The organism is Janthinobacterium psychrotolerans (assembly GCF_001677885.1).
Classification (GTDB): domain Bacteria; phylum Pseudomonadota; class Gammaproteobacteria; order Burkholderiales; family Burkholderiaceae_D; genus Janthinobacterium; species Janthinobacterium psychrotolerans.
In genome coordinates this window covers 1-57,671 of record NZ_LOCQ01000059.1, presented here as the reverse complement: position 1 = coordinate 57,671, position 57,671 = coordinate 1, and the positions used below count along the sequence as shown (strand labels likewise).

Here is a 57,671-nt window from a genome sequence, read left to right as displayed (position 1 = left end):
GATGATATCGGTACGGGTGCGTATCACCATCATCACCACAAAGCTCATCAGCATGATCTTCATGACCTTGTTCCACTGCACCCACGACGGCCCCGGTATCAGGGCAAACGGCGCCGTCACGTTCATCCACACCACGAAAAGCAGCAGCAACACGCTGACCGGTGTCATCGGCAGGCTCTTGGGCGTGCGCGAGAGCAGCATGCTGGCCATGGTGGCCACCGCGATGATCATGGCAAACGGCAACTGGGTGGCAAATCCCCAGCCTTGCGTATGGGGATTCATCACGCTGACCCAGACCCACATCAGGGCGCCATGGGCAGGCACCTTGAAAATAAAGGGGAGCGAACCGAACACGATCAGGGTAATCAGTATGTCACGCATGGGATTTAGGTTTCCTCGCTGGCGGTGTCGCCTAGTGTTATCGCATCGCAGGCACCGGGCATTGACGCCTGTCAACGGCTCTGGCGATACGCTCAGTACACTGCTCGGTAACCTTGCATTCCTAAAACATGGGAGACGCGCTTGCTGACCGTACTCATGGCGACCTACAACGGCGCCGCCACCTTGCCTGACGTGCTGCAGGCGTATACGGCGCTGGACCAGCCCGCTGGCGGCTGGCGCCTGGTGATCGCCGACAATGGCAGCAGCGACACCACCGCCGAGGTGCTCGCGGCCTACCAGGGGCGCTTGCCCTTGAGCACTTTGTACGTGGCCCGGCGCGGCAAGAATGCAGCCTTGAACGCGGCGCTGGAACGGGTCTTGCAGCAAAGCGGAGACGGCCAGGACTTGCTGGTGTTGACCGATGACGATGCGATTCCGCAGCCCGACTGGCTGCGGCGCCTGCGGCAGTGCGCCGAACGGCAGCCTTGCCATGCGCTGTTTGGCGGCGCCATCGTGCCGGCCTGGCGGGTGCCGCCCGCGCCCTGGCTGCTGCAGCACACGCCGCGGGGCCTGACCTGGGGCCTGACCGAACCTGCCTTGCCGGACGGCCCCATCTATCCGGGCCTGGTGTGGGGCGCGAACATGGCGGTACGCCGGCGCGTTTTTGACGACGGCCTGCGCTTTGACGAGGGCATCGGTCCGAACGGCGCCAGCTACGCCATGGGTGGCGAAGTCAATTTCAACCTGCGCCTGGCGCAGGCGGGGCACCTGGCCTGGTTTTGCCCGCAGGCACGGGTGGCCCATATCATTCGCCCACACCAGGTATCGGCGCCGTGGGTGCTGCGCCGCGCCTGGCTGCATGGGCGGGGACGCTTTCGCCAGCAGACAGACACTGCCGTACCACGCTGGATGCTGGGACGGTTCATGCGCGACGCACTTGCAATGCTTGCCGCCTGGCTGCGGCGTGACCAGGCACAGGTTTTCGTGCGGCGCTGGGAGCTGGCCAATATTGCCGGCTATTGCCAGGAAGCGTGGCAAAGCAAGGGCCGACAGCGTTTGCGCATCCTGATTACCAGTTATTCGGGCGAGCTGGGCGGCATGGAACTGCGCATGGCGCAGGAAGCGCGCATGCTCGACGGCGCCGGCTACCACAGCCTGCTGGCGCTGCGCCGCTTTGCCGGTTTTGAGCGCTGGGCCCAGGCCTTGCGGGCCCAGCAAGTGCGCATCAGCGTCTACCAGCCGCCGCTGTTCATCGAGCACTGGCCATGGCGCAGGCTGAACCTGCTGCGCGCCTGGCTGACGGGCGCCTGGCGGCTGCGGCGCTATCGGGCCGACCTGGTCCATGTGGCGTTCTGCTGGACGGCATACGGCGCGTCCATCCTGTGGCAGGCCAGCCGTTGCCGCTTGCCGGCCGTGATCAGCGTGCACAATGCGTTTCCACTGGAACCCTTCAGCGCCTGGCAGCGGCCGCTGCTGGCCACGGCCATGCGCTGCGTGAAAGGCGTGTACGCCGTGTCGCCATCAGCGCTGCAACATTTCATGGCGCTCTATCGCGACATGCTGGCGCCTGGCACGCGCCTGGCCGTGATACCGAACGGCGTCGATACCGACGTCTTTATCGTGTCGCTCCAGCGCAGAAAACAGGCGCGCGAACAGCTGGGCTTGCCCCAGGATGCGCTGGTGCTGGGATCGGTTGCCCGGCTGTCGCCGCAAAAGCGGCCCGCAGCGCTGCTGGCCATGTTCCTGCGCCTGCTGCCGCGTTTTCCGCAACTATATCTGGTGCTGGCCGGCACCGGACCGCTGGAAGCGGCGCTGCGCCTGGAGGTGCAGGCGGCCGGCGTCGGCGCAAAGGTCATCTTTACCGGCTACCAGGAACGCATCGAGCTGCTGATGCCGGCCTTCGACCTGCATCTGTTGCTTAGCCGCAACGAAGGCTTCGGCATCGCCACCATCGAGGCGATGGCCTGTGGCGTGCCGGCGCTGGGCACCGACGTGCCTGGCACGCGCGATATCCTGCACCAGTGCGCCGGTGGACTGCTGCTGCCACTTGATGATGAACTGGCGGCCTGCGCGGCCGTGGCCGACCTGCTCAGCGATGGCCCCCGGCGCGTGCAGATGGCGCTGGCGGCGCGCCAGGAAGCCGAGCAGCGCTATTCGATGCCGCGCCTGGAGCGGCAGTTGCGCCAGTTCTATGCCGGGCTGGTCTGAACCATGAGCGCCACGCGCCATTCCCTGCTGTTTTCGTTTGCCGAGAAATATACGGTGCTGCTGCTGGGCATCGTGGCCACCATGATCTTGTCGCGCCTGTTGACGCCGGCCGAGGTCGGCGTGTATTCGCTCGGCGCGGTGCTGGTGGCGCTGGCCCAGGTGGTGCGCGACTTCGGTGTCGGCCAATACCTGATCCAGGAAAAGCAGCTGGACATGGCCAAGCTGCGCGCGGCGCTGGCCACCAGCCTGCTTGTTGCCTGGCTGCTGGCGCTGCTGGTGCTGGCCGCCAGTGGGCCGCTGGCGCGCTTTTACGAGGAACCAAGGTTACAACTGGTGCTGCAATTGCTGTCGATAAATTTCATTCTGATCCCCTTCAGCGCGCTGACCATGCCCATATTGCGCCGGCAACTGCGCTTTCGCGCCATTTACGCCATCAATGCCAGCAACAGCGTGACCAATCTGCTGGTGGCCGTGGGGCTGGCGCTGCTCGGTTACAGCTACATGAGCATGGTGTGGGCGGCGCTGGCTGGCAGCGTGGCGTCGTTGCTGGCGAGCCTGCTGCTGCGGCCCCGTGAGCTGCCGTGGCTGCCGTCACGGCGCGGCATGCGCACGGTGGCGGCGTTTGGCGCGTATGCGACCGGAGGCGGGCTGATCGACGAAGCCAGCGTGGCGGCGCCGGACCTGATCATCGGCAAGCTGATCGATATCGAAAGCCTGGCGCTGTTCGGCAAGGCGCAAAGCGTGCTCAATATGTTCAACCAGTTGATTACCAGCGCCATCTCGCCGGTGGTGTTTCCGCTGTTTGCGGCCAGGGAACGCACGGGCGGGCAGGGCGGGGCGGCGCCGGCCTATTTGCGCACGGTCAGTTATATGACGGCCCTGAGCTGGCCGTTTTTCTTCTTTCTCGCCTGCATGGCTTTGCCTTTGGTCAAATTACTGTACGGACAGCAATGGATCGCCTGTGTGCCCTTGATACGCATCATGTGTCTGTCATCGGCCGTCTATAGCATGTTCAGCATGGCACGCTACCTGCTGGTGGCCAGCGGCCAGATGCGCGTGCAAGTGGGCATCGATACCTGGGCCGGCGTGCTGAAAGTGGCGTTGGTGCTGGCGGCGGCGCCATTCGGCCTGGTGGCGGTGGCCTGGGCGGTGGTGCTGGCGCTGTTGTTGCGCAGTTGGCTCAGCTATCGTGCGCTGCGCGCGGCCTGCGAGCTCGACTGGCGGCGGCTGCTGCGCACGGTGCAAAAAAGCCTGCTGCTGTGTGCCTGCAGCGCGCCGGCGCCCTTGCTGGTGGCGCTGTGGCTGCCCGAGCAATTGCCCGATGCCATGCCGCTGCTGGTGTTGCCGGGCACGGCCATGGCAACCGTACTGTGCTGGATCGCCGGCATTTTTCTGTTGAAACATGAACTGGCTGCCGAGTTGTTACTGCTGCAGCGCAAGCTGGCCGGCAGGATGCTGGCGGCCAGGACACCGCCCTGAAGGAAAACCATGCGAGTCGGCATCCTGTCTTATCCCATGCTGTTCCAGCGCGAAGGCGGCCTGCAGATACAGGTACGCGAAACCGTCGCCGCACTGAACCGCCTGATGCCCGTGCCGGGCCGGCCTTTGCAGGTGGGGCTGGTGGACGTCAATTACGACCGCTTGGCCGATTACGACCTGATCCACGTGTTTTCCGCCATCAACGGCAATTTTCGCATCGTTGAAATGGCCCATGAGCTGGGCCTGCCGGTGGTGCTGTCGCCGCTGCTGTCGCCTGGCTGGAACCGCGCCGCCGTGCGCCGCGCGGAGCTGGCGGATCGGCTGGCGGGCCGGCTGACGGACTGGATGGTGCAAACCAGCTATGCCCAGACCAGGCGCGCCTTGCATTTGTCGACTTTGGTGCTGGCGCTGGGCGAGGCCGAGCGCGAGGCCATCGCGCAGGGCTTCGGCGTGGCGGATGACAAAATCCGCGTCTTGCCGAACGGCGTCAATCCTCATTTCTTTACGGCCAATGGCGACCTGTTCCGGCGCGAAACTGGCATCGCTGGCCCATTCGTGCTGATGGTGGGCAGCATTTCGCCGTACAAGAATCAGCTGGGCCTGGCGCTGGCCCTGGCCGGCAGCGCCTTGCCGGTGGTGCTGATCGGTCATGCGCCACGCCATGAATTGCCGTATCTGCAGCAACTGCTGGCCTTGCCCAATGTCACCTGGCTGGGCAGCCTGGAACACGTCGACCCGCTGCTGGCCAGCGCCTATCATGCGGCCGCTGTGGTGGCCTTGCCCAGCCAGGGCGAAGTGCTGCCCTTGTCCGTGCTCGAAGCGCTGGCGGCAGGCACGCCGGTGGTGATGACGGCGCAAAGCGCGCTCGACCTGCCTGACTCCGCGTTTGCGCTGCGCAAGGTGCATTGGGAAGACGGCGCCGCCCAGCGCCTGGCCATCGAGCAACTGGCGGCCCAGCCGCCCGAGCGCGCCAGGGTGCAGGCGCTGGTGGAACAGTTCAGCTGGGACCGCGTGGCCGGCCAGATCGCCGAATGCTATTTCCAGCTGCACGCCGCCAGTGCGCCGGCCGGGAGGCGCCATGCTGTTTAATTCCTTCAGTTTTCTGTTTTTTTATCTGCCCGTCGTTCTGTCCGGCTATTTTTTGCTGGGACGGCTGGGTCGTCCTTTGTTGCCCGCCACCTGGCTGGCGGCGGCCTCGCTGTTTTTCTATGGCTACTGGGATGCACGCTACCTGCCGCTGCTGCTCGCCTCGATTACCGTCAACTATCTTGGCGGGCGGCTGATCGGCGCTTGCAGCGGGCAGGCCAGAAAGCGCGCGCTGGTGGCGGCGCTGGCGGCCAATCTGTGCCTGCTGGCCTATTATAAATACGCCAATTTCTTTGTCGACAGCGTCAATATGCTGGCGGCCGCTGCTGGCGCTGGCCGCTTGCAGCCGCTCGACATCATCCTGCCGATCGGCATTTCCTTCTTTACCTTTACCCAGATCGCCTTCCTCGTCGACTGCTACCGGGGCGAGGTGCGCGAGTACCGCTTTATCCACTATGTGCTGTTTGTCAGCTATTTTCCGCACCTGATCGCCGGCCCCGTGCTGCACCATCGCGAAATGATGCCGCAATTTGCCGATGCGGCCAATACCCGGCCGCACGCCGGCAACTTTGCCATCGGCCTGTCGATTTTCGTGGTCGGCCTGGCAAAAAAAGTGCTGATTGCCGACAACCTGTCGCCGCTGGCCATTCCCGTGTTTGCCGCCGGCGCCGAGCCGACCCTGATCGAAGCGTGGATCGGCGTGCTGGCCTACACCTTCCAGCTGTATTTTGATTTTTCCGGCTATTCCGACATGGCCATCGGCCTGTCGCGCCTGTTCGGCGTCAAGCTGCCGCTCAATTTCAATTCGCCTTATAAAGCCGTCAATATCGCCGAATTCTGGCGCCGCTGGCACATGACCCTGTCGCGCTTCCTGCGCGACTATTTATATATTGCGCTCGGCGGCAGCCGGCGCGGCCAGGCCCTGCGCTACCGCAACCTGATGCTGACCATGCTGTTGGGTGGCCTGTGGCATGGCGCCGGCTGGACTTTCGTCATCTGGGGCGGCTTGCATGGGGTGTACCTGGTGGTGCAGCAAGCCTGGCGGCGGCGCTTCGGGCCGGCAAGCAGCCGCTGGTGGCCGCCGCTGCTGACCTTTTTTGCCGTGCTGCTGGCCTGGATCTTCTTCCGTGCCCCGGATGTGCACACGGCGTGGGATATCACGGGCGCGCTGTTCGGCGCCAATGGCGTGAGCCTGCCACGCGGCCTGGAGACGGTGGCCGCACCGCTGGCGCAGTGGGGCTGGCAGCCCGCGTTTGACGGCATCCGCTGGATCGAGCTGGCCGGCCCCGGCCTGCCGGTGCTGTTACTGGCGATGTTGCTGGTCTTTAAGGCGCCGAATACGCAAGAAATATTCCTTCATTACGAGCCTTGTATTGAACAAATATTTCATGACGGTAAGGGCAGCCGCTGGGCCTGGCACTGGCGGCCGACGCGCCGCTGGAGCCTGGGCTTTGCGGCGCTGTTCGTTGCCTGCATTTTCGGCATGAACCGCGTCACCGAATTTCTCTATTTTCAATTCTGACCATGGAAACCACCGACACCCTCTCCGCGCGCCGCTATGTGGCGCTGTTCTGCGGCTGCGCTGCGGCCGCGCTGGCCATCGTGACGATCCTCAATTACCAGGTCGACCCGTATCTGCTGCACCAGTGGGACAGCCCCTTGCTGCAGCGGCTGCAGCCGACGCGCGAAAAGCTCAGCGTGTGGGGCAAGACCTATGCGGTGGCGCGCTACCGGCCGGCGATCGTGTATATCGGCAATTCGCGCACGGAGATGGGTTTGCCGGCCGGCGTGCGCGAGCTGTTCGATGGCAAGAGTGTGTTCAACAGCGCCGTGTCGGGCGCCTCCATCGGCGACGCCATGCTGCTGGCGCGCCATGCGGCGCAAGTGAGCCATGTCGACACCATGGTGTGGGGCATCGACGCGCCCTCGTTTTCCATGGAGCAGGGTTCGGCCGGTATCGAACCGGGCCTGACGGATGACGGTCCGGCATTTTTCGCGCGGCGCGCCTTGCTCAACGTCAAGCGTGGCCTGACGGTCGACATGACGCATGATAGCTTGCGCTTGCTGCAAGGCAATTTTGGCAGCGTTTGCCTGTCCAGCCTGGCCCTGCACGGCCAGCGCGACCACCGCTGTTTCAGCGACCGTATCAAGGGCTGGGGCGGCACCGCGCCGGCCATGGTGCCGCGGCTGCAGGAGTTCGGCGACGGCGCCGGCCCCACGCCGGAGGCGCTGCGGGCCTTCGATGCCACTGTTGGCAAGCTGTGCCGCGACGGCACGCGGCTGCGCCTGTATATCAACCCGACCCACGCGATGACGATGGACGTGCTGTACTGGCGCGGCAAGTGGCCGGCCATGGAGCAGTGGCAGCGCGATATCACCATGCTGGCCGAACGCCACCGCGCGCAGGGCTGCGACCTGCGCCTGCATGATTTTTCGGGTTTTAACAGCATCACCAGCGAAGCGATCCCGCAATTTGGCGGCGCGCGCGAAATGCGCTACTACTGGGAAGCGTCGCACTACCGCGACAATGTCGGTCGCATGATCCTGGCACGCCTGTTTGGCGCCGGCGACGGCGAGCCATTGCCGCCCGACGACTTCGGCATCGAACTGACGAGCGATAAGCTGGCCGCGCACCAGGCGGCCATGCGCACCGCGCGCGACCGCTTTCATGCGCAGCATGTGCAGGAAACCGCCTTTGTGCGCAAGCTGATCACCTTGCCGCGCGTGCGGCAATAAGCCGCCGTTTGATGACACCGGGAAGCGTGCGCTATGATGGCGTTTTTGTCATGGCCTTAATATTCCTCGGGGAAGCAACATGAAAATCGCCTTCTTTGGCAGCCAGCCTTACGACCGCCGCTTCTTCGACGAAGCCTTGTCGTCCCAGCCGGACGCATCAAGCATTGAACTGGTCTATCACAACGCCTTGCTGAGCCAGGAAACGGCCATCCTGGCGCTGGGCGCGAACGCCGTCTGCGTGTTTGTCAACGATGTGCTCGACGCCACCGTGCTGGCGGCCTTGCACGATTACGGCGTGCGCGCCATTCTGCTGCGCTGCGCCGGCTATAACAACCTGGACTTGCCGGCCGCCAGACGGCTGGGGTTTTTCGTTGCGCGCGTTCCCGCTTACTCGCCCGAAGCGGTGGCCGAACACACTTTGGCCATGGTACAGACCCTGAACCGCCACACGCACCGCGCCTATGCCCGCGTGCGCGAGGGCAATTTTTCACTGGACGGCTTGCTGGGATTCAATCTGCACGGCAAGACGGTGGGCATCGTCGGCACCGGCAAGATCGGCCTGGCCACGGCCCGCATCTTCAAGGGCTTTGGCTGCACGGTGCTCGGGCACGACCCGTATCCGTCAACTCACTTTGCGCCATTGGGCGCCATGGTGGATCTGCCGCAGCTGCTGGCCGCGTCCGACATCGTCTCGCTGCATTGCCCGCTGATGGACAGCACGCGCCACCTGATCGGCCCGGCCACCTTGCCGCAGATGAAGCGTGGCGCCATGCTGGTCAATACCTCGCGCGGCGGCCTGATCGACACGGGCGCCGTGATCGAGGCGCTCAAGTCGCGCCAGCTGGGATCGCTGGCCATCGATGTCTACGAGCAGGAAAGCAGCCTGTTCTTCCACGACCACTCGTCCGACATCATCGACGACGATGTATTCCAGCGCCTGATGACGTTCCCGAACGTGCTCGTCACCGGCCACCAGGGCTTCTTTACCATCGAGGCGCTGCGCGAAATTGCCGCCATCACTTTTCATAATCTCGATTGCTTCCGCCATGGCGGCGACTGCGGCAACAGCGTCGCATGAACGCCATCATTCATCGCGGCATCACCATCGTCACGCTGGCGGCGGGTGACGATATCGCCGCCTGCTGTCAGCCGGGCCAGACGGCGATTTGCGCACGGCCAGACGGCTGGTGGCTGTATTTCGTCGACAGCGACGGCAGCGTGGACGGCTACGACAGTGCGTTTGCCAGCCATGCCGAAGCGCTGTGGGCGGCCAAGGCGGCCGCCGAATTCAGCGCGGAATAAGTGTCGGGCAAATGCCGCACCATCAGTGCAACGGCGCCAGCGTGGGATGCGGCTGCCGTGACTGAGCCAATATTTCCTCGGGCATGCTGTCCTTGACCAGCCGCGCGCAGCCTTTTTCGCACGACAGCAGCGACTGGCGCAGCTGCGGCAATTCGCTGCGCCAGCGCCGCAGTATCGCTTGCTCGTCTGGCCGTGCGGCGTCATCGAGGAAGACCGCCGCGCCTGGCGCCAGGCGCGGGAACAGCAGCGGACCGGCCGGGTAGCGGGCCAGTTTGCCGGTCGCTTGCGGTGGCCCGTCGATCACCAGCATGCCGATCTCCAGGCCAGCAGGCAGGTGATCGGTGTCGTACCAGGGCCAGGTTTCGCCTTGCAGCCGATGCGCGCGCAGCGGCGCGTCGATCACCTGCGCCCAGGCCGACAAGCCATGGCGCGCCAGTTCGGCGCGCGTCTGCGCCGCGTAGGCGGCATCATGCTCCAGGCTGTAGACCTGGCCTGCGCCTTGCAGCTGCATGCAGCGCGCCAGCACCACGGTCGAGGCGCCGCTGCTGCATTCGACCACTACCTGTGGCTGCGCCAGGCGCGCGTGGCGCGCCAGTGTCAGCAGGAAGTCGGGCGAGCCGGCCCAGCCGCGCGTCGGCGGCAGGCTGTGCTCGAGCCTGAGTTCCCGCTGCAGGCCATCAAGCGCTTCGAGCTGGCGAAACAGGACGGCCGGCGAGCTGTCGGCCTGGTCGCGCAACTGGTGCACCAGCAAGTGGATCAGTCGTACCTTGTGCAGCATCCACGTACACAGCACCAGGTAAGCGGCAAGCAGGATGGCGGTGATCAAGTCGGTCATGGCTGGCCCTTTCAGTAAAACATCAAGTGATCTTGCTGATGACATAGCGGTATTTGCCTGACGCCTCGGCGGCAATCTCGTCGACCTCGTCAATATCGACCGCCACCTGCGCCCCGAGCCTGGCCTGGAAGCCGGCCACGATGACCGCGCGGGTCGGCGCGTCCAGGGCCGGCAGGCACACCAGCAGCACGCGTGTCCGCAGCAGGCTTTCCTGGACGATCTTGAAGCTGCGCACCTGCGGCAGTTCGCGCAGAATGTAGACCAGCGCCAGGCCATGCATCACGGTGCCGTCGGTGGCGGTGAGGAAGTCCGTGCTGCGCCCTTCGATTTTTTGCAGCAGCGGCAGGCCGCGCCCGCAAGCGCAGGGTGCCGTGCCCAGCGCGCCGATGTCGCCGGTGGCGTAGCGGATGAACGGATAGTCGCGCGTGGCCAGATGGGTGACGACGATTTCGCCGAGGCTGCCCGCTGGCAGCGGCTGGCCGGCAGCATCGACGATTTCGACGATGATGTCTTCGGCGGTGATGTGCATGCCACCGTGCGGGCACTCATGGGCGATAAAGCCGGCGTCGCGTCCGCCGTAGCCGTTGGCCACCGGGCAGCCGAAGGCGCTGGCGATCTGCGCGCGCTGCTCATCGTACAGCCGCTCGGAGGTCACGAACGCCACCTTCACACCGAGGCCGTCGAGCGGCACACCTTGGGCGCCGGCTTGGCTGGCGATACGGCACAGCGCCGACGGGTAGCCGAACAGCATGCGCGGGCGCAGTTCCAGCAGCCGTTTGATGAAGCCGTCGACCTTGCCTGGCGACATGGCGAACGCCGGCAGCAGGGTGCTGCGCAGCAGCCAGTCGCGCAGCCGGCGCAGGCGGTCCTGGGCGTGCAGCTCGATCGGCGAGCCCCACAGCACCACTTCGCGCTCGCCGATATCGACGCCCCACCAGCGCGTGGCGCGCCATTTGGCGGCGATGTCGTGGCTGATGCGGCGCCGGCCCAGGAAGAACAGCAGCGGCTCGCCACTTGATCCGCCGGTGGAAAACGGCCGCAGGCCAACCGCGCGGTCCGACTTGAAGGCTTCGCGCGCGGTGCTGATATCGCGCTTGCGCAGCAGCGGCAGGCGCGCCAGGTCGGCCAGGTCATGAACCTGGCGCGGATCGAAACCGAGGCGCTGAAACAGCGCGCCATAATAAGGTACATGGGCGCCCGCATGGCGCAGCAGGCGGCGCAGCCGGGCCAGGCGCCAGCGTTCCAGCTGCCCGGCGCTCCACCATTGCGAGCGCTCCATGCGGCGCAGCAGGCGCACGCTGTCGTGCCGCTTGAGCTTTTCATGCAGGGGAAACAGCCAGTGCGCCACCAGGCGCGCATAGCCGGAGGGGCGCGGCGCGGCCAGGATGCGCCGGTACAGCACCGCCAGCTGCGGCCCGACGTGCTGCCAGTCGAAGCGCGCCGCATGCGCCAGGCCGTTGGCAGCCAGCCGGCGCGCCTGTTGCGGCTCGCGCAGCAGCGCCAGCATGGCCTGCGCCATGGCCGGCGCGTCGCCGGGCGATACCAGCAGGCCCGTCACGCCATGCTGCAGCAAGGCCGGCACGCCGCCGACATTGGTGCTGACCACCGGCACGCCGCAGGCCAGCGCTTCAAGCACGGAAATTGGCATATTGTCGGCCAGGCTGGGATTGAGCACGATGGTGCTGGCCTGGTACAGCGCCGGCATGGCGTGGTTGGCGACATGGCCGGCAAACAGTACCGCCTCGGCCACGTTGAGGCTGTTGGCCAGGCTCTCCAGCGCGGCGCGCTCGGGGCCGTCGCCGGCCAGCACCAGGCGCGCGGCGGGAAACGCCTCGCGCACGATGGCAAACGCGCGCACGGCGCTGGCGTTGTCGTACAGCGCCTGCAGGTGGCGCGCCACCAGGATCACGGGCCCCTGGTTGTCCCGCTCGCCGTTGGCGGGCGTGAACCTGTGCAGGTCGATGACATTGGGCACGATATGGGCGGCATGGCCGCATTGCTCGAAAATCTCCTGCAGGAAACGCGATGGCACGGCGATGGCGCCGGCGCGCCGCAGGCTGGCGTCGACCAGGCGCCGATGGCGGGCAAAGAAGGCGGCCGCTTCGCCGCCGCGGTAGTTGAGCAGCACCGGTTTGCCGCACAGGCTGGCGATCCACAGCGCTGGCGCACCCTGCAAGTGCCAGGACCAGCCCGAATTGGCCATCACGTGGAACAGGTCGACCGTGCGGCTGGCACGCCACAAGCGCCACAGGAAGACCGGCAGGCGCAGCGCCGCGCGCAGATAGCGCACACGCGCCAGCCAGGGCGGCAGCAGCGGGGTATTGACGGCCAGCAGCTCGACCCTGGCACCTTCGGCGCGCAGCAGGGCGGCCAGCTGCGCCGTCTGGTTGGCCATGCCGCCCGCCGGCGGCGCCTGCGGACCGACCAGCGCGATGCGCATACCGGTGAGCATCATCTGGTGTGCTCCGCCGGCGGGCGGGCCATGCCGCGCGCTGGCCGCGGCGCCGTCAGGCGCTGGTAGACGCCGGCATAGCGCGCCACGCTGCCGGCCCAGCTGCGTTCGCGTTCCACATAGGCGCGCGCCCGGTGGCGCAGCAGCGGCCAGCGCGCCGGCTGGCCGAGCAAGTCCAGCACCGCTCGTGCCAGCGCATCGGGGTCATTGGCGCGAAACAGCACGCCGGTCTGGCCATTCCTGATCAGTTCGCGATGGCCGCCCACGTCGGAGGCGGCCACCAGCCGACCTTGCGCCATCGCTTCGAGCGGTTTCAGGGGCGTGACCAGCTCCGTCAGCCGCATCGGCAGGCGCGGATAGACCAGCACGTCGATCAGCTGGTAATACTGCGCCACCAGTGCGTGTGGTACCCGGCCGGCAAATACCACCTGGCCGGCGATGCCCAGCTCAACGGCCAGTGCGCGCAGCATGGCATCCTGCGGGCCGCCGCCGGCCAGCAGCAACCGCAGCCGTGGCTGCGTCGCCAGCATGCGCGGCATGGCGCGCAGCAGCAGCGCCAGGCCTTCGTAGGCGTAAAACGAGCCGATAAAGCCGATCACGGGGTGGCCTTCCAGGCCCAGACTGCGTGCCAGGCCCGGCTGCACCGGCGCGACGGCGAAGGCGCCGGCGTCGACGGCGTTCGGAATCACGGTGATTTTATTGGCTGGCAAGCCGCGCGCGCACAGATCCTGGCGCAGGCCTTCGCAGATGGTGGTGACGGCGTCGGCGCGCCGCAGCGCATGGTTTTCCAGCAGGCGTGTCAGGCGGTAGCGCAGGCCGCCGGAGCGGCTGCTGCCATGGTCGGTGGCCGCGTCTTCCCAGAAGGCGCGCACTTCGTAGACCACGGGAATACCCAGCGCGCGCCCGACGCGCAAGGCGGCGATGGCGTTCAGGGACGGCGAATGGGCGTGCAAAATATCGGGTTTGTGCTCCAGGGCCAGCTGCTGCAGCCGCCGCGCCAGGCCGAGTACCACGCTCCACTGGCGCAGCACCGGCAAGCGCGCCCACCATTGCCGGCCCGGTGCGGTACGGTAGAAGTGCCAGCCGTCCACCAGCTGTTCCGGCGCCGCGGTCGCGCCTTGCTTGGCGCTGGTCAGATGGTGAGTTTCCCAGCCCAGCGCGCGCTGCTGGGCCAGGATGGCCACGCTGCGAAAGGTGTAGCCGCTGTGCAGTGGCAGCGAATGGTCGAGGATGTGCAGGATGCGCATGGCCGTTTCCGTGTCAGCAGGGTGAAAGTTCTAGGCGGTGGCCAGTTCGCGCGCGTTGGCGGCGGGCAGCGGCAGTACCTGGCGCAGGAAGGACTCGAACATCAGCAGCGACCACAGCGGCGCGCTATGGTCGCGCCGGCCCGTGCCATGCTGCTCGATCAGTTGGGCGATCGTGTCCATGTCGAACAGGCCCGATTGCGCCATCACCGGGCTGGTCAGCCGTTGTTGCAGGCGTTCGCGCAGCGGACCGCGCAGCCAGTCGGCCAGCGGCACGGAAAAGCCCATTTTCTGGCGGTACAGCAAGTCGTCGGGCAGCAGCGGGCGCAGCGCTTTTTTCAGCAGGTATTTGCCGGTGCCGCCGCGCAGTTTCAGTTGCGTCGGCAGGCCCGACATCCATTCCACCAGCTCATGGTCGAGCAGCGGCGAGCGCACTTCCAGCGCGTGCGCCATGCTGGCGCGGTCGACCTTGGTGAGTATGTCGCCTGGCAGATAGGTTTTCAGGTCCAGGTATTGCACTTGCGACAAGGCATCCTGCGCCGGGCTGGCCAGCGCATGGCGGCGCAGCACTTCCACCGCGTGGTAGCCTTGCAGATCGCGCCGCAGATCCCGGCTGAACAGGCGCCGGCGCAGGGTGTCGCCGAGGATGCTGACGCTGTGGAAATAGGCGTCGGTGGTGTCGCGCGCCAGGCCTTCGAAGGTGGTCTTGGCGCGCAGGAAGCGCGGCGCCCAGTCCGCCTTCGGATACAGCCGTCCCAAGGTGCCGAACAGCGGCTGGCGCAAGCCCAGGGGCAACATGGCGCGTACTTTTTCTTCGCGCGCATGCAGGTTGTAGCGCCGGTAGCCGGCCAGGCTTTCGTCGCCGCCATCGCCCGACAGCGCCACCGTGACGCGCCGGCGCGCCAATTGGCACACGCGGTAGGTGGGCATGGCCGAGCTGTCGGCGAACGGCTCGTCGTACAAAGTGGCCAGCTGGTCGATCAGCTCGAAATCGTCGGCCTCGACCTTTTGCGCATGGTGCAAGGTGCCATAGCGGCGCGCCACCATGCTGGCATATTGGGCTTCGTTGTAGGCAGGGTCGCCAAACGAGATCGAGCAGGTATTGACCGGCGCCGTGCTTGCGCTGGCCATCATGGCCACCACCGCGCTCGAATCGACGCCGCCCGACAAAAACGCGCCCAGCGGCACTTCGGCCACCATGCGGATGCGCACCGCTTCGCGCAGGCGCGCCAGCAGTTCGTCGGCCGCCTGCGCTTCGCTGCCTGGCGCATGCGGCACGAACGGCACGTCCCAGTACTGGCGCGGCGCCGGCAGCGGCTGGCCGGCGCGGATGGATAAGGTGTGTCCCGGCGGCAGCTTGTGAGCATGGCGAAAGATGCTGCGCGGCTCGGGCACGTAGCCATACGCAAAATAGTCTTCCACCGCCAGCGGATCGAGTGCGCGCGGCATGGCCGGGTGGGACAGCAGCGCCTTGAGTTCGGAGCCGAAGGCAACAGTGCCGTCGGTCAGTTCGCCATAGTACAAGGGCTTGACGCCGAGCCGGTCGCGCGCCAGGAACAGCTGGTGGCGCCGGCGGTCCCACAGGGCGAACGCGAACATGCCGCGCAGGCGCTGCACGCACTGTTCGCCCCATTGTTCCCATGCATGCACGATCACTTCCGTGTCGCTGCTGGTGCGAAACTGATGGCCGAACTGGCGCAATTCGGCCATCAGCGTGCGATAGTTGTAGATTTCGCCATTGAAGACGATGGCCACGCTGCGGTCGGCATTGAACAGCGGCTGCTGGCCGCTGGCCAGGTCGATCACGGACAAGCGCCGGTGACCGAGACCCAGGCCCGGTTCGCGGTGCATGCCGTCCTCGTCCGGGCCGCGGTGGCGCAGGCTGCTGGTCAGGCGCGCCAGCAGCGCGGCGTCAATGTCGCGCTGGCCTTGCAGATCAAAAATGCCGACGATGCCACACATGGACGTCCTTTCAGGGGAAGGTGGAGAGCGGGGAAGGCGCTTCGGCGCCCGTCAGGCGGTCATACACGGCCAGGTAGGCGCCGGCCATGGCCGCCAGGCTGTGTTCTGCCAGTACCAGGCGCCGGCCGCGCGCGCCATGGCGCTGGCCCAGCTCGGGTGAGCGGTAATAGTCAAGCAGGACGCAGGCCAGCAGCCCGGGTGCGCGAGGCGGCACCAGCGCACCGCTCCAGCCCGGCTGCACCAGTTCCGCATTGCCACCCACTTCGGTGGCCACCACCGGCAGGCCGCTGGCCATCGCTTCGAGGATGGTGTTGGAGCTGCCTTCGGCCAGCGAGGGCAGCACGAAGACGTCCATCGCGCGCAGCAACTGCGCCACGTCGTCGCGCGCGCCGGGCAGCCAGGCCAGGTGCTGCACGCCTGCCTGGGCCAGCAGGTCCAGGCAGGGCTGGCGGCATGGGCCGTCGCCGATGATCATCAGGCGCAGGCGCGCGCGCTCGTGCGGCTCGACCTTTTGCAGCAGCAGTAAAAAAGCTTGCACCAATGATAACTGGTCCTTCACGGCCGCCATGCGGCCCACGCTGCCGATCACAAAGGCGCCATGGCACAGGAAGCCGGGCGGCCCGATCACGGCAGGCGGCCCCAGGCGTGGATGAAACTGCACGCTGTCGACGCCGTTGCCGATATGGCTGACCCTGGCGGGCGGCGCACCGATGGCCTGCACCAGCCACTGACCCAGGTCGAAGCTGACGGCGATGAAATGCTGGATCAGCGGGCGCATCAACTTGCGCAGCAGCCGGTATTTGCGGTTGGTGCCCTGCAGGTCGTTGATGTCGCGCCCATGCTCGCCATGCACGCGCAGCGGCACGCCGGCGAGGGCGGCCAGCAGCTGCGCCTCAATGCAGGCGAGGTTGCGCGTATGCACCAGGCTGGGCCGCAATTGCCGCAGCAGCCGGTACAAACGCAGGTAATGCGCAGGGTCCTTGCCTTCGCGCTTGTCCAGGCCGATGACGTCGACGCCGGGCGCGGTCAGGCGCTGGCGGAAGGCGGTGGCGTTTGTCAGGCACACGATGGCGTGCCGGTAGCGCCCGGGCGGCATATGGTTGATCAGGTTGACCAGGCCGTTTTCCAGGCCGCCCACGTCGAGCTGATGGATGATATGCACGATCAGCGGCGCCGCGCCGGCCGCCGGGGGGATCGCGGCAGGGTCATGGCGCATGCGACAGCTCCCGCAGTGCCTGTTCGATGGCCGGCAGCGCCGCCTGCAGATACGCTTGCAGCCGGGCGCGCGGCGGTGGCGCCAGCTCGTCGTAGGCGCTGGAGACCATGATGTCGGCGCCGTCCTGCCGCTCGCCCAGCAGCTTGCCTTTGGCCAGCAGCATTTTGACCACTGCCGGTCTGGCCGTCAGCACGCCGCCCTGCTGGTAGCTGCGCCACACCAGCACCCGTTCGCTACCGTGGGCCAGCACGGTTTCATGCACCTGCACGCTGCGTCCCTGCAGCTGCAAGTGCCGCGTTTCTTGGGCCAGCGGCAACCAGCGCGCGCCATAAGGCGTGACCTGGTGCGTCAGCAGTTCGGCATTGCGCGCCTGGCGCGCATACCAGGCCAGCTGCACGCTCACTTGCGGCGCGCCCTGTGCATAGCTGGCGTCCAGGCGCAGCGGCGCGCCCGCCAGCGTGGCACTCCAGTCGGGCGTACGGTGATCGACCAGGCGCCAGCCCGGCGGCGTGGACAGGGCCAGCACGGCCGGCGGGCGGCCCGCCAGCGGCGCTGCTTCCTCGCTGCGCCAGGCCAGCGCTGGCCAGGCGCCGGCGATCAGCACGCAGGCCGCGGCGGCCTTGATGGCGGCGCGCGGGGCCGTGCGCGCTGGCGGCGCGGCCGGTGCGCTGGCGGCCAGGGTCAGGACCGGCATGCGTTCGCGCCAGCGGCTGGCGAGCAGGAACAGCAGCAGCATCACCACGCCAAAGAACAGCCAGCCATACACCAGGTGATCGACGCCGACGGCCAGACGCATGTTGCTGTGGTGGCCCAGCATGACGATCAGCCAGGCGCGTACGCCATTGGCCAGGATGGGCACCAGCAGCGCGCAAGCCATGACGGCCAGGCGCCGGCCCAGGCTGCGAAAGTGCAAATGCGCAAACAGCGCACCGAGGGCCAGCGAGGCGATCACATAGCGCAGGCCGCTGCACGCCTCGACCACCGACCAGTTGCCCGTCGGTAGAGAAAAATAGTTGCCATCCCTGAACACGGGCACGCCGGACAGATGCAGGGCGCCGACCGTGAAGCTGGCCGTAAAATCGATCAGCGGCGGCAGGAACACTTCGCCAAACGGCACGGCCAGCAGCAGATACGCGAGCGGAAAAGCCAGCACGCGCATGGCCGGCCAGCCCAGGATGGCCAGCACCGCGGCCGGCAGCATGGCGGTGGCCGCGTATTGCTCGGCCACCTGCACGTAGGCCAGGTCGGCCAGCAGCCAGGCCACGCCCAGCAGCAGCAGCAGCAGCAAGCCCGCCAGCGACGGGCGCGGCGGCAGCGCGGCCAGCCGCGCGCGCTGGCGCCAGCAAAGGTACAGGCTGATCGGCACGATCAAAAAGCCATGGGCGAAGGTCTGCGAGCGCGACCATACTTCGGCCATGCCCCAGAAGGTAGCGTGGTACAGCGGCACGATGATGGCGATTGCCAGCAGCAGCGCGCGCAGGCCCAGGCCGGGCGTGGCGCGCGCCGCTTGCGCTGGCGGCGCCGGCAGGCTGGCAGCGACCGTGCGCTCGGCGAGCTTCATGGCGTTTCCTGCGCTGGCACGGGCGGTGGGCTGGCGATACCTGGAAGCGCATCGGCCGGCTTGATGTCGAGCATGGCGCCCAGGTCCTGCAAATTGCGCTCCCAGTGATAGTGCTGCAGGATCAGCCGGCGCGCGGCCTTGCCCATGCCGAGGTCGGCGTCGGCGGCGCGCAGCACGCGCGCGGCATGGTGGATGAACTCGGCCTCGTCGCGCGCCAGCAGCAGTTCCAGCCCAGGCTGGGCGCTGATGCCTTCGAGCGCCTGCGGCGAGGCCAGCACGATTTTGCCCATCGCCATCGCTTCGAGGACCTTGTTCTGCACGCCGCGCGCAATGCGCAGCGGAGCCACCGCCAGGGTGGCGCCGGCCAGGTAGGGCCGGATATCGTCGACCGCGCCGGTGACGATCACGCCGGCCACCCTGGCCAGCGCCTGCACGCGCGGCGCAGGGCGGCTGCCGACGATATAGAAGCGCAGCTGCGGAAACTGGCGCCGCAGGGCCGGCCAGACATGGCGCACGAACCATTGCACCGCGTCGATATTGGGCCAGTAGTCCATGGCGCCGGTAAATACCAGTACCTGCGCGCCGGGCGGATACGGCGAGGTGGCGCACGCCCCGGGCGCGAAGTAGGCGCTGTCGACGCCGTTATTGAAGTGGTGCGTCTTGCGCCGCGCCATCGGCGCGCACAGGCGAAACAGGGCCGCCTCGGCCTCCGAGACAAAACTGGCGGCGGCAAACTGCTGCGCGATATGGCGTTCGTACTGCAGCAGCATCTGCGACTCGCGCCGGTACAGCTGAGACAGGGGCCATGGCTTGCTCTCGCCAAACTGGCGCCATTTGTCGGAGTCGACGTCGACAAAGTCGATCACGCGGTGCAGGTGGCGCGCGCCGCTGCCATCGATAAACTGCGCCATCGGGCCGGAAAACGCCAGCGCGTGGCGTACTTTGCCGGCGGACAGCACGCCGTCGACCCATTCCAGCAGGCGCGCGTCGCGGTAGTACCGCACGCTCATGGACTGGCCGCACAGCAGCGCCTGCATGGCGCGCCCGCGCGCCGCCGTCAAACGCAAGCCGACAAAGCGTGTGCTGGCGCACAGCTCGGCCACCTGGCGCGTGTATTGCCAGTCTGTTTCATCGTCGATAAAGCAGCCCAGGTGCACGCGGAAGTGCCGGCTCAGGTATTGCAGCATGTGCCATGAACGGATCTTGTCGCCCTTGTTGGGCGGATACGGCAGGCGGTGGGTCAGGAAGAGCAGTTCGCGCATGGCTAGCCCAGCTGCCGCACAAGATGCGGCCCCAGCAGGTTGGCCAGCGGCAGCGGCAGGCGGCGCCAGGCGCGGATGAACAGCGCGTATCTGGGATTGAGGGGATTGACGTCAGGCAGCGCGTTCGCGCCGATCAGCTTGTAGGCATACGGCAGCGGCTGCGGCGCAAAGCCCCAGTTCTTTTTGAAGTCATAGGCGCCGGTGCCGGCCTTGCTGCGGCCGAAGTCGAACTGGCGCACGCCACGGGCGCCGGCGCGGCGCATCAGTTCCCAGTACATGAAGTCGTTGGCGCCGCTGCTGCGCGCCAGCAGGCTGCCGGCGCCATAATAAGGCAGTACCTCGCCGCGGAAATAGAACGACAGCACGCTGGCCTGCGCCTGCTGGTCCTGGTAGACGGTGAGGATGTCGCAATCGTTGCCGAACACCGTGCGCAGCAGGGCAAAGTGGCGGCGCGCAAACACGGGCGTGCCGAGCCGGTGCACGCTGGCCGCATACAGGGGAAAGAAGTGTTCCAGATCATAGTCGACGGCGCTGTGCAGGCCGGCGGCGATGGCCTTGCGCAGCACGGCGCGCTGCTTGCGCGGGATCGCCAGCAGGTTCCGCTCGTCGTCCGCCAGCAAGGTCTTGCGGAAAGTGGCGTACAGCGGCTTGCCCTGCCAGCCCTCGGCGATGACGCCGTCGCGCTGGCGGTATTCCAGGTGGCCCACGGCCAGCTCGCGCGCCAGGTGCTGGGCCCGCGCGTCGAGCGCGCGCCTGGCCTGCAGGTCGACGGCGGCAATGCCGCCATACACGCAAAAGGGAAGCGACACCAGCGCCTTGCCGCACAGCAGACCGCGCATGTGCACCAGCGGCAGCACGCCGAGGATGCGGCCATTCTGTTCGGCATACAGGAAATGGCCGTCGTGGCCGAAGCCTTGCTCCATGATGGTGTGCCAGCCGGCGCGGTGGAAAAAGGTGGCGTCGGGACAGCTGTGCACGAACGCGTCCCAGCGGCCATGGTCTTGCGGCAGCAAGGCGCGCACCGTGATCGCGCTGCTGCGCTGGGCGGCGGCGATCACGTCCGCCGCGCTGTCGCCTGTGTGGTGTGCCTCATGCATCATGCGCCCTCTAGAAAAATACGGTCCATGCGGTCCCAGGCAAAATCGCTCGTCAGGCGCGCCAGCCGCGCTTCCATGCGCCCCAGGTTCAGGTAGTGCCGGAAGCGTGTCTTGCGGCTCAGGCCGGCAGGTCGCGGTTGCCCCGGATCGAGCTCCCAAGGGTGAAAATAGAATATGCCAGCCTGGCCATCGCGTGAATTGATGCGGCGCAAGAGCCAGCGCGACAATGGGTAGGGCAGCAGGCGGAAGTAGCCGCCGCCGCCGGCCGGGAAGTTGTGACGGCCCAGGCGCGCCGTGCTGACGGGCAGTTCCAGCACGCCGTCCATGCCGCGCGGACGCCAGGCAAAGCGCGGCGCGTCCGGCATGCCGTAGTGGTCGTGGCGGATCGGGTAGATGCTGGAACTGTAGCGGTAGCCCGCTTCGCGCAGCACATCGAAGGCCCACAGATTGGCCGCGCCGATGGAAAAGCTGGGCGCACGGTAGCCGAGCACGGGCTGGCCCGTCAGTTGCTCGAGGATGGTCTTGCTTTGCACCACATCGTGCAGGAATTCCAGGCGCGACTGCTGCGAGGCGCGCAGATGGGCGTGGCCGTGGCTGGCCACTTCATGGCCGGCCGCGGCAATGCGGCGCAGCATGGCCGGATAGCGCTCGGCGATCCAGCCCAGGGTAAAGAAGGTGGCATGGATGCCCTGGTCGTCCAGCAGCCGCAGGATGCGCTCGACATTGGCTTCGACCCGGCACTCCAGGCGCGGCCAGTCGCCGCGCGCAATATGGGGCGCAAAGGCGGAGACCTGGAAATAGTCCTCGACATCGATGGTCAGCGCATTGCGCTGCGCGCTCGCGTTCATGGCGCCAGGCGTTCGGCAAACCACTGCACGGTGGCCGTGGCGATGCGTTCGGCCGCGTGGCCATCCCAGTGTTGCGGAATGCGGCCGCGCTTGCCGCCCGTGCGCAGCACCTGGCGCGCCAGCGAGACGATGGCCGCCGGGTCGGTGCCGGCGAGGGTATTGCTGCCTTCGTCGACCGTGACGGGGCGCTCGGTATTGTCGCGCAAGGTCAGGCAGGGCACGCCCAGCGCCGTGGTTTCTTCCTGGATGCCGCCCGAATCGGTCAGCACCAGCCGCGCACCCTGCATCAGGCCCAGCATTTCCAGATAACCCAGCGGCGGCAGCAGCACGATGGCGTGTTCGCGCAGCCGCCGCTCCAGCCCGGTTTTTTCCAGCATGGCGCGCGTGCGCGGATGGACGGGAAACAGCAGCGGCAGCTGCGACGACAGGCCGCACATCGCGTCCATCAGCGCGGCCAGGCGACCGGCGTCATCGACGTTCGATGGCCGGTGCAAGGTCAGCAGGCCATAGGTGGCCGGACAATCGTGGCCGTGGGCCCGCAGGCTGACAAGCGGCGGCACGGCCTCGGGCAACTGGCGCAGCAGGCTGTCGATCATGACGTTGCCGGCAAAATGGATGCGTTCTTGCGCGATGCCTTCGCGCAGCAGATTGGCGCGCGCCCCCGCTTCGCTGGTAAACAACAGATCCGACAATTGATCGGTCAGCACGCGGTTGATCTCTTCGGGCATGGCGCGGTCGCCGCTGCGCAAGCCGGCCTCGACATGGATCACGGGCGTGCCCAGCTTGGCCGCCACCAGCGCGCAGGCGACGGTGGAATTGACGTCGCCCACCACCAGCACGGCGTGCGGCGCCAGGTCCTGGTGCACCGGCTCATAGCGGCGCATGATCTCGGCGGTTTGCTGCGCGTGGCTGCCCGAGCCCACTTCCAGGTTGAGATCGGGTTCGCGCAGGCCCAGGTCGGCGAACACCTGGGCATTCATGGCGGTATCGTAATGCTGGCCGGTATGGACCAGGCTGATGCGTACCTGCGGCGCCAGCCTGGCAAACGCGGCCAGGATCGGCGCCATTTTCATCAGGTTGGGCCGCGCGGCCACGATGCACAGCAGATGGGGACGGGGCGATGGCAGGACAGGGTGCATGGGGTCTCCTCAGAAGCGCATGGTGAGCGTGGCGCTGACGCCGTTTTCGCGAAAGTCACCGCCGCGGTTGCTGCGGTGCTGGGTGCGGCGTACGTCGATGGCCGCCGTCAGGTTGGCGCGCAGCACGCGGCTGTAGCCGGCCGAGAACGTCAGGTTGTCGTCGCGCCGTGGCACGCTGAGCGAGCGGGCGCTGGCGTAACCGGCCTGCACATTGACGCTGCCGCGCGAGGAGGCGCGCCAGCTCCAGCCGGCGCTGGCGCCCAGCTGGCGCGTGCGATCCGAGGTGCTGAGGTCGATATCGGGCAGCAAGCCGCTGTCGACGCCGCTATTGGTCTGCGCCGTGCGGTCGATCGCCGACAGGCCCAAAATCAAGGTGCTTTTCGGCGTGGCGCGCACCATATTCAGTTTCAGCTGCTTTTGCAGGTAGTAACGGTGGCTGAAGTAATTGAAGCCGCCCAGTTGCGGACCCTGTGCGTTGGCGTAGCGCAAAAATGCGTCGATGCGCAAACGCCGTTCTTGTGCGTTGGGAAAGATGCCGCGCCACAATTGATCGAGCAGGCCGGCCGCGTCGCTGTCGCCCAGGCGCAGCAATTGCGCCGGCAAGGTGGTGATATCTTCGCTGTATTGCAGCGACCAGTTGTTGTGGCGCTGCAAAAAACGCGCGTCCAGGCTGTAGGTCTGGCCGAAGAAGCGGCGCCCGGTGCTGAACGCCACGCTGGTGCGCGGCGATGGCGTCCACACCCCGCCCAGCGACCAGAACCGCCCTTGCGGATTGCGTCCGTTGCTCGCTTCATAGCCTTCCTTTTCCGTGCCGACGCTGGCCGTGCCCGACCAGGTGCGGCTGAACGGATAGCGCAGGCCGACGCTGGCGCGCTCCTTGCGCTGCGGCGGCAGCATGCTGTCTTCGGTGCGGCGCACATCATAACTGGCGTTCCAGGTCCAGCCGCGGCCGCGCGGCTCGCCGCCGAACAGCACTTGCAATTCGTCGCTATGGGTAGACAGCAAGTTGTTTTCGCTCGACACATCGGCGCGCGTATAGCGCGCTTCGGCCGTGCCGAAACCCTGGAAACGGTGGCGCAGATACGGGCTGACGACGGTGGCGCGCACGGTGCTCTGGTTGCTGCTGTCGGGCAGCACGTCGATCACGGGCGCACCGAACGGCGACACGTTCTGGCGGCTGACGCTGGCGTGGCCGTCCAGGTACAGCCAGTCGCGCAGCAGTTCGGAATTGGCGCCGGCCTGCAGTTGCACGGTGTCGGAGTCGGCGCGCTGGCGCGACAGGAACTTGCGCCAGCTGGCGTCGAGGTGTAGCTGCAGGCGCGGGCCGCTGGCGATCACGGCGATGGCCGGCGCGATTTCGGTGATGAAGTCGGATTTTTCCTGGCCCGGCGGGGCCAGCAGGGCGTTGTCGGTATAACTCTCGCGCAGGCGCAGCGAAGGCGCCACCAGCCAGTCCAGGGCCGACGCCGGTGGCGCCATCATCAGCAGCAGCCACGGCGCCAGCGCGCGGGCCGGGCTAGTCGTAATAGCCATAACCGTAGTATTCGTTGCCCGGAAAGCCCTTGGTCTTGTTGTAGATCAGGTTGATGTGTTCGCACGATTCGATCTGGCGCAACGCTTCCTTGACCGCATGCTGGGTGGTGGTTTCGGCTTCGACCACCATCACCACCTGGCCCATCTGACCGACCAGCGCGTGCGCTTCGCTGGTGATCAACAGCGGCGGCGAATCGAAGACGACGATGCGGTCGGCGTAGCGGCTGGCAATTTCGCTGAGCATGCGGCTCATGGCCCGGCTGGCCAGCAGTTCCGTGGCGTGCTTGTTGCTGCGCCCGGCCGGCAAAATGCTCAGGGTGGCGACATTGGTCTTGAGGATCACGTCCGACATTGCCAGGCGTTCGTCAAGCAGCACGTCCATCAGCCCCGGTTCGGCTGGCAGGCCCAGCACTTTCAGCACCGATGGGCGCGCCACGTCGGCATCGACCAGCAGCACCGTCATGTCCATTTCCATGGCGATGCTCATGGCCAGGTTGACGGCGCAGTAGGTCTTGCCCTCGCCGGGCATGGCGCTGGTGACGACGATCAGGTTGCCGTGGCGGATGGCGTCGGGGCCGGTGGCGCGCGCATTGCGCAGCAGCGGGCGCTTGATGATGCGAAAGTCTTCGGCCACCGAGGTGCGCCCGCCGTCGTGGGTGACCATGCCCTGGGCCTGCAGCTTGGCCAGGTTCAGCGCGCGGTAGTTGGGCGAGGCCGGGGTGGTGTCCGCGGTGGCGTCGACCGCGTAAGGGATCGCCGTTTCCGCCACTTCCAGCGGTGCGCCATTGTCGGGCTGGCGTGCGTCGTTTGCGTTGGTATCCATCATGTCTCCCATGCCAGAGCGGCTAGAATTTGAGCAAGGCGGCCGCCACCACGCCGCCGTACAGCATGAACAGGCTGCCCAGGCAGGCGCTGAAGGCATAGCGGGCGCGGCGCTGGCGCGTCTGCTGCCTCTCGGTCCAGTTCATCGCCACCGTGCCCAGCACTGTCAGGCCGGTGGCGTCGCGCAGTTCGGACGGACTGAGGAAGGTCGGCCGGATCTGGCTGATCAGCAGGGCTGCGGCCACGCCGGCCACCAGCGCCGCCGCCAGCGCCACGCTGAACAGCAGCGGGCGGTTCGGGCCGACCGGCGACAGCGGCACCGTCGGCGGGTCGATGATCTTGAAGGCCATCATGTCGGTGGTGGAGCTCAGTTCACCCGACAGCTTGGCCGCCTCGCGCCGGCCGATCAGCTTTTCATAGTTTTCCTTGTTGATCACATAGTCGCGGTTCAGCTGCGCCAGTTGCGATTCCACTTCGGGCACGGCATTGCTGTGCGCCAGCAGCCGTTCGTTGCGGGCCGTGAATTCGGCCACGCGCGCCTTGATGGCGGCGACCCTGGCATCGGCCTCGGTCAGCGCCACTTTCAGCTGCTGCAGCATGGGGCTGTAGTTCTTGCCGGGGTCGCCCGAGGCCGAGCGCAGCTTGCTTTCCTCGATCTTGCGCTGTTCCAGCTGGGCCACCAGGCGCTTCGAGGCGACTATATCGGGATGCAGCTCCGTGTACTGCATGCGCAGGCTGTCGAGGTTTTTATTCAGCGTGGCGATGCGTTCGTCGAGCTCGGGATTGCTGATGGCCGAGGCGGTCGGTTCCAGATCCAGCACCGGTTCGTCACCCTCGATCTGGCTCTGGATGGCCTTGCGCGACTGTTCCGCTTCCAGCAGTTCCAGCTTGGCGTTGTTGAGGCTGTCGGACATCATCAGCAGCTGGCTGCCGTAGTCGATACCCTGGCGCGGCAGCAGCATATTGTTGCGGATCTTGAAGTCCTTCATCAGGTTTTCCGCCGCGCTCAGCTTGTCTTCATAGTTCTTGATCTGCTCGTCGATGAACTGCACCGCCTTTTGCGAATCGCCTTTCTTGCCCTGGAAGCTGCCTTCGACAAAGATGGTCAGCAGGCTTTGCACCACGTCGCGCGTCACCTTCGGCTGCGGCCCCGTGTAGCTGATGGTGTAGATGTCATAGGCGTTGGTGCCGCTGATCTTGATATTGCGCAGCAGGTCGTCGAGCTGGGCTTCGTGTTCGCGCACGGTGCGCGAATCGAGGTCGAGGTCGACCATGCGCATGACGCGCTCGACATTGGGACGGCTGAGCAGGGTGCGGCTCATGATGGCCACTTGCTGTTCGGTGTTGGGCACGCTGGTCATGCCGGCCATCAGGGGTTTGAGGATGGTTTGTGTATCGACAAACACGCGCGCCGAGGTCTGGTAGTTGTCCGGCAGGCTGATCACTTTGATGAAGCCGGCGATGGCCACCAGCCAGCTGACCAGCACCGCATGCCAGCGGTATTTCCAGATGCCTTTCAGGGCAGAGAGCACTTGCTGTATCAAATCCTCCATATCGCTTCCTTCAGGTAACGGTGCACGGTGCAGGGCGTGAAAAGGCAAAAACGGCTTTTTTTCTTGTCGAGTGAGCAAAGTATAGGGTGCTGCCGCGACAAAATTTCCCAAGATGATTGCTTCTTGATACTCCTCAAGAGACACCAGGCCGGTTTTCCTAATCATGGGAAGTTCCCGGCCCAGCCTGGTTTTGCGCGGCCGCATCTTTTTCAAGGAAACCAGCATGAATGTCTTACGCCGCGCCCTGATTACCCGCGCCCTGGCCTGCGCCAGCGCCGCCGTCCTGCTCGCCGGCTGCCGCACGCAGCACGCGCTGGCGCCGCCCGAAGACAGCGCGCCGCTGCACGACTACCTGATCGGCCCTGGCGACTCGGTCAATATCCTGGTCTGGCGCAACCCGGAAGTGTCGCTGACGGTGGCGGTGCGGCCAGACGGCAAGATCACCACGCCGCTGGTGGAAGATTTGATGGCCAGCGGCAAGACCTCGACCCAGCTGGCGCGCGATATCGAGCAGGCGCTGGGCAAGTTCATCCAGCAGCCGGTGGTGACCGTGATCGTCACCAACTTTGCCGGGCCGTATGCGGAACAGATCCGCGTGATCGGCGCGGCCGCCAAGCCGCAGGCCTTGCCGTATCGGCAGGGCATGTCGCTGATGGACGTGCTCATTACCGTCGGCGGTATTACCGACTTTGCGGCCGGCAACAAGGCCAGCGTGATCCGCGTGCGCGAAGGCGGGCAGCAGCAGATGCGCGTGCGCCTCGATGACTTGTTGCGCGATGGCGATATTTCCGCCAACATCATGATGCGGCCCGGCGACGTTCTTCTGATACCGGAAAGTTTCTTTTGAAGTTGCGCCATATCAAAAAAACATTTTATTTGCTGTTGCATATAAAAAAGCAAATTTATGTTTGTAATTAGTCACGATATCGCTAAGTTCTTCTGAATTTTCCGCTAATTTTGGGAACTTCTTCAGTAGAGATCTTGTCACATGGCATTGGCATCAGTTCGTCTTACGACGAACCGCCACGACAGTGAGGACAAGATGAGCTTTGAAGATGACCCCATAATTTCCTTTGACAGCCCGGTCGCGCTGAGCGATCTGGTGGTGGGCGAAGGCAAGATCGACCCGGCCATGGAGCATGAAATCGACTTGCAGCGCTTTCATATCCGCATGGCCAATTCGCGCGGCCGGCGCGAGGCCGCCAGCCTGCTGATCCGCAAGATGTACGGCTGGCGCGGCTACGCAGTCGATCCCGGCATCGCCCACGCACTCAATAAAATAACGCTGTTTGCCGAAACGGCCGGCGATACCGTCGGCACCATGACGCTCTGCCTCGATAACGAGGAAACCGGGCTGCCGGCCGACGACAACTTCCGCGACAAGCTCGACGTCCTGCGCGAGCAGGGCCGTCGCCTGTGCGAGCCGTCGCGCCTGGCCATCGACAAGGGGGTCAGCAAGCGCGTGTTTGCCGCGCTGATCCATATCTCGTATATCTACGCCCACAATATCCACGGCTTTACCGATTACGTGATCGAAGTCAATCCGCGCCATGTGGTGTTCTACAAGCGCATGCTGGGCTTCAAGGACTTCGGCGGCGAGCGCGAGTGCACGCGGGTGGGGGCGCCGGCGGTGCTGCTGCGGCTGGACCTGGCGTATATGGGCGAGCAGATCCGCAAATACGGCGGCCTGATGGAGCAACACGGTGGCGAACGCTCGTTTTATCCCTTTTTTTTTCCTACATGGGATGAGCCTGGCATTACCGAACGCCTGCGGCAGGGGCGTAACTGAATCATGGATGTTTCAGTAGCAAGGCTTGCATGTGCCGGCCCGGGATGGCATAGGTAATGCCGCTCGGGGCGGTCACGGCCGCTTCCTTCAGGCCTTTCACGTAGACCATGTTGACGATGCCATAGACCAGGCCCGTCTGCGGATCGAACAGCGGGCTGCCGCTGCTGCCCGGATAGGCCGTGGCGTCGAGCTGGAACACCGTGTACGGCGCTTTTTGCAGCTGCGCCAGCCGTTTCGGCTCCAGCCGCAGCGCGTTTGCGCTGGGCAGCACCACTGGCGTCAGGGCCGACACGGTGGCGCGGTGCGTCACATGGCGCAGGCCCAGCAAGGTGCCCAACGGAAAGCCTGTAAACGCCATCGCCTGGCCTTCGCGCACGTCGGCCGCGTCGCCCAGCTGCAGCGCGGGCAAGGGGCTGCCCGACAAGCGCAGCAGGGCCAGGTCGTGTTCGGGATCGAGCGCCTGCACGCTGGCGGCGCGAAACTGCGCCACGTCGCCCTGGCCCGTCAGGATACCGATGGTCTCGGCCGGATTGGCCGCCAGCAGCTTGTCGATCACGTGAGCGCAGGTCAGCACGCTCAGGCCGTCACCGGTAACAAAGCCGGTGCCGATAAACTGCACCGCCGGCGTGCGCGTCTTCTGATGGCTGCCGATGCCGACGATGGCCGGCTTGACGCGCACGATCATCTGTTCCAGGGTCTGATTCTGGGCCTGGGCCTGGCCCGCAGGCACGGCGCACGGCATTAACAGACACAACAGGAGCAAGGCTTTCATCGCGGGGACCTTTCCGGAACAAGGGGCGGGGACGGCTGCAGCAGCGCGCACAGCAGCAGCATATAAAACAGCAGGGCGATGCGCGGCACGTCGAGCAGGCTGTCGAACACGCCGATCACCATAAAGCCGGCCAGCGCGGCCAGCATGGCCGCGGCGCCATGGGCGCCGGGCCCCTGCGCGGCGCGCCGTACCAGATTTGCGCAGGCCAGCACACACAGGCCCAGCATGGAAAGCAGGCCGGACACGCCGGACTCGACATACAAATGCAGCCATAGATTCTTGATATGCCAGGGCAGGTGATGGTGGTCGCTGCTGAAAAACCAGTAATTATTGGCTTTGCTGAAGCTGCCATTGGCCAGCAGCTCCTCGCCATCGGGCGCGCGCAGGCTGAGGTTGTCGACATCGATAAACGACGGATCGGCCAGGCCGCTGGCGGCCAGTTCCAGCTGCACGGGCGCGCGCAGCAGCCAGGCGCCGTCACCGAGGCGCGCGCTGTCGATAAAAAGTTGATAATGTTGCCAATGCGGCGCGGCCATGTTCGCTGGCAGCAGGCGCAGCGGCGCATGCACGCAATACTGTGCATACAGCAGTTGCCGCTGGCACAGCTTCAACTGCAGCACCGGCATCGGGCCATGGCGGCGCACGTCGAGCGCCAGCGCGTAGCGGGTATCGGGCTGGACGCTGACCCGTTGCAGCAGGCGCAGCAGTTCGCCATAGCCGGCGCGGTAGCCGGGACTCGACAAGCGCAGATAGCGGTTACCTGCCCCGGCCTCGTCCGCATAGGCCAGGCGGGCCGGCACGTCGCCCAGGGTATTGCGCCAGAAATAGCTGCCAGGAAAAGTGCCCGTGCCCATGCCGAAGGCGGTGGTGGTCCAGTCGGCAGGCATCATCGCCAGCGCCTGCCGCCAGTGGCGCAGCCGGCCCTGCCAGTCGCCGGCCGTGGTGGCAAAGCGTTCATTGGCGTAGTAGCTGGCGGAAACTGGAATGGCCAGCATCAGCATCAGCGCCGCCGCCGCCGCCATGCTGACACTGGCGCGTCCCATGCGCCACAAGGGCAGGCGCAGCCGGCTATTGAGCAGCAGCAGCGCGGCCAGCAGCAGCACCAGGGCCGCCGGCCGCAAGGCGACAGCGCCGGCCCAGTGCCAGCCTATCCAGGCGGTATTGCATGCCATCATGGTCAAGGCCATCATGGCCAGCGGCAGCCACCGGCGCCACAGGCTGAACGCGAGCAACAGGCTCGACAGCAGGAACAGCGCATACGGCGCTTTCAACAGGCCATGGCCAAGCTGGTGCGGCCACAGCGCCGCCAAGGTTGCCTGCAGTGCCAGCGCGCACAGCAGGCAAGCCGGCGCCAGGCGCCAGGGCAGCGCCTGCGTGGCCAGCACAAAGGCGCCCGCCAGTAGCACAGTGGCGGCCAGCAGGCCCCGGTAGCCTGCCGCATGGAACATCAACGCCAGCAGCGCCGCCGCACCCGCGCCCAGCAGCAGGCCTGCGACCACACGGCGCGTCGACCATTTTTTTCGGCCCTGCCGGCCCTGCGCCAGCTGCCAGCACGCCAGGCCGGCGACGGCGGCCACGGGAATGGCCGCATACAGGGCACGCGAAAACGTCGCCAGCGCCGCGTGCAGCGCCAGGCCAAGCAGCAGCAAGGCCGCGGTCGCCATCAAGCGCGTGTGCGCCCTGGCCAGCCACAGCCCCGCAAACGGCAGGGCCAAGGCCAGATAGCCGTCCAGCGCCGCGCCGCCCGTATGCATGGCGGAAAACGGCGCCGTGATGCGGTAGTCGCTGGCCATATTGAAGACGCCCGGAAACACGGCGCGCTCCCACAGTGCGCACAAGGCCACCAGGCCCAGGCCGCTGAGCACACCGGGCAGCGCCAGGCGGCGCAGGCCATCGCTGGCGCCATCGCGCCGCAGCAGCGGCAGCAACAGCATGGCCCAGCACCAGGCCTTGCCCAGGCGCAGGCTGTTATACGGGCTCAAATAATTATTCCAGGCGTTCAAGTTGTCGCCAGGCAGTGGCGCCCACAGCCAGCCGCGCAGCATCGCCGCCAGCGCGGCAATGGTCGCCAGGGCCAGCCACAGGCGCGCGCCCGGCGACAAGCCCAGCCGCATGGCCGAAGGTTGCCAGCGCGCATAGCCGCAAGCGACCGTCAATAACAGCAGCAGATCGATTTCTTCGAAAAAAAACCAGCCCGTCCACGGCGCCAGGTCCAGCACCGGCAGCAAGGCCGGCAGAACGAACAGCCACAGCGCGGGCCGCCAGCACAGCAGCAGGAAATAGCAGGGCAGCAAGGCGTACAGCAGCCAGACCGGCCAGCCATGGCCCAGCGGATACTGGCGCAGCGCGGCCAGGCAGGCCAGGCCCGCGCTCAAGGCAAGCAGCCGCGCGGCAAGCATGCGCATAGCCTAGAGCCTGGCCAGCAAGGCCTGGGCCTCGGCGCGCTGCGCGAAGTCCTTGTTGGCGGCCAGCAGTTGTTCGAGCCGCTTGCGCGCGGCCGGCTTGTCGCCGGTCCTGGCCAGCGCCGCCGCCAGGTGATATTGAATTTCGGCGGCGTTCGGCGCCAGGCTGGCGGCGCGGCGCAGCAGCTCGGTGGCGCGTTTGGTGTCGCCCTGCTCGAGCGCGATCCAGCCGAAGGTGTCGAGCACGGCCGGATTGTCGGGCGCCAGCTGGTGCGCCTGCTCGGCGGTGGCCAGCGCACGGCTGTCCTTGTCTTGCAGGTAAGCCCAGGCCAGGTCATTGAGCGCCACCACATTGCCGGGATCGTTTGCCACTACCTGCTGGTAGTGCGCGATGGCGGCGCGGTACTGTTTGGCCTTGAGCTTGGCGCCGGCCAGGTACAAGCGCGTCGCCTTGTCTTCGGGATGCTCCCTGAGCCAGGTCCCGATGCGGGTGTCGGCCTGCTGTTCCATGCCGGCGGCCACGCTGGCGCGGTACAGCTGTACCTGCAGCGGTCCGATCCTGCTGATCTGAAAAGCCTGTTCATACAGCCGGATCGCCTCGCGCGGCTGCTGTTGCGCCATCAGCACATCGGCTTCAAGCTTGTAGCCGGCGGCCAGCTTCGGTTGCTGCTGCTGTACCTTGCGCGCCACGGCCAGCGCATCGCGCGGGCGCTTCAAGTCCAGCAGCAGCGCCACTTCGACCACTTGCGCGTCAAGCAGGGCCGGGTCGATCGCCTGGGCGCGGCGGGCCGCCTGCAAGGCGTTGTTCGTATCACCGAGCGCCAGGTGCAGGCTGGAAATACGCATCTGCAGCGGCGCCGAGGTGGTCTGCACGGTGGCCAGCTTGTTGTAGCTGTCGAGCGCGGCGCGCGCCTCGCCGGCGCTGTATTCGACCTGCGCGCGCAGCGCCAGCGCATCGCTGTCGTCGGGGTGGCCCACCTGCAAGGTGCGCGCCAGCGCCAGGGCCTTGTCGGTGGCGCCGGTTTGCAGGTAAAAATTACTGAGCAGCAGGGCCGGCGCGACAGCGTCGGGCTGGTCGGCATGGGCTTTTTCCAGCCAGCGCTGCGCTTCTGCCAGCTTGCCTTGCGAGGCCGCCAGCTTGGCCAGCGCGGCGGCGATATCGGGATTTTTCTTGTCCTTGGCCAGGGCCGCCTCATAGCGCTGCTTCGCGCGCTCGGGCTGTTTCTCGGCCATGTCGATCTGCGCCAGGTTGGTCAGGGCCGGCAAGTAGCGCCCGTCGATGGCCAGCGCCTGTTCGAAACTGGCGCGCGCGGCGCGCAGATCGCCAAGCGCCAGGTAGACGCCGCCCTTCAGGTTCAGCACCAGTGGATTGCTGCCATGCTGCTTTTCCATCGCCTGCACGGCGGCCAGCGCCCTGGCATTGTCCTTGTTGCGCAGCAAAGTCATGACCAGCATGGTGCCGGCCTGCGGCGTTTTGTCGTCGAGCAAGCTGGCGCGCTCCAGTTCGCTGACGGCGCGTGCGCTTTCGCCCTGGCCCAGGCGGCTCACCCCCAGCGCCGCGTGCAGCTTCGAGGTATTCGGCGCCAGCAGGCTGGCTTTCTCGAAGTAGCCGCTGGCCTTGTCATAATGGCGCGCGCGCAAATGTGCTTCGCCCGCCAGCGACAGCAGTTCCACATCGTCGGGAAACGCCACCAGCAAGGGCTGCAGCAGGTCGATCGCCGCATCGGTCTTGCCGCGCCCCATTTCGATCGAGGCCATCATCTTGGTCGCATACAGATGTTTGGGATGGGCCGCCAGAAACGGCTGCAGGTAATTTTCGGCCGGCTGCGGCGAGCCCAGCGCCAGTTGCACGGCGCCGGCCAGCAGCAGCGCCGGCATGTGTTCGGGTGCGGCCTTGAGCACCAGTTGCAGGTTTTCCAGCGCCGCCTTGAATTTACCCTGGCGAAAATCGAGCAGGGCCTGCGCCTGCAGCACGCCCAGGCTGCCCGGTGCGCTCTTGCGCGCGCTGGCCAGCTGCGCGGCGGCGTCGGCGAACTTGTTTTCCGTGATATCGAGATTGGCCAGGTCGATGCGCGCCTGCACCTGGTCCGGCTTGAGCTTGAGTATCTGCTGGTAGGCCAGCCTTGCCGCCGAGCTATTGCCTTGCAGGCGCTGTACGTCGCCCTGCAGGCGCAGCGCTTCCAGATTGTCCGGCTTGCCCTTCAAGGCCTGCTCGATCAGCAGTTGTGCGGCGGCGATCTGGCCTTCGAGCGCGGACAGGCGCGCCAGGCCCAGCAGCGCGTCCGTCTGGCCCGGCTCGCGTTGCTGCATGGCGGCAAACAGTGTGCGCGCCTCGTCGCGGCGGCCCAGGGCCAGCAAGGCGTCGCCACGCAGGGCCAGCACGGCGGCCGGCTGCGCCGGGTCGCCGGGCAGTTCTTTCAGTACCCGATCGACCTGGCCCGCCATCAGCCAGGCCTTGCCCAGCAGCGGCAGCACGTCAGCCGCGGCCGCGCCCAGGGTCTGTGCCTTGCGCAATTCCTTTTCCGCCGACAGGGCGTCGCCCGTATCGAGATAGATGCTGCCGAGCAGCAAGCGCGCACGGGCGTTATCGGGTTCTTTTTGCAGCAGGTTTTTCAGCTGGATGATGGCGGCGCGCGGTTCGCCTTTTTGCTGGTAAAGCTGGGCGTCGGCCAGCAGGCTCGCGCTGCTCTGGCCGCCATTGCAGGCCAGCAGCAGGGCGGAGCACAGCGACAGCATGGCGATACTGATCACGGGACGGGTGTTGCGCATGACATTCTCCGGTGGCGGCGTTGGCAGGGAAAGGGCACAGCACAGGGTAGGAAAGTTGCGCTGCATGCCTGTTGATTGCGCTCAATACGCCGGCGATTTTGCGGCCCGGCGCCGCGCCAGCGTCCGCCATGCTTGTTCCTGCTCAAGAATACCGCTGGACGCAACCGTAGAATTTCCAGACGGCGGCAGACCGGCCGGCAACCAGATGGAGCGAACAGCATGGACAAGGATGCAGGCGTGGTGGCAGTGGTAGGACTCGGTTATGTGGGCTTGCAGCTGGCGGTGGCGTTTGGCGCGCGCCAGCGCACCATCGGCTTTGATTTGTCGGCGCGCAAGGTGGCCAGCTACCGCGAAGGGGTCGACCCCACCGGCGAAGTGAGCACCGAACAATTGCGTGCGGCGCAGTGGCTCAGCGTCAGCTGCGACCCGGCCGAACTGCAGCTGGCCGATTTCATCATCATCGCCGTGCCGACGCCCGTCGACAGCGCGCACAATCCCGATTTTACGGCCCTGGCCGGCGCCAGCGCCACGGCCGGGCGCCACATGAAACGCGGCGCCATTGTCGTGTTCGAGTCGACCGTCTACCCGGGCGCCACCGAGGAAATCTGCATTCCGCTGCTGGAACAGCATTCGGGCCTGCGCTGGAAGGAAGATTTCCATGTCGGTTTCTCGCCAGAACGCATCAATCCCGGCGACAAGTCGCATACCCTGGCCAGCATCCGCAAGGTGGTGTCCGGCGACGACGAGGCGACGCTGGCGCAGGTGGCGCGCCTGTACGAAGGCGTGGTCGAGGCCGGCGTGCACCGGGCATCCAGCATCCGCGTGGCCGAGGCCGCCAAAGTGATCGAAAACACCCAGCGCGACCTCAATATTGCGCTGATGAACGAGCTGGCCATCATCTTCGACCGCATCGGCATCGATACCCTGGAAGTGCTGCAGGCGGCGGGCACCAAATGGAACTTTTTGCCATTCCGGCCGGGCCTGGTCGGCGGCCACTGTATCGGCGTCGACCCGTATTACCTGACGCACAAGGCGGAAATGCTCGGCTATCACCCGCATGTGATACTGGCCGGACGCCGCATCAACGACGGCATGGCCAAGTTCGTGGCCGAAAAAACCATCAAGGAAATGGTGCGCGCCGGCTTCAAACTCAAGGGCTCGCATGTCAACGTGCTGGGCCTGACCTTCAAGGAGAATTGTCCCGACCTGCGCAACTCCAAGGTGGTCGACATGATCCACGAGCTGCAAAGCTATGGCGTGCAGGTGCATGTGCACGACCCGGTGGCCGACGGGCGCGAAGCGCTGGAGGAATACGGCCTGGAACTGCTGAGCTGGGAACAATTGCCGCAGGCCGAGGCGATCATCAGCGCGGTGTCGCACCAGGCGCTGCTGTCGCGGCCACTGGCCGATTACCGCGCCAAGGTGGTCGACAACGGCTGCTTTATCGACATCAAATCGCATTTCGATCCACGTCCGTTGACCGACGACGGCCTGCATGTATGGCGGCTGTAATGGCGGACACTAGCGTTTATCAGCAGACCTGCGCGCAGTTGCGGCAATCGCCACGGCGCTGGCTGGTGACCGGTGCGGCCGGCTTTATCGGCTCGCATCTGGTCGAAACCTTGCTGCAACTGGGCCAGACGGTGCGCGGCCTGGACAATTTCAGCACCGGCCACCGGCATAACCTGGCGCAGGTGCGAGATAGCGTCGGCCAGCAGGCCTGGCGGCGATTTACCCTGCTCGAAGGCGATATACGCGACGCCGCCGCGTGCGCCAGCGCCTGCGCCGGCGCCGATATCGTGCTGCACCAGGCGGCGCTCGGCTCAGTGCCGCGCTCGCTGCGCGAACCGCAGCTGTATCATGACGTCAACCTGGGCGGCTTTGTCTGCATGCTGGAGGCGGCGCGCGCGGCCGGCGCCGGGCGCCTGGTCTATGCCTCGTCGAGCGCCATCTATGGCGACCATCCGGGCCTGCCGAAAGTGGAAGCTGCGATCGGCGAGCCGCTGTCGCCCTACGCCCTGAGCAAACGCGCCAACGAGCTGTATGCGCAGTTGTATGGCCGCTGCTACGGCACCGAAGCGGTCGGCCTGCGCTACTTCAATGTATTCGGGCCGCGCCAGGATCCGTTGGGCGCCTATGCGGCCGTGATCCCGCGCTGGCTGGCGGCCATGCTGGCCGGCGACACGGTGCGCATCAACGGCGACGGCAGCACCAGCCGCGACTTCTGTTATGTCGCCAATGCCGTGCAGGCCAATTTGCTGGCGGCCACCAGCGTCCAGCGGCAAGCCGTCAACGAGGTCTTCAACGTGGCCGTCAACGGGCGCACCAGCTTGCTGCAACTGCATGCCGCCATGCAAGCCATGGTGATGGAAGTACGGCCAGGCCAGCAAGCGCCAGCGCCGCTGCATGGCGGCTTTCGCGATGGCGACGTGCGCCACTCCCAGGCCGACATCAGCCGCGCGGCGCGGCTGCTCGGTTATGCACCCACGCATGAGCTGCGCGAGGGCTTGCGGCAGACGGTGGCGTGGTATGCGGCGCAGCAGGGCGCAACGGTGGCGGGTGGCACGCAAGCCTGACGCCGCCGCACCGCCTTATGGTTGCTTGCCTTGCAATACGCGCGGCGTGCCGCGAAAGTCGGCCGTATGCAAGGTGACGGGCCGGCGCCAGATCCTGGCAATATAAGCGAGTACCTGCTCCGCCTGTTCCAGCGCCAGGCCGCGGCCATCGCGCTGGTGGTCGTGGCGCAGCACCAGGCTGCCGTCGTCGTTGAGCAAGGTGGCGGCGATGCACGGTGCGCCATAATGGTATTTGGGCGCCAGGATCGCCTCGCGGATCGCGTGCAGGTCGCGGCTGGCCAGCCGGGTCTCGCCGTCGTGGCGGCTTTCATGCACGAACAGGCCCAGGCGGTCGGCCAGTTCCGCATCGAGATAGTTGCGGATAAAACTGAAATCGTCGTCGTCGCGGCAGATGCGGCGCGCCGCCTCCAGGCCCTGCCGCGCGATGATGTGTTCCCAAATGGCAAAACCGAGGTGATAAGGATTGATCGCCAGCGCCGCCTGCCGCTCGCCCGCATGCGGGCGCACCACGTCCGAATGCGACTTGAGCGCCGCCAGATAGAGTGCCGGCGGCAAGAAATCCGCCTCGCGCAGCAGCCGCGCATGCCAGTACGAGGCCCAGCCTTCGTTCATGATCTGGCAGGCATAGACCGGGTAGAAATAGAACGATTCTTCGCGCACGGCCAGGAAAATATCGCGCTCCCAGTCGGCCAGTTCGGGCGCGTAGTGGGCGATAAACCACAGCAGATCGTACTCGGGGCAGGGCGGCGTCAAGCGCCGCTCGGCCAAGGGCGCCAGCGCGGCCTGTTCGCCGGGCAGTTGCCGGTAGCGCCGGGAAAACGGGCCGGCGACAGCTTGTTCAGGTGCGGGCATGGCGGTGCTGGCGTAAGGCTGGCGGTACAGCTCGCCATGAATATCGACATGCTGTTCCAGCGCCAGCGCCGCGTCCAGCACCGCTTCCACCTTGTCCTGTCCATGGGCCTGCCACGCGGCATCGATGCGCCGGGCGCGCGCCGCGCTGTGTTCCAGGATGCGCTTGCCGGCCATGGCGCTGAAACGGGCAAACAGCGCGTTGCGCCGGGCAAAGTCGGCATGGCCGAGCACATGCGCCGTGACCAGGGTATTTTCGGCCAGGGTGTTGTCGTGCGACATATAGGCGCGGCAAGGGTCGCCCGGGAACATCACTTCAAAGATATGCGAGTGGCCCATCTTGCGCTGCACCAGCTGGTGGATATAGCGCACGCCGAAGGACCAGTGGCGCATGCGCACCGGCAGGCCATAGATGGCGATCTCGGCCATGAAACTGTTGGGCACCAGTTCGAAGTCGACCCGGTCGAATTCCAGGCCCAGTTGCACGGCCAGCGCCTCGATGCGTGCCGCATGGCTGGCCAGCAACGCCGGGTCCGCGGTATCGTCCGTCATGCCGCCGCTCCCTGCGCCGCATGTTCGTGCTGGAAAAAGCTGCGCAGCGCCGGCCAGATATCGTCAGGTCCTGACAAGATACTGGTCTGTAGCGGCAAGCCGCGCCGCGCCTGCTGCAGGCACAGGGCGCGGGTTTCTGTTTCCAGCGCGCGTGGCATGCCGGTGGCCGTTTCCACATAGCCCATGTAGTTCAGTTCGCTGGCCAGTTCCCCCAGCGCCACGCTGGCCGCGTTGCGGTCCTCGCTGAAGTTCTCGCCGTCGGAGGCATAGAACAGATAGGCGTTGTCGCGCGCGCCGCCATGGCGCTCGGCCAGCAACTGGCGGCACAGGCGAAACGCGCTCGAGGCCATGGTGCCGCCCATGCCGTGCACCTGGAAAAAGTCGCTTTCCGAAAACGTCCAGGCGCGCGTGGTATGCGCAATAAAGCGCGTGTCGACGCGCGCATAGCTGCGCCGCAAGCCCTGCAGGGCCAGGAAAAAGAAGGTTTTTGCCAGCCGGCGCTGGTCCAGGGCCATGCTGGCCGACACGTCGAGCACAAAGAACACCACCGCCTCGGAGCTGGGCAGCGGGCGCTGCAGCAACTGCCTGTAACGCAGGTCGTCGTTGGTGAACGGCACCGGATGCCGCTGCACCGCGCGCCGCTTGATGGCTTCCTTGACGGTGCGGCGGCGATCGAGCCGGGAGCGGGCGCCGTGCTTGTCCCAGCCGGCGCGCACCAGCTGGTCTTCAGTGATGGCGCCCTGGCGCCGCGGCTGCAAGTGGGGCAACTTGAAGTGTTCCCACAGCCAGTCGAGTATATCGTCGATGGCAAACTCCATCAGCAGGCGGATTTCGCCGTCGCCGCCGCCACCGTCCCGCGTGTCGCCGTCCCCCTCATCGTCGTCCACGGTCCGCGCCGGGCGCAGCACGTCGCCGGGCTCGCCTTCGCCCTGGCCGGCGCCCGTGTCCAGCCGTGGCGAGGACAGCCTGAAGCGCGCATGTTCCAGCAACCGCACCGGCACTTGCACACTGCGCTGCTGCGCGCCCGTGATCAGGTCCGGCCCGGCGATCAGCTCGGGCAAATGGGCCTGCACCGCCTCGCGCACTTTCTGGTTGTGGCGCAGCCAGTCGCGCGCGCCGCGCGAAAACAGGCCATACCAGGGCTGGAGGGCGGCGGTGCTCATTCCTGCGCCAGCAAGGTGGTGACATAGTTGAGCGCTTCGCGCGCGCTGTGCGCATCATAGCCATAGTCGTCAACCAGGCGCTGCTCGACCGCCGACACCTTGGCGCGCACGTCCTCATCGGGCCGCTTGCTTGAGCTGACCAGCCTCAGCACGTCGCGCCGCTGTTCGAACAGATAATGCTGGATCGCATCATGCAGCGGCGCATGGCTGGCCAGGCCGAACGCCTCGCCGCGCTTGAAGGCGCCCATGGCCTTGCGCACCACTTCCTGGCGGAACGATTGCTTGCCCGAGTCGCTGATATGGATTTTTTCTTCCACCGCGCGCAGGAAGCGCTCGTCGGGGCGGCGTTCGTCGCCGGTGATGGGGTCGCGTACCTGGCGGTTGTCGAGCATGGCCTCGACTTCGTCGAGGTATTTGTCCAGCAGATCCTGCGCTTCCTGTTCGAACGAGACGAACAGCGCCTTGTGCACATCGGCCTTGACCCAGCGGTTGTAAAAATCCTTGCGCGTGAGTACCAGGTAGTCGATCCACCGGCGTTTGCGGCGCGGTTCGATGCGCGCATCGTTGTCGATGCTGTCCTTCAAGGCCAGCAGCACATCCATGGTGCTGAGGCTGTCGCGCCCGGCCGCGATAATGGCATGCGACAGCGCATTGATCACGAAACGCGGCGACACCCCCGACAGCGCTTCTTCCTGGCCTGATTTGTCGCGTTCTCGCTCGCGCAAGCGCCGCACATCGGCCTGGTTCAGGTCCTCCACGTCTTCGCCGGCATGGATGCGCAGCCGCTGCACCAGCTCGGCCTCTTTCTCGTCGCCGTCCTGCAGCCGGCTCAGGATGGCGAACACGGCCGCGGCATGCAGGGCGTGCGGGTCGAGGTGCACGGCGCGAAACGCCGGCGCCGACAGGATCAGCTTGCGGTAGATGCGCGCTTCCTCGCGGTAATTGAGGGTGTAGGGCACTTGCACGATGACCATGCGGTCGAGCAGGGCTTCGTTCTCGCTTTCCTGCACGAATTTGCGGAACTCGGCCAGATTGGTATGGGCGATAATGGTTTCATCGAGGTAAATCAGTGGAAAACGCGAGACCTTGACGTTTTTTTCCTGCGTGAGGGTCAGCAGCAGATACAGAAATTCGCGCTTGACCTTGAGGATCTCGATCATTTCCAGCATGCCGCGGCTGGCCGCATACACGGCGCCCGACCATGACCAGGCGCGCGGGTCGCCTTCGTCGCCGTATTGCGCCACTTTGGACAGGTCGACCGAGCCGACCAGGTCGGCCAGGTCGGCCGTGGTGGGGTCATGCGGCGCATAGGTGCCGATGCCGCAGCGGCCCGCCTCGGACAGCACGATGCGCTCGACCGGCATCTGCAAGAAGTCGCCCTGGTATTGTTCATCAAGGCGGGCGCGGCAATGAGGACACAGCTCGCCGTGCAGTTCGACACCATAGCTGTCGCGAAACTCGCTGCGCATGCCCTGCGGCACCAGGTGCAGCGGCGACTCGTGCACGGGGCAGCCGGCAATGCCGTACAGCGCGCCGTCGTCGCTGCCGCTATAGGCTTCCAGGCCCCGCTTGAGCAGGATCACCAGGGTGGACTTGCCGCCCGAAGGCGGTCCCAGCAGCAGCAACATGCGCCGGCCCACTTCCGAGCCGGCCGCGGCGGCCTTGAAATAGGCGGCAACCCGGCCGATGGCCACATCGATGCCGAACAGTTCGTCGTCGAACAGCGCGCAATGGAACTGGCCACTGGCGTCTTCATGGCCATTGGCGCGCAGCATGTCCCAGATATATTGATGGGCGCTGCGGGCCAACAGCGCGGCGCGTCCGGGCAGCACCCGGGCCAGGAAATCGTCGAAGCGCCCGCTCCAGCGCACTGCGCGGTGGGCATCGTTGTAGCCGGCCATGCCGTGCAGAAACTGCGCGCGGCGGGCATCGCTACCGCCGTCCTGATCTGCCACGCCAGTGGCCAGTGTCACCCTTGAGCTTGTCATGTTCCCCTTCCATACGCCATGCATGCGGTCGATGAAAGCAGTATCGGCGCTGGGGCCTCAGGCATGCCTGATGTCGCTCAATTGTAAAAGCGGAACTATCGTGTAGAGAAGATGCCCTGCCGCCGGCACAGGGCCGGGGCAGGGCAAGTCATGACGACTTATTTGCTCAGGCGGGCGATCGCTTCGGCCACGCCAGCGCCGTAGGCCGGGTCGCACAGGGTGCAGTTGCCGATATGGCGTTCCTTGACCTGTGTCGAGGCGCCCGAGATGGCGCGCGCCGTGTTGTCGAACAGCGCCTGCTGCTGCGCTGGCGTCATCAGCTGGAACAGCGCTTTCGGCTGCGAGTAGTAATCCTCGTCGACCTTGTGATTCCAATGATCGGCCGCGCCTTCCAGGGTCAGCGGCGGCTCGCGGAAGTCCGGCTGCTCGGCCCATTCCTGCGCGCTGTTCGGCTCGTACGACAGGGTGCCGCCATGGTTGCCGTCGACGCGCATCTGGCCGTCGCGGTGATAGCTGTTGAACGGGCACTTCGGCGCGTTGACCGGAATCAGGCTGTGATTGACGCCCAGGCGGTAGCGCTGCGCATCGCCGTACGAGAACAAGCGGCCTTGCAGCATCTTGTCCGGCGAAAAGCTGATGCCTGGCACCACATTGGCCGGGTTGAAGGCGGCCTGCTCGACTTCGGCAAAGTGATTGTCGGCATTGCGGTTCAGTTCCAGCACGCCCACTTCGATCAAGGGATAGTCGCCGTGCGGCCACACTTTCGACAGGTCGAACGGATTGATATGGTAAGTGCCGGCCTCCTGCTCAGGCATGATCTGCACGAACAGGGTCCAGCGCGGGAAGTCCTTGTTTTCGATGCTCTCATACAGGTCGCGGTGCGAGCTTTCGCGGTCCCTGCCGACCAGCGCTTCGGCTTCGGCGTCGGTCAGGTTTTCGATGCCTTGCTGGGTCTTGAAGGTGAACTTGACCCAGAAACGTTCATTCTGGGCATTCAACAAGCTGAAGGTATGGCTGCCGAAACCGTGCATGTGGCGGAAGGTGCGCGGCAGGCCCCGGTCGCTCATCACCACCGTGATCTGGTGCAGCGCTTCGGGCAGCGAACTCCAGAAGTCCCAGTTGCTGTTGGCGTTGCGCAAGCCGGTGCGTGGATCGCGCTTGATGGCATGGTTCAGGTCAGGAAATTTCAGCGGGTCGCGCATGAAGAACACGGGCGTGTTATTGCCGACCAGGTCCCAGTTGCCTTCTTCCGTGTAGAACTTGAGGGCGAAACCGCGGATATCGCGTTCCGCATCGGCCGCGCCGCGTTCGCCGGCCACGGTCGAGAAACGCGCAAACAGCGGCGTTTGCTTGCCGACCTGGCTGAAAATCTTCGCGCGCGTGTAGCGCGTGATGTCGTGGGTAACGGTAAACGTGCCGTAGGCGCCGGAACCCTTGGCGTGCATGCGGCGCTCGGGGATCACTTCACGGTCGAAGTGGGCCAGTTTTTCCAGGAACCAGACGTCTTGCAGCAGCACCGGGCCGCGCGGGCCGGCCGTTTGCGTATTCTGGTTGTCGACGACAGGCGCGCCGAAGGCGGTAGTGAGCTTTTTCATCGGACTCTTTCTTTATTATAAGTTCTCGGATCATACAAGCAGACCGGCCAATTGCGCCACTCCCGAAAGGTCAGGCTCAGAAACGGTTCCAGTTGTTATGCCGGTGCTCGGTCGCTTCCTTGAGCAAGTGGCCGGCGCGCAGCGCATCGTTGGCCTGCACCGTCATGGCCAGCTCCTGGATGGCGGGCGGATAGTCGTGATGGGCCGCTTCCTCCAGCAGGGCCAGGCCCTTGCCGGCATCCTGCTCGACGCCACGGCCCTCGCGGTAGGCGTTATACAGAAGGAACATGGCGTGCGCATTGCCCAGCTCGCTGGACACGGCCAGCCAATGTGCCGCTTCCACCGGATTCTTCGCCACGCCTTCGCCATTGGCCGCCAGCAGGCCCAGCATCAGCGCCGCGCGGGCGTGCTGCCGCTGGGCCGCCATGCGGTACCAGCTCCAGGCCGCGCCAGGGCTGGCCGCACGCAGCATCTGGCCCATTTCGTACGCCGCTTCGGTGTCGCCGGCGCGCGCCGCCTGCTCGAACAGGCGCAGGGCGTCGGCGCGGCGTGCCGGACGCGCCTGGTAGACCAGGGCCAGCTCGCGCTCGGCCACCGGCATGCCCTTGCTGGCCCAGGCCCGCACGCGGCGCTCGGCCTGCTGGTCGCCGGCCTGGCGCGCATGCATGGCGGCCGCCTCGATTTGCGCCGTCGTCGGCGGTGGTGACGCCTGGCACGCCGCCAGGGCGGCAGCGAGCACGAGGGCAGGAAAGGAGAGGGCCGTTTTCATCGCATGCTCCTTATTTGCTCAGGTCGATCGCGTACCTGGCGAAACCGCTCGCATCCAGCGCGCCTTCGGCCACCACATTGGCGATGCCGCCGCTTTTCGCCAGCGCCAGATGGCCCGGCGCCGAGCGCAGGATGACCGGGCCGGCGGTGGCGGTCTTGACAAAACTCCAGCTGCGCGCGCTGCCGTTGTCGGCCAGGGTGACCTTGCCGGCGCCCTTGCCAGCCAGTGCCAGCAGGTAATTGCTGACCACCGCCTGGTTGGCGTTCGGCGACTTGATGATGGTCTTGCTGCCGTCGATGCCGGGCACGGCGCCGCCGCCGCCGGCGCGGTAGTCGTTGGTGGCGACGATAAAGTCATCGCTGTCGGCCACCGCCACGCCTTTGTGGCGCAGGTTGACGATGCGGCTGCCGATCGGCTTGGTCACGTCGATCTGGTAGGTCAGCGCATTGTTCTCGGCATAGAACACGTCGTAGTTATAGATCGTGCCGTAGGTTGGCACCAGGTCCTGCTCGGCCGTCTTGGCCGGGTCGATCTGGGCGAACTGTTTGGCCGAGGTTTCCAGCCAGGCTTTCAGGTCCGATCCCTTGATCTTGACGGCTTGCAGGTTGTTATTGCTGTATAAATACAGGTCGCCAGGATTGCGTACCTGCAGGCCGACCGGTGCGGCCGGGGTCGCGCCAGCGGCCACGTCGGTGAAGTCCGACGGCCCGTTGCGGCCTGCCTTGAATGGGGCACTGCAGGAAATCACGGGGATATTCTTGTAGCTGGCCAGGGTCGCATCGGTGCTGGTGGCGATAAAGTTCTTCACATAATCGAGCTGGGCCTGGTTGACCAGCTGGATCGCGCTGACGTCGCCGACCAGCGCGAAATAGGCCGACATTTCAAAATCAGTGCTCACCCCCAGCGGCTTTTTGGCGTAGGCGATGGTGGCGTCGTGCTCGGTGGCCACCAGCGGCGCGATCGCCGGGTCGGCCTTGACGTTACTGCCGTCGGCCTGCCTGAAGCCGCGCGACTCGACCGTGGTCTTGTCCTGCTGCACCACCCATTTGCCGCCCTGGTAGACCATGGTCAGCTTGATGATGCCCAGGCGGCGGCCCCAGCTTTGTGCCATGACGGTCGGCACGCCGTTGACAAAACCCTTGTCGCCATCGATTCTGGCACTGGCCGGGAAGGCGGAAAACGAGGCGTCCAGTGCGGCCGCGCCCGCTTCACGGCCTTTCGGGAAGATCAGGTGCGAGTGGCCGATCATCAGCGCGTCGATGCCGGTGCTGGTCAGATGATAGCTGCCGTTTTCCATTTTCGGGCTGTAGGCGCTGGTGTCCAGGCCGCCATGCGAGAGCGCCACCACCAGGTCGGCGCCCTTGGTGCGCAGCTCGGGCACATACTGCTTTGCCGCTTCCTGCACGCCGGTCACGCTGACCTTGCCGGCCAGGACCTTTTGATCCCATTCCAGGATTTGCGGCGGCACAAAGCTCATCACGCCGATATTGATCTTGACGTTGAGCTTGCTGCCATCGGGCGCCACGGCGGCAAAATCGCGCGGCAGCAGCACGTAGGGGTTGAAGATCGGCTTGCCGCTGGCCACGCCGACCACATTGCTCAGCACGGAAGGGAAGGTGGGCGCGCCGCAGTTGCCGGTCGGCTTGCTGACGCCGGGAATGCCGAAATCGGTATTGGTGATCTGGCTCAGGTAGCCCAGGCCGTAGTTGAATTCATGGTTGCCCATGCCGCCCGCGTCGTACTTGAGCGCGTTCATGGCCTTGTGCACGGCCAGGGTGGCGGTGCAGGGCACGGGCGCGGCTACGGCCTGCAGGTCGGCCAGCAGGGTGCCCTGGATCACGTCGCCGTCGTCGAGCAGTACATTGTTCGGGTTTTCCGCGCGCGCCGCCTGGATCAGGGTCGAAGTGCGCTCCAGGCCCAGGCTGGTGTCTTCTGCCAGCGCGTAGTAGTTGTAGCTCAGGACGTTCGAATGGATATCGGTGGTTTCCAGCAGCGCCACGGTGACCGTCGTGCCTTCGGGAATGTTGGCCGCCTTGTTCGAACTGCCGTTGCAGCCAACCAGGCCCGCGCTTGCCAGCGCCGCCATCATGATCCAGTTTGTTTTCATTGCCATTCCCGGAAAGATTCAAAGGACGCGACTGTAGCGCCGCCATATGACGGCCGAATGACAGTGGTTGGCTTCCCGAGAAATTTTCTTCAGATGCAATCGAGCTGCATTATAATCTGCAAACGCAACTTAACTGCAACAAGGAAAATCATGACCATATCGATGCAACCACGCAAGCTTCCCGTCACCGTGCTGTCCGGCTTCCTGGGCGCCGGCAAGACCACCTTGCTCAACCATATTCTGCGCAACCGCGAGGGCAAGCGGGTGGCGGTGATCGTCAACGACATGAGCGAAGTCAATATCGACGCCTCGCTGATACGCGAAGGCAGCGAGGCGGCCGGCGCGGCCCTGTCGCGCACCGAAGAAAAACTGGTCGAGATGTCCAACGGCTGCATCTGCTGCACCCTGCGCGACGATTTGCTGCTGGAGGTGCGGCGCCTGGCCGGGGAAGACCGCTTTGATTACCTGCTGATCGAGTCGACCGGCGTGGGCGAACCGATGCCGGTGGCCGCCACCTTTGATTTCGAGGATGAAGACGGCGTCAGCCTGAACCAGGTGGCGCAGATCGACTGCATGGTGACGGTGGTCGACTGCGCCAACCTGCTGGACGACTTCGGCAGCGAGGACAGCCTGGCGCAGCGCGGCGAGACGGCCGGCGAGGGCGACGACCGCCAGCTGGCGAACCTGCTGACGGAACAGATCGAGTTTGCCAATGTGATCGTCGTCAACAAGGTCGATATGGTCGATGCGGCGCAACGCCTGCGCGTGCTGGCCCTGATCAAGGCGCTGAACCCGGGCGCACGCGTGATCGAAACCAACCAATCGGTGGTGCCGCTCGACGCCATCATGGGCACTGGCCTGTTCGACCTGCAGCAGGCCGCCAATATGCCGGGTTGGGCACAGGAGCTGGCCGGCGTGCACAAGCCGGAAACGCAGGAATATGGCATCAGCAGCTTTGTCTACCGCGCAAAAGAGCCGTTTCACCCCCAGCGCCTGTACGACTATATTTCGCAGCCGATCGCTGGCGTGGTGCGCAGCAAGGGATATTTCTGGCTGGCCAGCCGTCCGCAGTGGGTGGCCAGCCTGTCCGGTGCGGGCAAGCTGATGAATATCGAACCGGTGGGCCTGTGGTGGGCCGCCGTGCCGCAGGAACGCTGGCCGGTTGACGCCGAATCGCTGGCGCAATTGAAGGAAGGCTGGAGCGAACCGTATGGCGACCGCTACCAGGAAATCGTGCTGATCGGCCAGGACATGGACCAGGCCGCCATTGAAGCCGACCTGCGGCGTTGCCAGCTCACCCCCACCGAGACGCGCCTGGGCATGGACGTCTGGCGCAGCCTCGCCGATCCGTTCCCGCAGTGGCAGCGCATGGAAGAGCTGGACGAGGTCGCCTGATGGACGACGACCTTATACCCGTCACCATCATCACCGGCTTTCTCGGCAGCGGCAAGACCACCTTGCTCAGGCGCATCCTGCAAGGCAAGCACGGCCTGCGCATTGCAGTCATCGAAAACGAATTCGCCGCCGAAAGCATCGACAATGCGCTGCTGGTGCAGGACAGCGACGAGCAGATTGTCGAGATGAACAATGGCTGCATCTGCTGCAGCGTGCGCGGCGACCTGATCCGCATCCTGGGCGAACTGCAGGCAAAACGCGCTGCCGGTACCCTGGTTTTTGATCATGTGATCATCGAAACGACGGGCCTGGCCGCGCCCGGGCCGGTGGCGCAGACGTTTTTTGCCGAGCCGTCCGTCAGCGCCTTTTACATGCTTGACGCGATCCTGACCGTGATCGACGCCCGCCATGCTCAGCAGCAATTGACCGAGCACCGCGAGGCGCAGGAGCAGGTGGGCTTTGCCGACCGCATTTTGCTGTCGAAAACCGACCTGGTCAGCAAGGAGGAACTGGCCGTGCTGCGCCAGCGCCTGCTGGCCATCAATTGCCGCGCCAGCATGCAGAAGGTGAGTTTTGGCAATGTGCCGCTGCGCGATATCCTCAATATCCGCGGCTTCAACCTGAACGCCATCGTCGAGCTGGAACCCGACTTTCTCGGCCAACTGGGACACCGCCATGGCGACGGCGTGCAGTCGTTCGTCTATCACCAGCCGCAGCCGCTCGACCTGGAGAAGGTGGAGAACTTTCTTGACGCCATCGTGCAGCTGTTCGGCACCCAGCTGATGCGCTACAAGGGCATTTTATATATCGAAGACACGCCGTGCCGCGCCGTATTCCAGGGCGTGCACATGCTGATGGGCTCGGAGCTGGGCGCGCCGTGGCGCGATGGCGAAACACGGGCCAGCAAGATGGTGTTTATAGGCCGGGGCCTGCCGCAAGACACTTTGATACGGGGCCTGGACCGCTGCGTGGTTGGCTACCAGCCGCCACCGCCCGCAGTTACTTACAACGCGGACACAGTCCCTTGATCAGGTAATCGACGTCGCCGCCGCTGAAGCCTTCGGGCAGGGCGACGGGGGCGGGCAGCTTGACTTCATTGAAGCAGGTGACGGTGGCGCATTTGTTGCATTGGAAGTGGGCATGCTCATGCGCCTGGTGGCCGCCGCCGGCGCTGAAGCGCCAGACCTGGTCACCGCCGGCAATGCGGTGCACCAGCTCGTTTTCGGTCAGCCATTCCAGCACGCGGTACAGGGTGACGGAATCGATATCGCTGTCCTGCGACAGCGCCTGCTGGATTTCATGGTGGGTCATCGACTGGCTTTGCGCCATCAGGAAGTCCAGCACCTTGACGCGTGTCTTGGTAACGCGGGCATTGGTGCTGCGGATCAGCGATTCAGCGTGTTCGGTAGAAGAATTCAACATAAAGGTTTGCCTGCATGCGCATGGTCTTCAAGCGGCGCGGTCGCCGTGTCTTTGCCATGCCGTTTTACCGCATCTTAACATGCCTGCCCACCTGCCTGTCAGGGCTTGAACGTCCAGTAGCGGCCCCTGGGCGTGTCGACCGCATCGAGAAAGCGCTGGTCGGCGCGCGCGTTGTTGTGGATCAGATAAAACATGTCGGACAGGGCCGAGCGCTGCTCGGCAAAATAGCTGTGCTTGAGGAAACCCGTGTCCACGCCGGTGGCGTCGATGGTTTCCACGCCGGCCAGCAGCAGCATGCCGTCGCCGCTGTCGCCCGCGCGCGGGTAGCCGTGCACCAGTTTTGAGGCCGCCAGCGCCAGGTCTTCGGACGAGGCGTACAGGGTCACCGGATGCCGTGCGGCCGTCAGCCGCGGCGCGATTTCCTGGCGAAAGACACCGGCGTCGATATCGGGCGCCGTCAGAATGATTTCACTGATGCGCCGGGCCAGCTCGGGCTGGTCCCCGATCAATGCGGCCACGGCGCGCGCCAGGCCCCGGTTGCCCATGCTGTGGCCGATCAGGTAGACCCTGGCGGCATCGGTTTTTTGCAAAAAGTCGGCCAGGAACGCCTGCAGATGCGGCGTGCTCCATTCGATATTGCTTTCGTCGACCGTGTAGCGCGCCATATCGCCCTGCGACGGCCAGCTGTAGAACACGGGCGCGCCATCGAAACCGAGATCGTAGGCCATCTGCCCGGTGCGCCGCGCGGCCTCCTCGAAGCTGACGTTGTAGCCATGGATAAAGATCAAGGCGCTGCTGGCTGCCGACGCCTTGACTTGCGCAGCCACGCCGGCAAAGAACGTGGCCTGGTCCTCCACCTGCGCCGTCAGCAGCACCACATGCCGGGCCGGGTCAGAGCGCAACTCCAGCCGCCACAGCGAGGGCGACTCCAGTTCGCCCATGCGATGGTCGCGCGGGATGCTGATCTCGCAGTGGCCGTAGCTGAGGCCGGCGTTATTGTTGCCTGCGTTGCTGCGCTCGTTGCCGAAGCGCTGTGCCGGCGGTTTGCCGAGGTTGCGCTGGCGGTCGGTGGCAAAGCCGACCTTGACCACGGCGTAGTTGCTGACCCGCGCGCTTGTTTCGGCGACTGCGGCCGCCACGGGCTGGGGCAACTGATCGAGCAGCGCCTGGGCGGCAAACAGCGTGGCCATATCGTCGGGCGCTTTCGCGCTGGCGAGCGCCCTGGACAGCGCCAGGCGCAGGTCCGGGGAATCGGGCTCCGCTTCCAGCGAGGTTATCGCGGCCAGCACCTCGGCGGCGCCGGCCAGGCGACCGATGGCCGCTTTCAGGCGCTGGTACAGCCGTTCGATGTTTTCACTCGCCGCCGGCGCGCCGTGGGCTATGGCGGCCGATATCGCCGACGTGATCAGGTCCATGGGCCACCCGCCTCTGTGTGCAATATGAATGGAATATCAATTCATCTTGCCATAAAAGCACGGCGCGCGCCACTGCCTCAACGTGGTGCCAGGCCGCTCAATGCTGTTCACCGCTGTCGAACTGCTGGGCCAGCGATTGCAGCGGCGCGCTGCCGTGGCCGCCGCGGCCGGCATGGTCGGGAATCGCCACGCGCACCGGCTTGCTGTGCATGGTGGTCGATGACAACACATTGCTGGCGGTGTCCGGCGCCGCGTTCCATACCGGGTCGACGATGCTTTCAAAGACGTTTTTCAGCTGCTGGCCCCAGGTGTCGCGGATCATGCGGAAATACTGGTTCTTTTCATCGATGGTGACAAAACGCGTCACCGCCAGGCGCTCGGTTTCATAGACCAGCAAATCGAGCGGCAGGCCGACCGAAATATTCGAGCGCAGGGTCGAATCCATGGAAATCAAGGCGCACTTGGCAGCTTCGTCGAGGCTGGTGGCCGGGTTGATCACGCGGTCGATAATGGGTTTGCCGTACTTGGCTTCGCCGATCTGGAAATAGGTGTTTTCGTCGTGCGATTCGATGAAGTTGCCAGCCGAATAGATCTGGAACAAGCGGCAGCGCTCGCTACCGATCTGGCCGCCGAATATCATGCTGACATTGAAATCGATGCCGCAGTCGGCCAGCGCCTTCGCTTCGCGCCGGTGCACGGTGCGCACGGCCTCGCCGACGATGCGCGCCGCGTCGTACATGCTGGTGACATTCCAGATGCTGCGCCCGTCGCTGTCCACGTGGTCGGAGACGATCTGGCGGATCGCCTGCGAAACCGACAGGTTGCCAGCGGTCATCAGGACCAGCATGCGCTCGCCCGGATTTTCAAACACGCTCATCTTGCGGAAGGTGCCCACGTGGTCCACGCCGGCGTTGGTGCGGGAGTCGGACAGAAACACCAGTCCTTCGTTAAGGCGCATGCCTATGCAATAAGTCATCGTGAGCGGTATGAATCAAAAAGACGCCATTTTACACCAGCCGGCGAGGCCAGCCTGGGCGGCAGGCCCCGCCCAGCCTCGTTTTTCGCGTCTACGACGGCACGATCTGCACGTCGACGCTCATGCTTTCCTTGCCGCCGCCCTGGCGTACGCCGCGTACCGGCGCGGCCGAATCGTAGTCGCGGCCGATCGCCAGCCGGCAGTAGGCATCCGTCATCAGGCGCGCATGCGTGACGTCGATGCTGACCCAGCCGGCAAAGTCGCTGTCGACCACCCAGGCGTCGACCCAGGCGTGGCTGGCCGCGTGGCCACTGGTGCCGGGATCGATATAGCCCGACACATAGCGCGCCGGGATGCCCCAGGCATGGCAGCAGGCCAGGTACAGATGGGCATGGTCCTGGCAGACGCCGCGCCCCAGCGCCAGCGCGGCGCTGGCCGTGGTGGTCACTTCGGTGGCGCCGCTTTCATAGGCGACCTTGCCGGCGATGCTCTCGGCCAGCAGCAGCAAGTGGCCGGTGGCGGCCGGCGTGCCGCGCTCGGGCAGGCTGGCGGCGGCCAGCTCGACGATGGCCGGATCCGGCTCGGTCAGCCGCGTCGGCATAGTAAACAACAGCGGCGACAGGGTCTCGATCAGGTTCAGCCGGCCCTGGTACGGGTAAATGGTTTCCACCACGCCCTGCACCACCAGCGACAGCGCCTGGTGCTTGCCGTTGATGGTCAGCATGTGCGACAGGTTGCCGTAGGCGTCCGTGTAAGGATGGCACTGCCCTGGCGTATTGATCTGCCAGGACAGCGCGCGCTGCTGCGGTTCGATGCGCGGCGTCAGATGCAGCTGCTGTATCGTGTAGGCCAGCGGCGTACTGTAGTCATAGCGGGTTTCATGGCGGATGGTCAGTATCATCAGGCCGCCAGGGGAACGAGGAAATCACGGCTGACACGGTTGCCCAGTTCGTAGATATTTTCCAGGAACTCGGTCAGGGTATGGTGCAGGCCGGCTTTGAGGATATCGTCGATATGGCCGAATTTCAGCTCGGCATGCAGGCGGCCCGCGAAGCGCTCGGTATCGGCCGACACATCGTTGCGGATATGGTGCAGGTTGTCGACCACGTCATCCATGCAGGCCAGCAGGGAGCGTGGCATGTCGCCGCGCAAGATCAGCAGTTCGGCCACGCGCTCGGGCGTGATCACGTCGCGATACACCTTGCGGTAGATCTCGAAGCCCGAAACCGAGCGCAGCAGCGCCGCCCAGTAGTAAAAATCGCGCTGGGCGATATCTTTCGACGCGTCTTTCGCACCGTGGAACTTCACGTCCAGGATGCGCGCCGTGTTGTCGGCCCGTTCCAGGAACGTGCCCAGGCGAATGAAATGAATCGCCTCGTCCTTCAGCATGGTGCCTAAGGTAACACCGCGCGACAGGTGGGAGCGGTATTTGACCCATTCGAAAAAGGCGCTCGGATCGGTCTCCAGCAGATTGCTTTTCAGCCGTTTCTGCATGTCGAGCCAGGTGGCGTTCTGGGTTTCCCACACTTCGGTGGTCAGGGTGCCGCGCACGGCGCGCGCGTTTTCACGCGCGCCGGTCAGGCAGGCGATGATGGACGACGGGTTGTTCGGGTCACGTACCATGAAGTCGAGCACGTCGCGCGTATGGAAGCGGCCGTACTTCGCATCGTAGGCGCTTTGCAGCTCGGAAATACCCAGCGTGGCGCGCCAGCCTTGCTCGGCGTCTTCCTCGGACTGCGGCAGCATCGAGGTTTGCATGTTGACGTCCAGCATGCGGGCCGTGTTTTCGGCGCGCTCGGTGTAGCGGGCCATCCAGAACAGGTGATCGGCGGTGCGGCTCAGCATTATTTGTCTCCAGCGAAAGATTTTTCCAGTACCCAGGTATCCTTGGTGCCGCCCCCTTGCGAGGAGTTGACCACCAGCGAGCCTTCACCGAGCGCGACGCGGGTCAGGCCGCCCGGCACCATGGAAATGGTCTTGCCGGACAACACGAACGGGCGCAGGTCGATATGGCGCGGTGCGATGCCCGATTCCACATAGGTCGGGCAGGCCGACAGGGCCAGCGTGGGCTGGGCGATATAGCCGCTGGGGTTGGCCAGCAGGCGCTGGCGGAAGTCCTCGATCTGCGCGCTGCTCGAGGCCGGCCCCACCAGCATGCCGTAGCCGCCCGCACCATGCACTTCCTTGACCACCAGCTTGGGCAGGTTGGCCAGCACATAGGACAGGTCGGCCGATTTGCGGCACTGGTAAGTCGGCACGTTGTTGAGGATGGGTTCTTCCGACAGGTAGAACTTGATCATGTCGGGCACGAAGGGGTAGATCGATTTGTCGTCGGCCACGCCGGTGCCGATCGCATTGGCCAGGGTCACGCGGCCGGCGCGGTAGACCGACAGCAGGCCCGGCACGCCGAGCGAGGAGTCGGAACGGAAGGCCAGCGGATCGAGGAAATCGTCGTCGACCCGGCGGTAGATCACGTCGACCCGCTTCGGCCCGCGCGTGGTGCGCATGTAGACGGAATTGTCGTTGACAAACAGATCCTTGCCTTCGACCAGTTCCACGCCCATCTGCTGGGCCAGGAACGCATGTTCGAAGTAGGCCGAGTTGTACATGCCCGGCGTCATTACCACCACGGTCGGGTCATCGACGCCCATCGGCGCGACCGAGCGCAGGTTGTCGAGCAGCATGTCGGGATAGTGGTCGACGGGCGCCACGCGGTTGCGCGCGAACAGCTCCGGGAACAGCCGCATCATCATCTTGCGGTCTTCCAGCATGTAGGACACGCCGGACGGCACGCGCAGATTGTCTTCCAGCACGTAGAACTCGCCCTGGCCGGCGCGTACGATATCGACCCCGGCGATATGGGCGTAGATGTCGGAGGCGACGGAAATGCCCTGCATTTCCGGGCGGTATTGGGCGTTCTTGTAGATCTGTTCCGCCGGAATAATGCCGGCCTTGATAATGTTCTGGTCATGATAAATATCATGGATAAACATGTTCAGTGCCTTGACCCGCTGCACCAGGCCGGTTTGCATCTGCGCCCATTCGTCGGCCGGGATAATCCGCGGTATGGTGTCAAACGGAATCAGGCGTTCGGTACCGGCATCGTCGCCGTAGACGGCGAAGGTGATGCCGACGCGCCGAAACGTCAGATCCGCTTCGGCGCGCTTGCGCTCGATGGTCTCCGGCGATTGCTGCTCCAGCCACTGATGGAATTCACGATAGTGTTCACGGACCTTGCTTTCCGTGCCCACTGCCTCCGCCGTCATTTCATTGAAAAAAGTCGCCATATTATTATTTCCCCCTAGAGCCTGGTTGTCAGCTTACCTCAGCAGTAGCCTGAGCACGAAGCATGCCAGAAAGAAATATCAAAAAAGACCATTTTTAATGCACCGCTGTGTGAGCTGCACCGCATTGGTGCGCCCAGGACGGCTAGACGGGCGGTATTGGGGATGGCGCCAGTGAGGATTCAGGCGCCGGGATGGACGTAAGGGCGGCAATCGATGGGCAGGTCAAGCGTAAAGGTGGTGCCGGTGGCGGGCGAACTGTCGACTCCGACGCTGCCGCCATGGCTTTCGGCCACGTTCTGCACATACGGCAGGCCGATGCCCCAGCCCGGTGCCGGGCCGCGGTGTTCGCGCCGCAGATAGTCGAAGATGCGCGTCATCTGCTCGTCGGCGATAAACGAGCCGCTGTTGTGCACGGCCACGCGCGCGCGATCGTGATCGTGCTCGACACGCACGTCGATGACGTCTGCGTCGCCATACTTGACGGCGTTGCCGAGCAGGTTTTCCAGCGCGCGGCGCAGGGAATTCTCGCACCACCAGCCCGTGACGCCGCTGCCGGCGAGCCGGCATTTGCCCGGATGCTGCAGGTTGATCTGGTCGCAGACGGACTGCGCCAGCGGCAGCAGGTCGAATGTCGTCAGCACCAAGGGCAGGTGCTGGCCCCGGTGGTAGCTGAGCGTGTCGAGCAGTTCCTCGATCATGGTGTCGAGCCGCTTGCCGTAGTCGACGATGCGCTGGGTCAGCTCGGTGATTTTTCCTGGCTCCAGTTTGTCCCGGCGCTGCAGCAGTTGCGCACTGATCAGTATCACGGACAGCGGATTGCGCATGTCGTGCGACAGGCCGGCGGCGATACGGCGCTGGAAACCTTCGTGCATGGCCGTAAATTCGCGGATCGAATCGCGGATGGCGATATCGATCGAGGCGTGCAGGATGGCCCAGTCGCGCCGCCGCAAGGGCAGGCCGGCCGCCAGCGCCGCGTCGGCGAAGCAGTCGCGGAAGATCTGGTATTCCTGGATCACCTGCTCCGGGCCGTAGCTGGTCATGCGCGCCCGTTCGTTGCCGTGCACGGCAGGCATATTGCTGTTGCTGGCGGCCGTATCGCGCGGATGGTCGCGCGACAGCGCCTCGGCCAGGTGGTCGAAAAACGCCGGCAGGGTGTTGATCAGTATGGGCGGCAACAGCTGCTCGGCGCCGCGCACGCTGGCGCGCACGCGGTGTTCCCATTCGTGCAGCACGGCCTCGCGCAGGTCGGCGATGCGCTGCGTGCGCAAACGTGGACGCGCCGCAGGGGACGCTGATTCGTGGGCAAATGACAAGCTGGCTCCGCAAGGCTGCACGCAGCGGTGCAGTCCGATGCGCGGCCATCCAGTATCGTACAAATAGGCGGCCTTATTGGGGTGATGCAGTACCGTCTGGCTGCTGCATGATATCGATCAAACGTGCGATCGATTCTGACCAGGCGGCCAGCGAAAAATTCTGCGGATCGTCGTGGCCGTTGGCATAGCCCGTGTCAAGCACGGCATGAAAGGCGGGAATCAGCCAGCGGCCCTTGCGCACGCTGGCGGCGATATACAGCAGGGCCAGCCGTTCGTACTGGGCCGGCGTAAAGCCGGGCGCCGGCGCCACGCCGTCATTGCCACGCCCACCGGCCGGATCGGACTTGCGCGGCTGCACCAGTTCCACGTGCAGGAACAGACCGGTCAGCGTGGGCTTGTCCTTTTCCAGCTTGGAGGCGTAGTTGGCCACATCGAAACCGAGCACGGTGACAGACTCGCCGAGCCGGTTGACATACACATGGCCCTTCGGGCCGCCACCTTTGGCCGGGTTGCGCACGGCAAAATCGTTGAATGCCCACTCGCGCGTGTCGGTCAGGGCGGGAATCGGGTCAAGCAGGAAATTCGGATAGCTGGTGTCGTGGATCACGAAATAGCGGGCCACGGGCGAAATCAGGCGACCGGACGCGCGCGACAATGGCGCATCGAGCGCGCCGCCCAGGTCATTTTCTGCGATCTGCTGCCGCGCCAGGTAGGCTTTCAGGTGGCTGACGCGCAAAGCCGTTTTTTCACCGACGTGGCGATCGAGAAAGGCGGGCAGGGCGCCAGCCTGGCCGAGGCGGGCATACATATAAACCGGGCGCAGCAGGCAGGATGCTTGCGCACGGGGATTGCCCTGGAAGCCGCTTTTCCAGGCCGCGTATTGGCAAGCCACCGGTTTCTGGGCGGCGGCGGGCAGGGGCAGTGCTAACAGGAACAGCAATAATGGGCGCAGGTTCATGCGCCCATTATTGCCGATCAGAACGCGACCGTGGCGGAAACGACCACCGTGCGCGGCGACGCGAGCACCAGGCTGCCGCTATCGAACAAGGCGACAGCCGAAGACCAGTAGTTGCGATCCGTAACGTTATCAATGCGTGCTCGCAAAGTTACATCCCTCCCTGCTAAGTTTGTCAAATAGCGTGCACCTATGTCCAAGCGAGTCCACGACGGCAGTTGCTTGGTATTGGCCAGGTCGGCATACTGGGTCGAGGTGTAGACGGTGCGGGCATTCAGGCTGAGCCCTTTTACATTCGGGAGGTCCCATTCACCACTAATACTCAGCTGCGTTTCTGGTGCGCCGATAACTTTATTGCCATTGTTTTCAGGCTTATTGGACCCACTCTGCTCCGTGTCGAGCCATGTAAGTCCTCCAATAAAACGAACGCCTGACATTGGTGTACCGAACAGCGACAACTCCAGTCCTTGGTTACGTTGATTGCCAGACAGTTCAGCACGCTTCCCTGACACCGCGAGCAGCGGTTTGTCAGTTGTGAACAGCGCTGCACTCATACCCAGCTTGCCGCTATCGTATTTGATTCCAATTTCTTTCTGTTTTGATTTGTAAGGAGCGAATATTTGCCCCATGTTTTCGACTACCAGAGTCTTTCCGTCTTCCACGTATGTACCTGTGGCGACAGGACCTTTGATCAAAGCCTCAATATAATTCGCATACAATGACATATGCTTATTTGTTTAGATATGGGTGATCATATTCCCACTCGCAGCCTGCCATTTTTCAGGGCTAGGTTGCTTTTGAGTACACTGTTGAATTCTGTCACCCAACTACCAGCGCCATGAGCCAAGCCCTTCACAGCCA

The 57,671-nt window shown here is 65.2% G+C and carries 45 protein-coding genes (1 of these 45 running past the window's edge); 13 read left to right on the top strand and 32 right to left on the bottom strand.

Annotated features, from left to right (window positions below; all coding sequences use genetic code 11):
• Positions 1 to 381 carry the beginning of a putative O-glycosylation ligase, exosortase A system-associated gene (locus tag ASR47_RS18780; RefSeq protein WP_065309326.1) on the bottom strand. Its footprint begins 924 nt before the window's first position, so only the first 381 of its 1,305 coding nucleotides appear in the window; its start codon is at positions 379 to 381; its stop codon lies off the left edge, out of view.
• 141 nt (positions 382 to 522) lie between these two features.
• Between ASR47_RS18780 and ASR47_RS18775 the strand changes: the two genes are divergently transcribed.
• The 7 genes from ASR47_RS18775 to ASR47_RS18745 all read left to right on the top strand — a co-directional run bounded on the left by ASR47_RS18775 (position 523) and on the right by ASR47_RS18745 (position 9,192).
• Entirely contained in the window at positions 523 to 2,589 is a 2,067-nt protein-coding gene (locus ASR47_RS18775; protein ID WP_245714407.1) for a glycosyltransferase, read from the top strand.
• Between the two features lie 3 nt (positions 2,590 to 2,592).
• Positions 2,593 to 4,068, top strand: coding sequence for an oligosaccharide flippase family protein (locus ASR47_RS18770; protein WP_065309325.1), 1,476 nt, complete (start codon positions 2,593 to 2,595; stop codon positions 4,066 to 4,068).
• Positions 4,069 to 4,077: 9 nt separating this feature from the next.
• On the top strand, positions 4,078 to 5,157 hold the full coding sequence (locus ASR47_RS18765) for a glycosyltransferase family 4 protein (protein WP_065309324.1): 1,080 nt from the start codon (positions 4,078 to 4,080) through the stop codon (positions 5,155 to 5,157).
• Complete coding sequence (locus ASR47_RS18760; protein WP_065309323.1) at positions 5,147 to 6,676, top strand: MBOAT family O-acyltransferase; 1,530 nt, start codon at positions 5,147 to 5,149, stop codon at positions 6,674 to 6,676. The genes ASR47_RS18765 and ASR47_RS18760 overlap by 11 nt, the downstream gene beginning before the upstream one ends.
• Positions 6,677 to 6,678: 2 nt before the next feature.
• Positions 6,679 to 7,890, top strand: a complete 1,212-nt coding sequence (locus ASR47_RS18755) for a hypothetical protein (RefSeq protein WP_065309322.1) — start codon at positions 6,679 to 6,681, stop codon at positions 7,888 to 7,890.
• A 79-nt stretch (positions 7,891 to 7,969) separates the two neighbouring features.
• Positions 7,970 to 8,968: a 2-hydroxyacid dehydrogenase gene (locus ASR47_RS18750; protein ID WP_065309321.1), complete on the top strand. Its 999-nt coding sequence runs from the start codon at positions 7,970 to 7,972 to the stop codon at positions 8,966 to 8,968.
• Positions 8,965 to 9,192 (top strand): hypothetical protein, encoded by a 228-nt coding sequence (locus ASR47_RS18745; RefSeq protein WP_065309320.1) that lies wholly within the window; start codon positions 8,965 to 8,967, stop codon positions 9,190 to 9,192. The genes ASR47_RS18750 and ASR47_RS18745 overlap by 4 nt, the downstream gene beginning before the upstream one ends.
• Positions 9,193 to 9,214: 22 nt before the next feature.
• Here ASR47_RS18745 and ASR47_RS18740 read toward each other — a convergent pair whose 3' ends face one another.
• From ASR47_RS18740 to ASR47_RS18680, 13 genes are read right to left on the bottom strand one after another with little or no spacing between them, the layout of a single operon-like run.
• Positions 9,215 to 10,027, bottom strand: coding sequence for a class I SAM-dependent methyltransferase (locus tag ASR47_RS18740; RefSeq protein WP_065309319.1), 813 nt, complete (start codon positions 10,025 to 10,027; stop codon positions 9,215 to 9,217).
• A gap of 22 nt (positions 10,028 to 10,049) precedes the next feature.
• A complete protein-coding gene (locus ASR47_RS26625) occupies positions 10,050 to 12,482 on the bottom strand; it encodes a glycosyltransferase (RefSeq protein WP_082989030.1) in 2,433 nt (810 codons plus the stop codon).
• Complete coding sequence (locus ASR47_RS18730) at positions 12,479 to 13,726, bottom strand: TIGR04063 family PEP-CTERM/XrtA system glycosyltransferase (RefSeq protein ID WP_065309318.1); 1,248 nt, start codon at positions 13,724 to 13,726, stop codon at positions 12,479 to 12,481. The genes ASR47_RS26625 and ASR47_RS18730 overlap by 4 nt, the downstream gene beginning before the upstream one ends.
• A 30-nt stretch (positions 13,727 to 13,756) precedes the next feature.
• Positions 13,757 to 15,685: an XrtA/PEP-CTERM system amidotransferase gene (locus ASR47_RS18725; RefSeq protein ID WP_065309317.1), complete on the bottom strand. Its 1,929-nt coding sequence runs from the start codon at positions 15,683 to 15,685 to the stop codon at positions 13,757 to 13,759.
• Positions 15,686 to 15,695: 10 nt separating this feature from the next.
• A complete protein-coding gene (locus ASR47_RS18720; RefSeq protein WP_065309316.1) occupies positions 15,696 to 16,901 on the bottom strand; it encodes a TIGR03088 family PEP-CTERM/XrtA system glycosyltransferase in 1,206 nt (401 codons plus the stop codon).
• On the bottom strand, positions 16,891 to 18,462 hold the full coding sequence (gene xrtA / locus ASR47_RS18715) for an exosortase A (protein ID WP_082989029.1): 1,572 nt from the start codon (positions 18,460 to 18,462) through the stop codon (positions 16,891 to 16,893). Before xrtA ends, ASR47_RS18720 begins: the two co-directional genes overlap by 11 nt.
• Complete coding sequence (locus ASR47_RS18710) at positions 18,459 to 19,724, bottom strand: TIGR03087 family PEP-CTERM/XrtA system glycosyltransferase (protein ID WP_065309315.1); 1,266 nt, start codon at positions 19,722 to 19,724, stop codon at positions 18,459 to 18,461. The genes xrtA and ASR47_RS18710 overlap by 4 nt, the downstream gene beginning before the upstream one ends.
• A 2-nt stretch (positions 19,725 to 19,726) precedes the next feature.
• On the bottom strand, positions 19,727 to 20,821 hold the full coding sequence (locus ASR47_RS18705; RefSeq protein ID WP_065309560.1) for a FemAB family XrtA/PEP-CTERM system-associated protein: 1,095 nt from the start codon (positions 20,819 to 20,821) through the stop codon (positions 19,727 to 19,729).
• Entirely contained in the window at positions 20,821 to 21,669 is an 849-nt protein-coding gene (locus ASR47_RS18700; protein ID WP_065309314.1) for an XrtA system polysaccharide deacetylase, read from the bottom strand. Before ASR47_RS18700 ends, ASR47_RS18705 begins: the two co-directional genes overlap by 1 nt.
• Positions 21,666 to 22,808: a non-hydrolyzing UDP-N-acetylglucosamine 2-epimerase gene (wecB, locus tag ASR47_RS18695; protein WP_065309313.1), complete on the bottom strand. Its 1,143-nt coding sequence runs from the start codon at positions 22,806 to 22,808 to the stop codon at positions 21,666 to 21,668. The genes ASR47_RS18700 and wecB overlap by 4 nt, the downstream gene beginning before the upstream one ends.
• A 9-nt stretch (positions 22,809 to 22,817) precedes the next feature.
• Positions 22,818 to 24,341, bottom strand: a complete 1,524-nt coding sequence (locus tag ASR47_RS18690; RefSeq protein WP_082989028.1) for a TIGR03016 family PEP-CTERM system-associated outer membrane protein — start codon at positions 24,339 to 24,341, stop codon at positions 22,818 to 22,820.
• Positions 24,325 to 25,167, bottom strand: coding sequence for an XrtA-associated tyrosine autokinase (locus ASR47_RS18685; protein ID WP_245714406.1), 843 nt, complete (start codon positions 25,165 to 25,167; stop codon positions 24,325 to 24,327). The genes ASR47_RS18690 and ASR47_RS18685 overlap by 17 nt, the downstream gene beginning before the upstream one ends.
• Before the next feature lie 19 nt (positions 25,168 to 25,186).
• Positions 25,187 to 26,716: an XrtA system polysaccharide chain length determinant gene (locus ASR47_RS18680; RefSeq protein ID WP_065309311.1), complete on the bottom strand. Its 1,530-nt coding sequence runs from the start codon at positions 26,714 to 26,716 to the stop codon at positions 25,187 to 25,189.
• Between the two features lie 223 nt (positions 26,717 to 26,939).
• On the opposite strand from ASR47_RS18680, the gene ASR47_RS18675 reads away from it, so the two are divergent.
• On the top strand, positions 26,940 to 27,563 hold the full coding sequence (locus ASR47_RS18675) for an XrtA/PEP-CTERM system exopolysaccharide export protein (RefSeq protein WP_065309558.1): 624 nt from the start codon (positions 26,940 to 26,942) through the stop codon (positions 27,561 to 27,563).
• A 195-nt stretch (positions 27,564 to 27,758) separates the two neighbouring features.
• A complete protein-coding gene (locus ASR47_RS18670; RefSeq protein ID WP_065309310.1) occupies positions 27,759 to 28,505 on the top strand; it encodes an N-acyl amino acid synthase FeeM domain-containing protein in 747 nt (248 codons plus the stop codon).
• Position 28,506: 1 nt separating this feature from the next.
• Here ASR47_RS18670 and ASR47_RS18665 read toward each other — a convergent pair whose 3' ends face one another.
• From ASR47_RS18665 to prsT, 3 genes are read right to left on the bottom strand one after another with little or no spacing between them, the layout of a single operon-like run.
• Positions 28,507 to 29,277 carry a S1 family peptidase gene (locus tag ASR47_RS18665; protein WP_065309309.1) on the bottom strand — a complete coding sequence of 257 codons (771 nt, stop codon included), beginning with the start codon at positions 29,275 to 29,277 and terminating at the stop codon, positions 28,507 to 28,509.
• A complete protein-coding gene (locus ASR47_RS18660) occupies positions 29,274 to 31,682 on the bottom strand; it encodes a hypothetical protein (protein ID WP_065309308.1) in 2,409 nt (802 codons plus the stop codon). The genes ASR47_RS18665 and ASR47_RS18660 overlap by 4 nt, the downstream gene beginning before the upstream one ends.
• A gap of 3 nt (positions 31,683 to 31,685) precedes the next feature.
• Positions 31,686 to 34,448 (bottom strand): XrtA/PEP-CTERM system TPR-repeat protein PrsT, encoded by a 2,763-nt coding sequence (gene prsT, locus ASR47_RS18655; protein ID WP_065309307.1) that lies wholly within the window; start codon positions 34,446 to 34,448, stop codon positions 31,686 to 31,688.
• A gap of 219 nt (positions 34,449 to 34,667) precedes the next feature.
• On the opposite strand from prsT, the gene ASR47_RS18650 reads away from it, so the two are divergent.
• The gene (locus ASR47_RS18650; RefSeq protein WP_065309306.1) at positions 34,668 to 35,960 is read left to right on the top strand and encodes a nucleotide sugar dehydrogenase; all 1,293 of its coding nucleotides are present in this window, start codon (positions 34,668 to 34,670) and stop codon (positions 35,958 to 35,960) included.
• Complete coding sequence (locus ASR47_RS18645; protein ID WP_065309305.1) at positions 35,960 to 37,024, top strand: SDR family oxidoreductase; 1,065 nt, start codon at positions 35,960 to 35,962, stop codon at positions 37,022 to 37,024. The genes ASR47_RS18650 and ASR47_RS18645 overlap by 1 nt, the downstream gene beginning before the upstream one ends.
• Positions 37,025 to 37,039: 15 nt before the next feature.
• Here the strand turns inward: ASR47_RS18645 and ASR47_RS18640 are convergent, their stop codons facing one another.
• From ASR47_RS18640 to ASR47_RS18615, 6 genes are all read right to left on the bottom strand, one after another.
• The gene (locus tag ASR47_RS18640; RefSeq protein ID WP_065309304.1) at positions 37,040 to 38,425 is read right to left on the bottom strand and encodes a SpoVR family protein; all 1,386 of its coding nucleotides are present in this window, start codon (positions 38,423 to 38,425) and stop codon (positions 37,040 to 37,042) included.
• Entirely contained in the window at positions 38,422 to 39,588 is a 1,167-nt protein-coding gene (locus tag ASR47_RS18635) for a DUF444 family protein (RefSeq protein ID WP_065309303.1), read from the bottom strand. The genes ASR47_RS18640 and ASR47_RS18635 overlap by 4 nt, the downstream gene beginning before the upstream one ends.
• Positions 39,585 to 41,576 (bottom strand): serine protein kinase, encoded by a 1,992-nt coding sequence (locus ASR47_RS18630; RefSeq protein WP_082989027.1) that lies wholly within the window; start codon positions 41,574 to 41,576, stop codon positions 39,585 to 39,587. Before ASR47_RS18630 ends, ASR47_RS18635 begins: the two co-directional genes overlap by 4 nt.
• A gap of 158 nt (positions 41,577 to 41,734) precedes the next feature.
• Positions 41,735 to 43,171 carry a catalase gene (locus tag ASR47_RS18625; RefSeq protein WP_065309302.1) on the bottom strand — a complete coding sequence of 479 codons (1,437 nt, stop codon included), beginning with the start codon at positions 43,169 to 43,171 and terminating at the stop codon, positions 41,735 to 41,737.
• 76 nt (positions 43,172 to 43,247) lie between these two features.
• Positions 43,248 to 43,940 (bottom strand): tetratricopeptide repeat protein, encoded by a 693-nt coding sequence (locus tag ASR47_RS18620; RefSeq protein ID WP_065309301.1) that lies wholly within the window; start codon positions 43,938 to 43,940, stop codon positions 43,248 to 43,250.
• Positions 43,941 to 43,950: 10 nt separating this feature from the next.
• Positions 43,951 to 46,047, bottom strand: a complete 2,097-nt coding sequence (locus tag ASR47_RS18615; RefSeq protein ID WP_065309300.1) for a bifunctional 2',3'-cyclic-nucleotide 2'-phosphodiesterase/3'-nucleotidase — start codon at positions 46,045 to 46,047, stop codon at positions 43,951 to 43,953.
• Positions 46,048 to 46,197: 150 nt separating this feature from the next.
• Here ASR47_RS18615 and zigA point away from each other — a divergent pair, with 150 nt between their 5' ends.
• Together zigA and ASR47_RS18605 are read left to right on the top strand one after the other, a co-directional pair.
• The gene (gene zigA / locus ASR47_RS18610; protein WP_245714405.1) at positions 46,198 to 47,442 is read left to right on the top strand and encodes a zinc metallochaperone GTPase ZigA; all 1,245 of its coding nucleotides are present in this window, start codon (positions 46,198 to 46,200) and stop codon (positions 47,440 to 47,442) included.
• On the top strand, positions 47,442 to 48,470 hold the full coding sequence (locus ASR47_RS18605) for a CobW family GTP-binding protein (protein WP_065309299.1): 1,029 nt from the start codon (positions 47,442 to 47,444) through the stop codon (positions 48,468 to 48,470). The genes zigA and ASR47_RS18605 overlap by 1 nt, the downstream gene beginning before the upstream one ends.
• On the opposite strand, the gene ASR47_RS18600 is transcribed toward ASR47_RS18605, so the two are convergent.
• The 9 genes from ASR47_RS18600 to ASR47_RS18560 all read right to left on the bottom strand — a co-directional run bounded on the left by ASR47_RS18600 (position 48,442) and on the right by ASR47_RS18560 (position 57,535).
• Complete coding sequence (locus ASR47_RS18600; RefSeq protein WP_065309298.1) at positions 48,442 to 48,864, bottom strand: Fur family transcriptional regulator; 423 nt, start codon at positions 48,862 to 48,864, stop codon at positions 48,442 to 48,444. The genes ASR47_RS18605 and ASR47_RS18600 overlap by 29 nt on opposite strands.
• A gap of 98 nt (positions 48,865 to 48,962) precedes the next feature.
• The gene (locus ASR47_RS18595; RefSeq protein WP_065309297.1) at positions 48,963 to 50,279 is read right to left on the bottom strand and encodes an alpha/beta fold hydrolase; all 1,317 of its coding nucleotides are present in this window, start codon (positions 50,277 to 50,279) and stop codon (positions 48,963 to 48,965) included.
• Between the two features lie 97 nt (positions 50,280 to 50,376).
• Positions 50,377 to 51,255: a proteasome-type protease gene (locus tag ASR47_RS18590; protein ID WP_065309296.1), complete on the bottom strand. Its 879-nt coding sequence runs from the start codon at positions 51,253 to 51,255 to the stop codon at positions 50,377 to 50,379.
• 91 nt (positions 51,256 to 51,346) lie between these two features.
• Complete coding sequence (locus tag ASR47_RS18585) at positions 51,347 to 52,156, bottom strand: transglutaminase family protein (RefSeq protein ID WP_065309295.1); 810 nt, start codon at positions 52,154 to 52,156, stop codon at positions 51,347 to 51,349.
• On the bottom strand, positions 52,156 to 53,100 hold the full coding sequence (locus ASR47_RS18580; protein ID WP_065309294.1) for an alpha-E domain-containing protein: 945 nt from the start codon (positions 53,098 to 53,100) through the stop codon (positions 52,156 to 52,158). Before ASR47_RS18580 ends, ASR47_RS18585 begins: the two co-directional genes overlap by 1 nt.
• Positions 53,100 to 54,542 (bottom strand): circularly permuted type 2 ATP-grasp protein, encoded by a 1,443-nt coding sequence (locus ASR47_RS18575; protein ID WP_065309293.1) that lies wholly within the window; start codon positions 54,540 to 54,542, stop codon positions 53,100 to 53,102. The genes ASR47_RS18580 and ASR47_RS18575 overlap by 1 nt, the downstream gene beginning before the upstream one ends.
• A gap of 179 nt (positions 54,543 to 54,721) precedes the next feature.
• On the bottom strand, positions 54,722 to 55,855 hold the full coding sequence (locus ASR47_RS18570) for a sensor histidine kinase (protein WP_065309292.1): 1,134 nt from the start codon (positions 55,853 to 55,855) through the stop codon (positions 54,722 to 54,724).
• Between the two features lie 73 nt (positions 55,856 to 55,928).
• The gene (locus ASR47_RS18565) at positions 55,929 to 56,813 is read right to left on the bottom strand and encodes a hypothetical protein (RefSeq protein WP_150127872.1); all 885 of its coding nucleotides are present in this window, start codon (positions 56,811 to 56,813) and stop codon (positions 55,929 to 55,931) included.
• A 17-nt stretch (positions 56,814 to 56,830) separates the two neighbouring features.
• Positions 56,831 to 57,535, bottom strand: a complete 705-nt coding sequence (locus ASR47_RS18560; RefSeq protein WP_065309290.1) for a TonB-dependent receptor — start codon at positions 57,533 to 57,535, stop codon at positions 56,831 to 56,833.
• Positions 57,536 to 57,671 lie beyond the last annotated feature (136 nt).

Coding starts and splice junctions, on each gene's coding strand:
- ASR47_RS18770 (WP_065309325.1), top strand. CDS start 2,593: ATGAGCGCCACGCGCCATTCCCTGCTGTTTTCGTTTGCCGAGAAATAT.
- ASR47_RS18765 (WP_065309324.1), top strand. CDS start 4,078: ATGCGAGTCGGCATCCTGTCTTATCCCATGCTGTTCCAGCGCGAAGGC.
- ASR47_RS18760 (WP_065309323.1), top strand. CDS start 5,147: ATGCTGTTTAATTCCTTCAGTTTTCTGTTTTTTTATCTGCCCGTCGTT.
- ASR47_RS18755 (WP_065309322.1), top strand. CDS start 6,679: ATGGAAACCACCGACACCCTCTCCGCGCGCCGCTATGTGGCGCTGTTC.
- ASR47_RS18750 (WP_065309321.1), top strand. CDS start 7,970: ATGAAAATCGCCTTCTTTGGCAGCCAGCCTTACGACCGCCGCTTCTTC.
- ASR47_RS18745 (WP_065309320.1), top strand. CDS start 8,965: ATGAACGCCATCATTCATCGCGGCATCACCATCGTCACGCTGGCGGCG.
- ASR47_RS18740 (WP_065309319.1), bottom strand. CDS start 10,027: ATGACCGACTTGATCACCGCCATCCTGCTTGCCGCTTACCTGGTGCTG.
- ASR47_RS26625 (WP_082989030.1), bottom strand. CDS start 12,482: ATGATGCTCACCGGTATGCGCATCGCGCTGGTCGGTCCGCAGGCGCCG.
- ASR47_RS18730 (WP_065309318.1), bottom strand. CDS start 13,726: ATGCGCATCCTGCACATCCTCGACCATTCGCTGCCACTGCACAGCGGC.
- ASR47_RS18725 (WP_065309317.1), bottom strand. CDS start 15,685: ATGTGTGGCATCGTCGGCATTTTTGATCTGCAAGGCCAGCGCGACATT.
- ASR47_RS18720 (WP_065309316.1), bottom strand. CDS start 16,901: ATGCGCCATGACCCTGCCGCGATCCCCCCGGCGGCCGGCGCGGCGCCG.
- xrtA (WP_082989029.1), bottom strand. CDS start 18,462: ATGAAGCTCGCCGAGCGCACGGTCGCTGCCAGCCTGCCGGCGCCGCCA.
- ASR47_RS18710 (WP_065309315.1), bottom strand. CDS start 19,724: ATGCGCGAACTGCTCTTCCTGACCCACCGCCTGCCGTATCCGCCCAAC.
- ASR47_RS18705 (WP_065309560.1), bottom strand. CDS start 20,821: ATGCATGAGGCACACCACACAGGCGACAGCGCGGCGGACGTGATCGCC.
- ASR47_RS18700 (WP_065309314.1), bottom strand. CDS start 21,669: ATGAACGCGAGCGCGCAGCGCAATGCGCTGACCATCGATGTCGAGGAC.
- wecB (WP_065309313.1), bottom strand. CDS start 22,808: ATGCACCCTGTCCTGCCATCGCCCCGTCCCCATCTGCTGTGCATCGTG.
- ASR47_RS18690 (WP_082989028.1), bottom strand. CDS start 24,341: ATGGCTATTACGACTAGCCCGGCCCGCGCGCTGGCGCCGTGGCTGCTG.
- ASR47_RS18685 (WP_245714406.1), bottom strand. CDS start 25,167: ATGATGGATACCAACGCAAACGACGCACGCCAGCCCGACAATGGCGCA.
- ASR47_RS18680 (WP_065309311.1), bottom strand. CDS start 26,716: ATGGAGGATTTGATACAGCAAGTGCTCTCTGCCCTGAAAGGCATCTGG.
- ASR47_RS18675 (WP_065309558.1), top strand. CDS start 26,940: ATGAATGTCTTACGCCGCGCCCTGATTACCCGCGCCCTGGCCTGCGCC.
- ASR47_RS18670 (WP_065309310.1), top strand. CDS start 27,759: ATGAGCTTTGAAGATGACCCCATAATTTCCTTTGACAGCCCGGTCGCG.
- ASR47_RS18665 (WP_065309309.1), bottom strand. CDS start 29,277: ATGAAAGCCTTGCTCCTGTTGTGTCTGTTAATGCCGTGCGCCGTGCCT.
- ASR47_RS18660 (WP_065309308.1), bottom strand. CDS start 31,682: ATGCGCATGCTTGCCGCGCGGCTGCTTGCCTTGAGCGCGGGCCTGGCC.
- prsT (WP_065309307.1), bottom strand. CDS start 34,448: ATGCGCAACACCCGTCCCGTGATCAGTATCGCCATGCTGTCGCTGTGC.
- ASR47_RS18650 (WP_065309306.1), top strand. CDS start 34,668: ATGGACAAGGATGCAGGCGTGGTGGCAGTGGTAGGACTCGGTTATGTG.
- ASR47_RS18645 (WP_065309305.1), top strand. CDS start 35,960: ATGGCGGACACTAGCGTTTATCAGCAGACCTGCGCGCAGTTGCGGCAA.
- ASR47_RS18640 (WP_065309304.1), bottom strand. CDS start 38,425: ATGACGGACGATACCGCGGACCCGGCGTTGCTGGCCAGCCATGCGGCA.
- ASR47_RS18635 (WP_065309303.1), bottom strand. CDS start 39,588: ATGAGCACCGCCGCCCTCCAGCCCTGGTATGGCCTGTTTTCGCGCGGC.
- ASR47_RS18630 (WP_082989027.1), bottom strand. CDS start 41,576: ATGACAAGCTCAAGGGTGACACTGGCCACTGGCGTGGCAGATCAGGAC.
- ASR47_RS18625 (WP_065309302.1), bottom strand. CDS start 43,171: ATGAAAAAGCTCACTACCGCCTTCGGCGCGCCTGTCGTCGACAACCAG.
- ASR47_RS18620 (WP_065309301.1), bottom strand. CDS start 43,940: ATGAAAACGGCCCTCTCCTTTCCTGCCCTCGTGCTCGCTGCCGCCCTG.
- ASR47_RS18615 (WP_065309300.1), bottom strand. CDS start 46,047: ATGAAAACAAACTGGATCATGATGGCGGCGCTGGCAAGCGCGGGCCTG.
- zigA (WP_245714405.1), top strand. CDS start 46,198: ATGACCATATCGATGCAACCACGCAAGCTTCCCGTCACCGTGCTGTCC.
- ASR47_RS18605 (WP_065309299.1), top strand. CDS start 47,442: ATGGACGACGACCTTATACCCGTCACCATCATCACCGGCTTTCTCGGC.
- ASR47_RS18600 (WP_065309298.1), bottom strand. CDS start 48,864: ATGTTGAATTCTTCTACCGAACACGCTGAATCGCTGATCCGCAGCACC.
- ASR47_RS18595 (WP_065309297.1), bottom strand. CDS start 50,279: ATGGACCTGATCACGTCGGCGATATCGGCCGCCATAGCCCACGGCGCG.
- ASR47_RS18590 (WP_065309296.1), bottom strand. CDS start 51,255: ATGACTTATTGCATAGGCATGCGCCTTAACGAAGGACTGGTGTTTCTG.
- ASR47_RS18585 (WP_065309295.1), bottom strand. CDS start 52,156: ATGATACTGACCATCCGCCATGAAACCCGCTATGACTACAGTACGCCG.
- ASR47_RS18580 (WP_065309294.1), bottom strand. CDS start 53,100: ATGCTGAGCCGCACCGCCGATCACCTGTTCTGGATGGCCCGCTACACC.
- ASR47_RS18575 (WP_065309293.1), bottom strand. CDS start 54,542: ATGGCGACTTTTTTCAATGAAATGACGGCGGAGGCAGTGGGCACGGAA.
- ASR47_RS18565 (WP_150127872.1), bottom strand. CDS start 56,813: ATGAACCTGCGCCCATTATTGCTGTTCCTGTTAGCACTGCCCCTGCCC.
- ASR47_RS18560 (WP_065309290.1), bottom strand. CDS start 57,535: ATGTCATTGTATGCGAATTATATTGAGGCTTTGATCAAAGGTCCTGTC.